At 38.7% G+C, this 57671-nt stretch carries 45 protein-coding genes, 1 pseudogene and 1 riboswitch (2 of these 47 cut by a window edge); of the genes and pseudogenes, 22 read left to right on the plus strand and 24 right to left on the minus strand.

The window, feature by feature from the left end; genetic code table 11:
* Positions 1–1010, minus strand: partial view of an IS5 family transposase gene (locus IGI63_RS08960; RefSeq protein WP_429975696.1) — the 5' portion only. The gene continues 19 nt to the left of window position 1, outside the view; the window shows 1010 of its 1029 coding nt (coding positions 1–1010); it begins with the start codon at positions 1008–1010; its stop codon lies off the left edge, out of view.
* Positions 1011–1161: 151 nt separating this feature from the next.
* On the opposite strand from IGI63_RS08960, the gene IGI63_RS08965 reads away from it, so the two are divergent.
* The 5 genes from IGI63_RS08965 to IGI63_RS08985 all read left to right on the plus strand — a co-directional run bounded on the left by IGI63_RS08965 (position 1162) and on the right by IGI63_RS08985 (position 4325).
* The gene (locus IGI63_RS08965) at positions 1162–1446 is read left to right on the plus strand and encodes a TetR/AcrR family transcriptional regulator (protein WP_429975697.1); all 285 of its coding nucleotides are present in this window, start codon (positions 1162–1164) and stop codon (positions 1444–1446) included.
* Positions 1443–1763, plus strand: coding sequence for a hypothetical protein (locus tag IGI63_RS08970; RefSeq protein WP_429975698.1), 321 nt, complete (start codon positions 1443–1445; stop codon positions 1761–1763). The genes IGI63_RS08965 and IGI63_RS08970 overlap by 4 nt, the downstream gene beginning before the upstream one ends.
* Positions 1764–1852: 89 nt before the next feature.
* Positions 1853–2566: an ABC transporter ATP-binding protein gene (locus tag IGI63_RS08975; protein ID WP_429975699.1), complete on the plus strand. Its 714-nt coding sequence runs from the start codon at positions 1853–1855 to the stop codon at positions 2564–2566.
* On the plus strand, positions 2559–4094 hold the full coding sequence (locus IGI63_RS08980; protein WP_429975700.1) for a hypothetical protein: 1536 nt from the start codon (positions 2559–2561) through the stop codon (positions 4092–4094). The genes IGI63_RS08975 and IGI63_RS08980 overlap by 8 nt, the downstream gene beginning before the upstream one ends.
* Positions 4095–4118: 24 nt before the next feature.
* Positions 4119–4325, plus strand: coding sequence for a DUF1648 domain-containing protein (locus tag IGI63_RS08985; RefSeq protein WP_429975701.1), 207 nt, complete (start codon positions 4119–4121; stop codon positions 4323–4325).
* A gap of 572 nt (positions 4326–4897) precedes the next feature.
* Here IGI63_RS08985 and IGI63_RS08990 read toward each other — a convergent pair.
* Positions 4898–5806: a helix-turn-helix domain-containing protein gene (locus IGI63_RS08990; RefSeq protein ID WP_429975702.1), complete on the minus strand. Its 909-nt coding sequence runs from the start codon at positions 5804–5806 to the stop codon at positions 4898–4900.
* 19 nt (positions 5807–5825) lie between these two features.
* On the opposite strand from IGI63_RS08990, the gene IGI63_RS08995 reads away from it, so the two are divergent.
* Together IGI63_RS08995 and IGI63_RS09000 are read left to right on the plus strand one after the other, a co-directional pair.
* Positions 5826–6982, plus strand: a protein-coding gene (locus tag IGI63_RS08995) for an IS3 family transposase (RefSeq protein WP_429975703.1) whose coding sequence is annotated in 2 segments (ribosomal slippage) — positions 5826–6084 and positions 6084–6982 — 1158 coding nt in all. Because the reading frame shifts where the segments join, the coding sequence is not laid out codon by codon here.
* 223 nt (positions 6983–7205) lie between these two features.
* Positions 7206–7460: pseudogene (locus tag IGI63_RS09000) on the plus strand (hypothetical protein); the annotation flags it as partial.
* A 440-nt stretch (positions 7461–7900) separates the two neighbouring features.
* Here IGI63_RS09000 and IGI63_RS09005 read toward each other — a convergent pair.
* The 4 genes from IGI63_RS09005 to IGI63_RS09020 form a co-directional block, all read right to left on the minus strand.
* Positions 7901–8278, minus strand: a complete 378-nt coding sequence (locus IGI63_RS09005) for a GyrI-like domain-containing protein (protein ID WP_429975704.1) — start codon at positions 8276–8278, stop codon at positions 7901–7903.
* Positions 8279–8301: 23 nt separating this feature from the next.
* Complete coding sequence (locus IGI63_RS09010; RefSeq protein WP_429975705.1) at positions 8302–8457, minus strand: hypothetical protein; 156 nt, start codon at positions 8455–8457, stop codon at positions 8302–8304.
* A gap of 609 nt (positions 8458–9066) precedes the next feature.
* Complete coding sequence (locus IGI63_RS09015; protein ID WP_429975706.1) at positions 9067–9945, minus strand: helix-turn-helix transcriptional regulator; 879 nt, start codon at positions 9943–9945, stop codon at positions 9067–9069.
* A gap of 640 nt (positions 9946–10585) precedes the next feature.
* A complete protein-coding gene (locus tag IGI63_RS09020) occupies positions 10586–11419 on the minus strand; it encodes a helix-turn-helix domain-containing protein (RefSeq protein WP_429975707.1) in 834 nt (277 codons plus the stop codon).
* A gap of 172 nt (positions 11420–11591) precedes the next feature.
* Here IGI63_RS09020 and IGI63_RS09025 point away from each other — a divergent pair, with 172 nt between their 5' ends.
* From IGI63_RS09025 to IGI63_RS09045, 5 genes are all read left to right on the plus strand, one after another.
* On the plus strand, positions 11592–11921 hold the full coding sequence (locus tag IGI63_RS09025) for a hypothetical protein (protein ID WP_429975708.1): 330 nt from the start codon (positions 11592–11594) through the stop codon (positions 11919–11921).
* The gene (locus IGI63_RS09030) at positions 11921–12430 is read left to right on the plus strand and encodes a hypothetical protein (protein ID WP_429975709.1); all 510 of its coding nucleotides are present in this window, start codon (positions 11921–11923) and stop codon (positions 12428–12430) included. The genes IGI63_RS09025 and IGI63_RS09030 overlap by 1 nt, the downstream gene beginning before the upstream one ends.
* Positions 12431–12631: 201 nt before the next feature.
* Positions 12632–13465: a rolling circle replication-associated protein gene (locus IGI63_RS09035; protein ID WP_429975710.1), complete on the plus strand. Its 834-nt coding sequence runs from the start codon at positions 12632–12634 to the stop codon at positions 13463–13465.
* On the plus strand, positions 13462–13743 hold the full coding sequence (locus IGI63_RS09040) for a DNA-binding protein (RefSeq protein WP_429975711.1): 282 nt from the start codon (positions 13462–13464) through the stop codon (positions 13741–13743). The genes IGI63_RS09035 and IGI63_RS09040 overlap by 4 nt, the downstream gene beginning before the upstream one ends.
* A 65-nt stretch (positions 13744–13808) precedes the next feature.
* Positions 13809–15002 (plus strand): tyrosine-type recombinase/integrase, encoded by a 1194-nt coding sequence (locus IGI63_RS09045; RefSeq protein WP_429975712.1) that lies wholly within the window; start codon positions 13809–13811, stop codon positions 15000–15002.
* Between the two features lie 105 nt (positions 15003–15107).
* Here the strand turns inward: IGI63_RS09045 and rpsI are convergent, their stop codons facing one another.
* From rpsI to IGI63_RS09070, 5 genes are all read right to left on the minus strand, one after another.
* On the minus strand, positions 15108–15500 hold the full coding sequence (gene rpsI / locus IGI63_RS09050) for a 30S ribosomal protein S9 (protein ID WP_002354786.1): 393 nt from the start codon (positions 15498–15500) through the stop codon (positions 15108–15110).
* 13 nt (positions 15501–15513) lie between these two features.
* The gene (rplM, locus tag IGI63_RS09055) at positions 15514–15942 is read right to left on the minus strand and encodes a 50S ribosomal protein L13 (protein WP_048670019.1); all 429 of its coding nucleotides are present in this window, start codon (positions 15940–15942) and stop codon (positions 15514–15516) included.
* Positions 15943–16177: 235 nt separating this feature from the next.
* Positions 16178–16645, minus strand: a complete 468-nt coding sequence (locus IGI63_RS09060) for a Dps family protein (protein WP_002354782.1) — start codon at positions 16643–16645, stop codon at positions 16178–16180.
* Between the two features lie 127 nt (positions 16646–16772).
* On the minus strand, positions 16773–17492 hold the full coding sequence (locus IGI63_RS09065; RefSeq protein WP_113844308.1) for a DUF5105 domain-containing protein: 720 nt from the start codon (positions 17490–17492) through the stop codon (positions 16773–16775).
* An 83-nt stretch (positions 17493–17575) separates the two neighbouring features.
* Complete coding sequence (locus IGI63_RS09070; protein ID WP_429975713.1) at positions 17576–19096, minus strand: gluconokinase; 1521 nt, start codon at positions 19094–19096, stop codon at positions 17576–17578.
* 108 nt (positions 19097–19204) lie between these two features.
* Between IGI63_RS09070 and IGI63_RS09075 the strand changes: the two genes are divergently transcribed.
* Positions 19205–19897, plus strand: coding sequence for a prepilin peptidase (locus IGI63_RS09075; protein WP_113803430.1), 693 nt, complete (start codon positions 19205–19207; stop codon positions 19895–19897).
* Positions 19898–19943: 46 nt separating this feature from the next.
* Here IGI63_RS09075 and rpoC read toward each other — a convergent pair whose 3' ends face one another.
* On the minus strand, positions 19944–23597 hold the full coding sequence (gene rpoC / locus IGI63_RS09080; RefSeq protein WP_002354777.1) for a DNA-directed RNA polymerase subunit beta': 3654 nt from the start codon (positions 23595–23597) through the stop codon (positions 19944–19946).
* A 166-nt stretch (positions 23598–23763) separates the two neighbouring features.
* Positions 23764–27378, minus strand: coding sequence for a DNA-directed RNA polymerase subunit beta (gene rpoB, locus IGI63_RS09085; RefSeq protein WP_002389470.1), 3615 nt, complete (start codon positions 27376–27378; stop codon positions 23764–23766).
* 450 nt (positions 27379–27828) lie between these two features.
* Here rpoB and IGI63_RS09090 point away from each other — a divergent pair, with 450 nt between their 5' ends.
* The gene (locus IGI63_RS09090; RefSeq protein ID WP_002394777.1) at positions 27829–28557 is read left to right on the plus strand and encodes an ATP-binding cassette domain-containing protein; all 729 of its coding nucleotides are present in this window, start codon (positions 27829–27831) and stop codon (positions 28555–28557) included.
* Positions 28541–30196 carry a hypothetical protein gene (locus tag IGI63_RS09095; protein WP_002394776.1) on the plus strand — a complete coding sequence of 552 codons (1656 nt, stop codon included), beginning with the start codon at positions 28541–28543 and terminating at the stop codon, positions 30194–30196. The genes IGI63_RS09090 and IGI63_RS09095 overlap by 17 nt, the downstream gene beginning before the upstream one ends.
* Positions 30197–30321: 125 nt before the next feature.
* Here IGI63_RS09095 and IGI63_RS09100 read toward each other — a convergent pair whose 3' ends face one another.
* Positions 30322–30537 (minus strand): zinc ribbon domain-containing protein, encoded by a 216-nt coding sequence (locus tag IGI63_RS09100; protein ID WP_002354768.1) that lies wholly within the window; start codon positions 30535–30537, stop codon positions 30322–30324.
* Between the two features lie 138 nt (positions 30538–30675).
* Between IGI63_RS09100 and IGI63_RS09105 the strand changes: the two genes are divergently transcribed.
* Positions 30676–31668, plus strand: a complete 993-nt coding sequence (locus IGI63_RS09105) for a biotin--[acetyl-CoA-carboxylase] ligase (RefSeq protein WP_002378862.1) — start codon at positions 30676–30678, stop codon at positions 31666–31668.
* A 263-nt stretch (positions 31669–31931) separates the two neighbouring features.
* Here IGI63_RS09105 and IGI63_RS09110 read toward each other — a convergent pair whose 3' ends face one another.
* The gene (locus tag IGI63_RS09110; protein WP_429975714.1) at positions 31932–32570 is read right to left on the minus strand and encodes a lytic polysaccharide monooxygenase; all 639 of its coding nucleotides are present in this window, start codon (positions 32568–32570) and stop codon (positions 31932–31934) included.
* Positions 32571–32997: 427 nt separating this feature from the next.
* Positions 32998–33164, plus strand: a riboswitch (M-box (ykoK) riboswitch).
* 91 nt (positions 33165–33255) lie between these two features.
* Here IGI63_RS09110 and IGI63_RS09115 point away from each other — a divergent pair.
* The gene (locus IGI63_RS09115) at positions 33256–34872 is read left to right on the plus strand and encodes a phosphatase PAP2/LCP family protein (protein WP_002372620.1); all 1617 of its coding nucleotides are present in this window, start codon (positions 33256–33258) and stop codon (positions 34870–34872) included.
* Between the two features lie 270 nt (positions 34873–35142).
* Positions 35143–35286 (plus strand): putative holin-like toxin, encoded by a 144-nt coding sequence (locus IGI63_RS09120; RefSeq protein ID WP_002396786.1) that lies wholly within the window; start codon positions 35143–35145, stop codon positions 35284–35286.
* A gap of 194 nt (positions 35287–35480) precedes the next feature.
* Here IGI63_RS09120 and IGI63_RS09125 read toward each other — a convergent pair whose 3' ends face one another.
* The 7 genes from IGI63_RS09125 to pplA form a co-directional block, all read right to left on the minus strand.
* Positions 35481–40172 (minus strand): WxL domain-containing protein, encoded by a 4692-nt coding sequence (locus IGI63_RS09125; RefSeq protein ID WP_429975715.1) that lies wholly within the window; start codon positions 40170–40172, stop codon positions 35481–35483.
* A 348-nt stretch (positions 40173–40520) separates the two neighbouring features.
* Positions 40521–43517 carry a WxL domain-containing protein gene (locus tag IGI63_RS09130; protein WP_429975716.1) on the minus strand — a complete coding sequence of 999 codons (2997 nt, stop codon included), beginning with the start codon at positions 43515–43517 and terminating at the stop codon, positions 40521–40523.
* Between the two features lie 349 nt (positions 43518–43866).
* Positions 43867–47778, minus strand: coding sequence for a WxL domain-containing protein (locus IGI63_RS09135; protein WP_429975717.1), 3912 nt, complete (start codon positions 47776–47778; stop codon positions 43867–43869).
* A complete protein-coding gene (locus tag IGI63_RS09140; protein ID WP_002370158.1) occupies positions 47765–48127 on the minus strand; it encodes an LPXTG cell wall anchor domain-containing protein in 363 nt (120 codons plus the stop codon). The genes IGI63_RS09135 and IGI63_RS09140 overlap by 14 nt, the downstream gene beginning before the upstream one ends.
* A gap of 384 nt (positions 48128–48511) precedes the next feature.
* Positions 48512–49459 (minus strand): 1,4-dihydroxy-2-naphthoate polyprenyltransferase, encoded by a 948-nt coding sequence (gene menA / locus IGI63_RS09145; protein WP_429975718.1) that lies wholly within the window; start codon positions 49457–49459, stop codon positions 48512–48514.
* A 13-nt stretch (positions 49460–49472) separates the two neighbouring features.
* The gene (locus IGI63_RS09150; RefSeq protein ID WP_002354751.1) at positions 49473–50540 is read right to left on the minus strand and encodes an FAD:protein FMN transferase; all 1068 of its coding nucleotides are present in this window, start codon (positions 50538–50540) and stop codon (positions 49473–49475) included.
* 254 nt (positions 50541–50794) lie between these two features.
* Positions 50795–51724, minus strand: a complete 930-nt coding sequence (gene pplA / locus IGI63_RS09155; RefSeq protein WP_002368513.1) for an extracellular electron transfer flavoprotein PplA — start codon at positions 51722–51724, stop codon at positions 50795–50797.
* 277 nt (positions 51725–52001) lie between these two features.
* Here pplA and IGI63_RS09160 point away from each other — a divergent pair, with 277 nt between their 5' ends.
* From IGI63_RS09160 to IGI63_RS09175, 4 genes are all read left to right on the plus strand, one after another.
* Positions 52002–53948, plus strand: a complete 1947-nt coding sequence (locus IGI63_RS09160) for an NAD(P)/FAD-dependent oxidoreductase (protein ID WP_002354747.1) — start codon at positions 52002–52004, stop codon at positions 53946–53948.
* Positions 53949–54165: 217 nt separating this feature from the next.
* A complete protein-coding gene (locus tag IGI63_RS09165; protein WP_002358956.1) occupies positions 54166–54588 on the plus strand; it encodes a NusG domain II-containing protein in 423 nt (140 codons plus the stop codon).
* Positions 54589–54599: 11 nt separating this feature from the next.
* Positions 54600–55157, plus strand: coding sequence for a Gx transporter family protein (locus tag IGI63_RS09170; RefSeq protein ID WP_002354743.1), 558 nt, complete (start codon positions 54600–54602; stop codon positions 55155–55157).
* A gap of 37 nt (positions 55158–55194) precedes the next feature.
* Positions 55195–56181 (plus strand): polyprenyl synthetase family protein, encoded by a 987-nt coding sequence (locus IGI63_RS09175; RefSeq protein ID WP_002358954.1) that lies wholly within the window; start codon positions 55195–55197, stop codon positions 56179–56181.
* A gap of 540 nt (positions 56182–56721) precedes the next feature.
* Here the strand turns inward: IGI63_RS09175 and folP are convergent.
* Entirely contained in the window at positions 56722–57513 is a 792-nt protein-coding gene (gene folP, locus IGI63_RS09180) for a dihydropteroate synthase (RefSeq protein ID WP_429975719.1), read from the minus strand.
* Positions 57506–57671 carry the end of a non-canonical purine NTP pyrophosphatase gene (locus IGI63_RS09185; protein ID WP_002354736.1) on the minus strand. It continues 428 nt past the right edge of the window, so only the last 166 of its 594 coding nucleotides appear in the window; its start codon lies off the right edge, out of view; the stop codon is at positions 57506–57508. Before IGI63_RS09185 ends, folP begins: the two co-directional genes overlap by 8 nt.

Here is a 57671-nt window from a genome sequence, read left to right on the forward strand (position 1 = left end):
TGCCTTTGTATTATTCGGGCTTTTTTAACTTGTCCGATACGAAATAAATTATAAGTCAAACTGGTAATCATCCCGTTGAACTTTGCACGAATGATCGTCGTTCCTCGAAAGGTGGAACCGTTCATACTATTCTCAATAAAAGCAAAGACATGCTCGACACGACAGCGAATGGATGCTCGTAAATGATTGAGCTGAATTTGTTTATCTGTAAGGGGATGATTTCGGACACTTCGTGTCATGACTTCAGAGCGAACCCCATCGGGTAATTCTTGTCCTAAATAAGCGCTATCCGCAAAGACCACTTGTGTTTGGTCATCCATCAAAGATTCAAAGACTTGGCTATCATGTACGGACGCAGTTGTAACTTCTTGTGCCAAGATCAATTTACTACGCATGTCCACTGATACATGATTTTTGTAACCGAAAAATTCGGTGTTGTTTTTCTTTGTCAAACGTGCATCCGTATCTTTTTGATGCTGTTTGGCATCTGACCACCCTTTTGGAGTGTGTCCTTCTTTAATCAGCTTATTTTCTTTTCTAGAATTACGTTGCTTAGGTGATTCAATAAAAGAGGCATCGATCATTGTTCCTTCGTGAGTAATGATGTCTTGTGCTTCAAGTTCCTTTTCCAAGGTCGTGAATAGTTCTTGATAACCATTAGCTTTTGAAAGGGTATCTTTAAATAACCAGATGGTTTTTGCATCAGGAATAGCAGTGGTATATTCCGAGATTCCAAGAAAACGGCGAAAAGACAAACGATCCAAAATGGCGTATTCTGCCTGATCATCGGATAGATTATAATAGCGTTGCAAAATCAAAATTTTAAACATCAGAAGGTAATCATAGGGAGGGCGTCCGCCAGGACCTTTGACAGATTTAACCAACAATCGATTCAATACTGGACGAAAAAGTTGCCAATCAACCAGCCCAACTAATTTTTCTAACGGATCACCAATTTGACTCAATTTTTCAAACACCTTGTTTTCTCCAAAAAGATTAAGTTCGAACATAATAATCCCCTCCGATGATTGATAGTCCTATTATCTCACACTGGAGGGGATTTTCTTATTCTTTTGGTAGTTTTTAGAGGTGCCCTTTATTTATAATACATATTGACACTTTGTCAGTCAAGATATATAATTATGAAAAAGGAGAATTAAAATGCGAGATATAAAAGAACCTGAAATTCGTAAAGCTGAAATTATGGATAGCGCATTATTACTTTTTGTAGAAAAAGGATATATAAACACAACAACACAAGATATTATTGAAAAAGCTCATATTTCAAGAGGATTGCTTTATTATCATTTTAAAAATAAAGAAGACATTTTGTATTGTATAGTTGAAAGGCATTCGAAGCCTTTATTAGAAAAATTATATAGCCTTTCATACGATCCTAATAAATCAGCTATCCAAAAAATCAGAGATTTTTCTCAATTACTATGATATCTCCTGAAGATATTACAAACGAAACGATAGAACTGCAAAATGCCTTTAACCTTGAGCAAAACCAGTATCTTATGGATAAATTTTCTCATAATTTAATTGAAAAATTAACAGAATATTTTTCGAATATTCTTGAACAAGGTAAAAGGGAGGGTGTGTTAGAAGTTGAATTCCCACTAGAAACATCATATTTGCTTATTACGGCCTATGTATTCGCATCTAATAATACGAATATCAAAAGTAATGAAAGTTTTCAACTTAAATCTTTTAAATTGATTTTGACAAGAGTACTTAAATATGAAGGGCTATTCGAATAATTATTATATAAAAACCGATAGGATAGTCTCCATCGGTTTTATATTAAACGCAAACTGACATTTTGTCAGTAAAGGAGGAGAAATTTAATATGTTAACTATAAAGAATTTAAGAAAGATATACAAAGGGACGACAAAGGGAATTCAAGACCTTTCCTTAACAATAGAAACTGGAGATATTTGTGCTTTTATTGGGGCAAACGGGGCAGGAAAAACAACTACCTTGAAATCCATAGTAGGTATTCATCCTTATGATAAAGGAGAGATTACTCTTAATGGCGTAGACCTACAAAAAGATTCTAAGAAATTTAAGATGATGCTAGGATATTCTCCAGATAATCCAGATATTTATGAAAATTTGCGGGGCTATGAATATTTAAACTTTATTAGTTCAATGTACAATGTTGATCAGCACGTTTTTGCGAATGAAGTAAATTATTTAGCAGAACAGTTAGACTTAAAAGAAAATTTGAGTCAGTTGATTTCAAACTATTCTCATGGTATGAAACAGCGGTTAGTTTTAATTTCAATTTTTCTTCATAGTCCGGATTTAATTGTTCTAGATGAGCCATTTGTTGGTTTAGATCCAAATGCTTCTTACTTTTTAACCAATGAGCTGCAAAAAAGAGCAGCTAAAGGAGCAAAAATCATTTATTCTACTCATGTATTAGAAGTGGCTGAAAAAATCTGTAATCGAGTTGTATTGATCAATCAAGGAGAGGTGAAAGTCAACGGTTTGATGAAAGAATTGGTTGCCAAAGAATCCTTAGGCGAACTATTTAGGAGGGTTACAATTCATGAATAAGCAAATGAAAACATTAATTCAGGTACGCTTAAGAAATCAATTTGAATGGTCAAAGCTCTCTGATAAGAATATGGCGATAAAAACGCACGCTTTACTCACAACAATTGGCTATCTTGTAGCACTCGTCTTAGTCATCGGCTATATTATTTCTCTACCTTATCAAATGAATCAAGAGCTTCAATTAGACAAGGTCAATCCTTATGTGGCATCTATACTGTTTTGGATTTTGGGAATTTGGACATTATTATGTGGAGTCAAAAATATTCTAGTTGGGTTCGACCATGATCAACTATTTGTTTTACCAATCAAAAAATGGCAAGCTAAACTTGTAAATATTATTTCTTCATACATCATTCAGTTGATTCTTTGTAGCGTAATTTTGTTCAGCGTTCAAATTCCTCTGTATTTCTTTCAGCCATTCCCGTTGATTCATTTATTAATTGTTGGGATTTATGTGATTATGATTCCGTTACTTGCAATTGGTTGCAGTATAGTTGTCTCAATATTGGTTAAATTATTTCTCTTTATTTTGAATTTTAGGAGTACTTTTATTGAGGCTATTTTGGCATTGGGTATTTTTATTTCTCCACTCGTATATGCTTATGTGACTGTTCCATTCAATTCGAAAATAGGAATAATCAACACATCATTTTTACCCATTTCATTATTGGAAGTAGTTACGGCAAATAACTGGTTAAAAATCATTCTTTTATTTGCTACAGTGCTCATTGCATTTAGCGGGTTGTGTTTAATGATAGTAAAAAAATACGATTCATTAACAATGCTTTTCGAAGTGAAGCCAGCAGTTAATAAGCATTATGTTTTGAAGGTTCGTCCTATATTGGTAGCACTTTTCAAAAAAGAAATTAGTCGTTATTTTTCTTCCTTCACCTACGTGGTTAACACGCTTATTTCACCTATTGCATTATTTGTGATAGCGGTTGGTTTATCAATGGGCTTGTTACCTAAGTTTTCACCCGTTGTAATTGATCCGCTTAATTTAACGATGACAAGCTCCTTTATATATTTTATTATTTTTCTTGTGTGTCTAACTTTAACAACAACGACATCATGTAGTTTTTCATTTGAAGGAAAAAATGTTTGGATCATCCAAAGCTTACCGATTTCGATAAAAGAGCTAAGCATTGCTAAAGGGTTACTGAATATTTTATTATTTCTTCCTGGCTTGCTGGCGGCAAGTGTGGCTTGCTGGAGTGCATTGGGTTTGAGAGGATTCGATTTTATCATCCATATCTTCTTTTTATTGACAAGCTTGCTATTCATATCATCCTTAGGTTTAGCAATCAACTTAAAATTTCCTAATTTCAATTGGTCTAACGAGATGGTAGTTGTTAAACAAAGTATGGCTATTATTATAACTGCTGTACTTAGTATGATACTCATTTCATTATCAGCAGCGGGTTCTCTTATTTTTGGTACATTAGGTGTAACAATTCTAGCCATAGTAGAACTTTTAGCTGTCGTACTCATTGTAATAGCAATTAAAAAAGTGCATTATTTACAATAGAAAATCGCAAACGGAGAGAAGACTATGAACAAACCTATTTTTAAAAACTTAATCATTTTATTACTGCTAATTCTCATAATACTTTTTGTGTGTTTATTCTTGCCCATAAAAATACCTATTCATTTTAACATGAAAGGGGAAGCTGATACGATAGTTAATAAATATTTTCTTATACTGTTTGTAATTATTCCATATTCAGCTTACTGGAAATTTTTACGTAAAAAAAAGTAAGTTATTCGGCAGCTACATCAATCGAGTAACTCATTCAATACTTTTTCTTTTGGCTATACAGGTCATTTTTCTCTAAGTACTACAACATTACTTGATGAGATTTAGGAGAAGAAATACATCATAGAAAGAATCTTTAACTGTGCTAAATAATTTTTTCAGCTATAGAACAATGATGCCACTAAACAAGAAAAAAATTATGACAGAATTTTATTCTAACTCCTACATTTTCAATGCTTTCTACCAAGATTTTTTAAATAGTACTGCCACCTTAGAAACCCAAATTGAATATTTAAAGACTAGACTTAAGGCTACTAGCCACACTTGATTTTCTTGCTATTTCGCTAGATTCAGAGGGGCAAAATTGTATTATTACAACGACTAGCTCCTTTATCTCCACAAACGTTGGGCATGTCACACTAAATGTTCCGAGATTAGCCAAAGTCTTGCTATTTTGTGAGTTCCTCGGGGCATAGACAAAACGAAATGTCCAATAAAAGAAGTCAACAGCGACGCCAGGAGAACGTAGTGGCTGTTGACTTCTTTTTTAGTGTTATTTTGTTAGACATTCGCTTTTATTTCTCAAACCAATCATAATACTCATCAAAGGTTGTTTCTGCATACAGCTTCAATAACTCTGGACGTAGTGATTGAAATACTTGTATTAATTCATTTCCTCCAAAGAAATTTGAGAAACGTTTTCCTGTCAATTCTTTAGACAAACCAGAAATAAGTTGTTCTGTTTCATCATCATCTGCAAGAATATTAATTAGCCTCCCAACAAGATACCCATCATCAAAAGAAATTTCTTTCTCTTTTAATGTTCCTTCATAATAGCTTTCTACAGCAGCCATAACCTTTTCAGTATCACCATAATCAAAATCTCTGGTTGCCTCATAGTACCCCATAACTTCGGAACTAAGGAAGATACTTGCATCTTCTTTCTTACTATCATCTAAAGCGGTATGCTCGTTAAGATAGTTTAGCGCCAGTAATTGAACATATTCTCTTAACAATTTAATATGAATTTCTGCATAACAATCATCTATAAATCTTTCTACTGGATAACCAAAATCCGTTTCCCATCCCGAATTTTTGAAATCACCCGTTAAAAAGTCCTCTTTTATTTTTAATGGTACATCAGGATGATCCTTTAACAAAGATTCTTGTCCTCGTAATAATAAATAGTCTTGAATATACTCTTCTATTTCACCAAAATAAAACCAACCCACTGGCTTATCGCTAAGTGCTGACACTTTCTCCACAACTTCTAACGGTGCTAAAGAATATCCCCTAACATTAGAATTGATGGTTGGCTTAATTACTCCCAATCGATTGCCATATTCACTAAAAGAAAGACTTAGTTCGTCCTTCACTTCTCTCAAGCGACTTCCAACTTGCTCTTTATTCGGTTTTAATAGTTGCATGTATGCTAATAAAGTAGACAGATTTTCTGATATACTATCAATTAAATAGACACTCATTTAGAAAGGATTTTTTATTATGGTAGACAAACGAAAAACACCTCGTAAATTTGATGAAGAGTTTAAACAATCCATCGTTAAACTCTATGAAAGTGGCAAATCTCAGAATGCTCTTGCTACTGAATATGGCATTGCCGTATCCTCTATTGCTCGTTGGGTAAAGCAATATTCAGAAGTGAAAATTGATGATGGGAGGATCCTTACGGCTCGACAAATTCAACAATTACAAAAAAGAAATGCTCAACTGGAGGAAGAAAATCTCATCTTAAAAAAAGCGATTGCCATATTCACGCCACGCTCCACAAACGACTAGAGGCTATTCATATCCTTCGTTATGAACATTCCATTGTTACTTTATGCAGAGTTCTTAAAGTCAATCGTTCCACTTACTATAAATATTTTTCAGATAAGGTTGCCCCTAGAACATTGGAAAATCAACAAATTCGAAAAAATATTTTAGAGATTTATACGACCTCTCAAAAACGAGTAGGTCCGGCAAAAATCCAACGAATGCTTTCTCGTGACTATGGCTTACACATCAGTATTGGTCGAGTGTATCGACTAATGAAAATGATGAATTTACCTAAAATGTCTACCTCTAAACCTGTTTTTAAACGATCAAAAAGCCAGGTTTCTTTAGAAAGACCCAATCATTTAAAACAAGCGTTCAATCCACCAGCACCTAATCAAGTTTGGACAAGTGACTTTTCCTATATTCCCATAGGGAATAAATCCTTTGTTTATCTTTGCAGCATTCTTGATCTGTTTTCCAGAAAAGTGATTGCTTGGTCTGTGAGTCACAAAATAGATACTCTACTGGCTATTTCAACAGTAGAAAAAGCGATTCAATCACGAAGACCAACTGCACCCGTCCTTTTTCACACAGATCAAGGTTCCCAATACACCTCTTTAGAATTTAGAAAATACTTGGAAGATCGATCAATTGTCCATTCTTTATCCAAACCTGGTTATCCTTGGGATAACGCAGTAACAGAATCTTTTTTCAAATATATGAAAAAGGAGGAACTGAATCGTCGGAACTTTTCTTCACTCCAAGAAGTACAGCTTTCTTGTTTTGAATATATCGAAGGCTTTTACAATACCCAACGACCTCACGGTACATTAAACATGCTTACTCCCAACGAAAAGGAGGAGAAATACTTTGAAAATCTTTAAGTATCTACTCTTTTTGTGTCTACTTTATTGACAATCATCCAAGTCCAAACAACTTTAGTTCCTCCTATATCGTTTCATATTATCTAATACTACTTCATATCACTTCACCATTGATTATATCACATCGTTTATAATTTCGTATATGATATAGTCGTAGAGGTACCACTACAAATTTTTTTACCTAATCGTATACAAAAACGTATAAAAAAAGAAGGAAACCAACATGGCAGTAAAAATTAACGATTTAACCTTACCAAAAGAAAAGCTAGAAACAGAGTATCAAGTCGTAAAAGTCTCTCGGTGGCAAAAAGATGGTGAAGTATTGGGTTGGACGTAGGAATGTGTCCTTCCAAAGCTCCGATTTGAAAAAATCAGCGTCAAAGTAAAAAGCGAAAATCCTGTAATCACCAAAGAAACACTGGATGAACTAGGCATGGCAATTGTTCGATTTGATAACCTCGTGATTACACCATGGGGGAATAAAGAGCTAACATAATATGTATGGGGAATACCTATAAATCAACATTCTTCAATTGCTAGATAGCTTGATTTTCATTAAAAATGAGATGGTTCCCTACCATTTTCCCTACCAAAAATCCCTTATCAAATTAACGTCTGATAAGGGATTTTCTTTTGTTCGCTGCTTTTTAAGACCTAGTTGTGTGCAATAAATTTTTTAAAAAGTTTGAAAATCATTTAATAACAATAGATTGAACAATAATCCAATAAGTACGGTTTTAATGGATTTTAGCATATTTTAAAATTTTCGTACCTCAAGGCGTAACCAAAAAAATACATGTGAATCAGAACCATACTACAATCTATTATCTAACATTCAATTAGATCTCTTCGCTCTTATATTGAACATATTTTTGGTATCTATAATGACGTTAACTTCTTTCAAAAAAATATATATTTTTAAATTTTTTCGACTGAATATCTTAATACAGTTTTATTTTTTTCAGGCTCTGTTTTTCTAGGATCGTTAAGATAAATTTCTTTATGATAAGGATTTAACCTTTGTAATTTGTTTTCTTCGCAATACTCATTCATGGTTGAAAAAGTTATGCTTTCTGTATCATAACTCCCCAGATGCAATGCGTGTACACATAGCCCTTCTTCAATTATTTCGAATTTAATCTTTTCGTTGTATTCATTTGGTTTGCTTTTTAATATATCTTCAACTATCTTTAAAGCAAAATCACTTCTGATAAATTCTGGCTTACGAATCATTAACTTAAACATTAAATCTTCTTTACAAAATACTTTATCTTCCTTAAATTGTTTGATTCCCACATCATTTAAAGACCAAAAACCTTCTAATGGATAAACGATATAATCAAAGTATCCATCTGGAGTTTTTCCTTTTTTGGCGCGGTTTTAACTCCATAAGACATTGCATAAAGCACTCTAACTGCTTCACTAAACTCTTTGCTATTGGGATTACCTATTCCTTCTATTGTAAAGTATTTCATTGGTTTCAACTCTATTTTAGCAGGTTGTTTTTTAGGTAAATAAATATTTTTTTCAGCTTTTCTTCATTCATGTTTCATCTTCATTTTCCTCCTGATAAATAGTTAATTTCTTAATTATTGTATTTAGCTAGGGAGTTTGTTCACTTTTTACTTTCTGAATCGCATTCACACTCACAATTTTGCTTTCTGGCTTATTTAATGCTCAACTAGTTAAAAGATTAAATATTTCTTTTAACTTATTGTTTTAAGGTCTATTTCTGATATCAATAATACCAGTGCCATATAAATTCTATGTTTGTAGCAGTCTTACTGAATGTTACAAATTCTCTTTTATGAATATTTAAAAATTGAGGTGAGCATCTTGTTATTTTTTCGATCACATCGATACTTCGCATTGTTCACAAACGTTCTTCTTTGTTCAAAAAAAGAATAATTCATCGAATTGTTTTTTTGTCTTTACACTGTCAACACTTTTAACAACTTCATTTACTTTTGAAATAGAACGCAAATCATTTCCTAAAAGTTTTTCTTTTATCAATTATCTCCCTCTAATATATATAGTATATAAGAGGATACTTGTCATCCTGTGTCAGGTTCTATATTTTTCTTTCATTTTTTTATTTTTAGTTTTAATTGTTCTCTAACTTGAGGTGGGCTAATGACTTCAATGTCACTAGCGAAAGAGAGAATATAGCTGTAAAGCGTTGCATTATTAGGCAATTTAGTAGTTACATATAAATTTCCTTGTGCATCAGTTGAAATATCCTCGGAAAATTCATCACAAACTCGAAATGCCATTTTCTTATCAAACTTCAGCTCTATTTCTATTAAATCAAAAGAAAATATTTCTTTTAAATATGTTGGAGAAGGTACTTGCAATGAAAACTTACTTTTTAGCATTTTTAGGCTTTTAATTCTCGTTAATTTAAACAGACAGTATTCTTTTCTCAAGTGACAATAACCATAAACATACCAATTTCCACTCTTAAATACTAGCTTACAAGGATTTAATTCTCGTTCAGTCATTTCTCCTAAATTATTTATATATTGAAATGAAATCATATTTTGGTTTAAAATAGCTTCTTTCATGTTGTTAAATTGCTCTTGTGTTGGCTGATTCGACTTCCAACTTGAAAAATCAACCTCAATCCAATTTGTTGCTTTAATCTGAAATAAAGAACTGAATTTAGATAATAATTCTTCAGATTCTTTTTTCTCTATGAAAGGCAAACCTTGCAGAGCATTGATTATCAATTCTTGTTCTGATTCGGTAAAAAAAGATTTTTCCAGTATGAACGTATCAAGTATTGATATACCGCCATCTTTTCCCTGTGTTGTATAAATGGGAACACCAATACTACTAATAGTATCGATATCTCGATAAATTGTACGTATAGAAACTTCAAATTTTTTAGCGAGTTCCGGTGCAGTTACTTTTCCTTTCTCAAGAATGTAATACAATATTTGAAACAGTCTATTTTTCCGCACTTTTATCAAATCCATTCTCAAAAATGATTATAAAACATTAACTTTTTAATCTTATTCCTTTATATGCCTACTTATATTTCACATAGTTCTATTTTCTTTAAAATTTTTTTGTTCTCTTTTTTAAATTTTGTTTTCTTTTCTTACTTTTTCACTAAACATTTCTAAATAATCCGCTTGTGTTGATTTAATTGATAAAGATCATTTGTTTTGTCATATCTATACACTTGAATAACCTCTTCTAGCTTCTCCTTATTAAATCCATAGAGAGGTTAGCCCGATGATTCCAAAATTAGCTGTAAATGCAATCTACTCTCCCTTCCTCTCCAAAAAATCTGGAAAAGAAAAGTACAATTTTTTTGTTTTTTCGTTAGGAGAAAACGGCGTAATGTGCATGATATTTTTTCTACATCTGATTATACATAGTACATAATTTCCAGCTGTTTAAAGGTTTCACTTTGTTATATAAACTCATCTCTATAGCTACCTGCATAGAGATTGAGTATCCCTAACATAGATGTGTAAACAAATTTATCGACTGTTTTCCCATACGTACCATTTTCTATAAAATATTTTTCGACTGATAACCACATAATATCGTCATAAGAACGTTTTATTTTATTCTCAGTTCATTTATCAAATTTTATTTTTTTATCTGTTTGATTTCTTTATTAAGCTCATTTATAAACATTTTTAAATAAGCAGAGTCATCCATTTCCTTTAACACATAATTATCTTCTTTATTATTATACTGAAAAGCTCGAATATCTTTCATTTCTTTTTTCTTATCTATTCCATAGTAAATGATAGAAGAGCCGCCCAAAGTCAATCCTATTTCATTAAAATTTTCAGTAAATACTTGATGTTCTCCCTCTTTTTCAATATACATTGGAAATTCAAAAAATAACTCACTATTCTTCTCATTTAACGAAAAAGGAATAATATGCAGTCTATTTTCCTCTACCTCAGTATAAGCATAATACATAATTTCCAATTGATTAAAGGTTTCACTTTGTTCAATAAATTCATTTTTATAGCGTCCAGCATACAAATTGGGCAGACCTAACATTGAAGTATAAACTAAATGCCCTACCCTTTTTCCATAGGTTCCATTGTCTATGAAATACTTAGCTACCGCCAACCACATCATATCATCATAATTACGTTTTTCTGGAGGAATAGTCTCAAAAATTTCTAAAAGTATACTATCACTAAATTTCACACCAAAATTCTGTTCAATTAAGTCATACAAGTATTCATCTGCTCTTCCGTACAAAATCTGATCTGGCATCATTTTTCCTAGTAAAGCTATCTTTTCTAGCTTATCTCGTTTTGGAATACTAACCCCTTTTTCCCAATTGTTAACAGAACTTCTAGGAGAATTACCTATTAATTTCCCAAATTCTTCCATACTATAACCTAAATTTGTTCTAATTTCATTAATTCTTTCTCCAACTTTTTTTTTATTAGGTTTCATAATCCCTTGTTCCTTTCAACTTATATGCTTAATCTATCTTAACAGATTTCATATTTAGAGTAAAACAATTTTGTACTATTTTTTGTACTAAAACCTATTGACAAACTATTCACTTCTGTATTACACTACATTTGTACTAAAAAATGTACTAAAAAGAAAGAAGGAATGCAAAATGGCAGTAAAAATTAGTGATTTAGTTTTACCTGAAAACAAATTAGAAAAAGTGTATCAAGTCGTACAAGTAACAAAATGGCAAAAAGATGGTGAAGTACTAGGTTGGACATACGAATGTGTTTTACCAAAACTACGCTTTGAAAAAGTTATCGTAAAAGTTTCAAGTGAGTTCCCTGTTATTTCTAAAGAAGAACTGGAATCTCAAGGAATGGCATTGATTTCTTTTGAAGGATTAGCAATCTCTGCTTGGGGTCGTGCTAATGGGCAATTTGTTAGCTATGGACTTTCTGCTACTGCAACCTCTGCAAAACTCGTTACTCAAAAATAATGGGAAAGCAATATTTTACAGCCCATGAAGTCATTAAACAAGTTCATGGGCTTCGCTCTCTATCTACGTTAAATAAGTGGGCAAATTTCATCCAAAAAGAATGTGATTATACTTTTCAATACGAATACATCCCCTTTGTCAGTCATGGACGAAAGGGACAAACGAAACATCATCGGAAAACAAGAGTATTTTCTACAGAAGAAATTCAAAAACTTCAAGAAGTCGCTCATTTAATTCCGAAAATCGGACGTAATAAAGCTTTAAGACAATTATTTGATGTTCACGAGAAAGTTGATTTGATGAAACATCATGAACTCATTGACTTTATTACAGAGATTCTCAATGAAAAATTGAGAGAAAGAGATAAGATTATTCATGCGCTAGTCAGACAATATCATGACCTAGACAAACGAATCATTGATTTATCCCACAGAGTGAAACAGATAGAGAAAACTTCCGCACCTTATTCTGACAATACTTCCAGCGGGTGGTTTCGACGGAAGCGGTAGGGCAAGCAAGCCCAACACCGCTTTCCGCTCGAAAACAACCACACGATGGGCGTGTTGTTTGGAAGAAAGGCGATGCCTTTCTTCCTCTTTACTTGATTTATAGAACAATATCTGGCGAAAAGTCAGAAACACTTGAATCCGTTCTTTGACAACTGAATAACCAGTAAGAACACTCAATTTCTGTAGTAGGAGTGATTGCGATTGCCACATGGATACAATCAAAAAATCATTGAAACCCCTACGTACATTGAAATTTGGGAATATGAACAACCAATCTTAGCGAAAAGAAAAACAGATAATGATGAAAAGAAAGAGAAACCTGATTGGCTAAAAAGTACAAAACAGACATTTGATGATTTAACCGCACAAGGACAATATGACAGCTTAAAACGAAAGCAAAAACATTACAAAAATCAACGCTTTGTCGTTGCTCGACTCATTGATACGAATTTTGATAACCAGACAAAATTTTTAACCTTAACCTTTAAAGAAAATATAATAGATATAGCCTACACAAATAGTGAGTTCAAAAAATTTATGAAACGACTAAACTACCATTTATATCACACAAAGAAATCCCAAATTAAATATTTAGCTACGTGGGAGAAACAAAAACGTGGTGCTATTCATTATCACGTCGTTTTATTCAGCTTTCCATATTTACCCCATGCAGAGCTAATAGCAATTTGGGGGCATGGATTAATTAAAATCAACAAAATTGACGTGGATAGCGCTGAAAATAGAGGACGGTATGTCAGCAAGTATTTCGACAAGGATTTAGAGCTAAAGGAACATAAGAAAAAAGCTTTCTTTAAATCGCAAAACTTGAAACAACCACTCGAAATAAAGAGACTGACGAGCCAGCCTTATGATATAACAGACCAAGAAATCTTATTTACCAACACCTATGTAAGCAAACGACCTATCTTCTTTCAAGAATGGGATGAACAAGGTACTCCCAACAAAGAAATAGGCTTTGAAGAACAAAACGTTCGCTATACAAAAATCAAGAAAAATGGAGGAAATCATAAATGAACGAACTCACTATTTTGCTGTCCGACGCTCAAAAACGGGGATTACAGGAAACCATCCACCAGTTATTAAAGACTGAAATTACACACTTTGAAGATGAATTATTATTAAACAAGCGTTACATCAAAAAGTGTCAATTGTGCCAATATCTTAATCTCTCCAACAACACCATTGATAAATTAATTACAGAAGGACTTCCCAGAATTAACATTAGCGGTGTAGTCCTTTACGATAAATTAGAAATTGATAGCTGGTTAAAAAATTATGTTCAATCAGCTTAAACCGTGCTACACTCAAAAAATAGTGTTCTCATATTCTGATGTGCAAAAGAAAGTGAGAAGATAATATGGCTATACAAGAAATGGATAACGGAAAATACAAAGTTAATGTCTACATGGGAGTAGGCTTTTCAAGGTTTGTTTCCTATGCAGATACTAAGAATGAAGCCTTGATTCTTGAACAGGAAGCCAAGCTTCAAAAATTGAAAGGAGAAGTGAAAAAGAAAAAAGGTGACTACACATTTGAAGAGGTTTATCAGATTTGGTGGAAGAAAAAATATATTGTGACTAAGCACCATGAACAAAGTACATTAGATCGGACAGAAAGCATTTTTCGCCTTCATATCCTTCCACATTTAGGAAGTAAGAAAATTAAATCTGTATCTTTCGATACTTTAGAAAGCCTTCAAATCTTGTGGGCGTTTGGTGACAAAGAGAAGAAAATTAAGCCTTATACCAATTTTAAATTTTGTGTTTCTTACACAAAGCAGGTAATGAAGTATGCACTATTGAAAGGCTATATTTCTAACAATCCTTACGAACTACTTGAAATGCCAGTGAATGAAGCCCTCAAGCGAAAAAAAGAAAATAAGAGACAGCAAAAATACTATTCTGTTGAAATTGTCCAGCAGTCACTAGAGTTAATGAAAAAAGAGCATGGCTTCCAAAACTATGTTCTTCTGGCATTAACTTACTATCTCGGCGCAACGAAAGGTGAAATTTATCCTCTTGTGTGGGCTGACATCGACTTCAAGAAACAGCTAGTCTCTTTGTCTCATAAGTTAGTAAAGAATCCAGAAACTAAGCGATATGAGCGTGTGAGAGGTATGAAAAATGGCTATCGTTTTCGTGACGTTCCGATTAATGAAACCATTGTAAATTTATTGAAGGAATGGAAACAAAAACAAGCTGTTGAGTTGAAGCAATTAAATATCAAACAAACACAACAGCAATTTTTATTCACTTATGTAAATCAAAAGGGTGACGTTAATCAACCGCTTCACACAGATTGGTTAAACAATAAATTGAATCAGTTAGAGAAAAAATACAACCTTCCGCATATCATTCCTCATGGTTTAAGGCACACTTTTGTATCTGATTTACTGAATCAAGGAATCGACGGTTTAATTATCAAATCTCTTGTAGGTCATGCAGAAACCTCAAACATGATTCGTGACGTTTACGGACATACCAATGACCAAACAAAAATAGATACCCTTAAACGTTTAGAAGAGTATAGGAATGTCAGCCAGAATGATTGATTGGTTACGGGTACGAAAAAAGTCGTCACCAAACTCGTTACCAAATCAAAAAAAGACACTCTCCAAAAACTGGAAAGTGTCCTGAAATCCTCGGTATAACAAGGATTAACGTTTACTAAACTGTGAAGCTTTACGAGCTTTTTTAAGACCTGGTTTTTTACGTTCAACCATACGTGCGTCACGAGTAAGTAACCCAGCGCGTTTTAAAGCAGAACGGAAGTCAGGATCTACTTGTAACAATGCACGAGCGATTCCGTGACGGATAGCTCCTGATTGTCCAGCATAGCCACCACCGTTTACGTTTACGATTACATCGTAAGCGCCTTTTGTTTCAGTTACGCCAAATGGTTGGTTGATAACTTCACGCAAGTCAGCATGTGGAATATATTCTTCTACGTCTTTTTTGTTTACAGTAATTTTACCAGTACCTGGTACTAAGCGTACGCGGGCAACTGCATTTTTACGACGGCCTGTGCCGCTATATTGTACTTGTGCCAATGAATTTCCCTCCTTAAATTAAGTTCGTGATATCTAATACTTCTGGTTGTTGTGCAGCATGTGGATGCTCAGCTCCACCGTATACGTTCAATTTAGTAAATTGTTTACGTCCTAAAGTGTTTTTAGGTAGCATACCTTTTACAGAAGTTTCGATAAGACGGCGAGAGTTTTTGTCGCGTAATTCACCAGCTGTCACTGATTTTAATCCTCCAGGATACATTGAGTGACGGTAGTAAATTTTGTCTGTAGCTTTTTTACCTGTTAATTTTACTTTATCAGCGTTAATTACGATTACGAAATCTCCAGTATCCACATGTGGTGTGAATGTTGGTTTATTTTTACCACGTAGTACAGAAGCAACAACTGCTGATAGACGTCCTAAAGGAACATCTGTTGCATCTACTACGTACCATTTACGTTCTACTTCGCCAGCTTTGGCCATATATGTTGTACGCACGTTTCTTTCCTCCAATTTTGTTTTCGATGTTTGACATACACTTGAGTTTCCGGGGCTCATTGTGGGGCAAACAATACCATTTAATATTTTACCTTCAATCACTGATAAAGTCAATGTTTTTCTGCGCTTTCAGAAAATAGATTTTCACTTATTTTTTGTGCCTTTTAAACAGAAAAAAACCGCCAACGTCAACGTCAGCGGCTTTGGGAGTTGTTTTAAATTATGCGTCAATACCAGGCGCTTTGCCAAGTTTGGCTTGTAACATCCAAATATTTTTTTCGATGTCTGTTTTGTTTGCGATGAAAATGTCTTGTGTGCAGTCGTCGCCTTCTTCACCAGAAACTTCGATTCCTTTTGCGTAAAGGTCTGCTAAGTAACGGTAGCCTGCTACTAATTTTTCCATACGTTCTGGAATGGTGCGGTCCCAGTTACCAATTTCATCTTCAATTTTTGTATTTTCTGCGAATTCACGCAATGTTGAGAATGGAGAGCCGTCCAATGTGATTAAACGTTCTGAAACAACATCTAATTGCTCATTGATTTGATCCATGTATTCATCCATTTGTGGGTGAAGTGTTAAAAATTCAGGTCCACGCATATACCAATGTGTTTGATGAATTACCACGGAAAATTGGCTTAAATCTGCAACGAGTTGGTTCAAAATTTCTTTTGTTTTTTCAAATTTCATTCTTTGTCATCCTCCTAAATATTATTTCTACACTCTTAGTGTAATATGAATTGTGAAAAAAGTACACTGAAAACCTTTCTTTTTTAAAATTATTACCAAATTATAATGATTACAATTAAGAATCTAATTAATTTCCTGAAATCGCTGTTTTTTCATCCGCAGTGACGACTTTTTGTTCCGCTTGAGTGAGGATCGTGTCGAGTGCCTCTGTCAACTGGTCAGTATCTTCTTTTCCTGTGACGAAAGCTAAAAAAAACTGATTCAGTCTCAGCTGCTCCGCTGCCGGTAAATACCATTGTCCTTCTACTTGCTTAACCGTTAATGGCAGTTCAACTGGCTCATGGCTGACATTGATTTGTTGGATTTCTTTTTTTAAAACGGCTAACGTGTGCTGCATGTCTAGCGCTTGTGTTTCCTGTTGCGTTTGCTGAAGAAGAGCAGTGGTTGTATCTTCAATCGCCGTCACAAAATCTAAGCCCTTAATCTGAAAAGTGATTGTCGCTTGCCCATTCAATTCTTTTGTGGCTACTAGTTGATATGACGCTTTTTTCTTCACTTGAGCCAGTAATTCTGCGCTAAGCTTCTGGGCTTCGGTCTCGGTGACTTCAGCGTTCATTTCTTTTAAGCTATTGAAAAATTGCTTCTGGAACTGTTGACGACTCGTCTGCAAATGTTCCACTAAGACTTTCGGTTCACGAAAAGTTTGAGAGAATGTCGCTGTCTTTTCTTGATAAATAAAGTAATCTACCAACTGTTGCGCTGCTTTTTCGCCAGAACGAGACGGCGCACTGCAACTTGCCAACGCCCCAATGAATAACAGAAATAGTGGTAGTAGCTGCTTCTTCATTCCTCATCCTCATTTCCTCAAGTCTTCGTCTCTCTTCTAGTTAAGCAACTTCTCAGCCATTTGTCAAAGCTATTTACTATCAATTATTTGCGGAATTCTGCTAATTTTTGATAACTTTGTGCTAAAACTTGTTGGGTTTCTTGAAAAACAGGATACAGTTCTTGATAAACTAGCAATTGATCCGCTCGTGGCGTGACCGTTTCATGAATCAGCACCTGTTGCGCCGCTGCTTGTAAATTGGGTAACTGACCTAAGCCTTGCCAGCCTAGCAAAACAGCGCCTAATGCCGAAGCTTCGGTGCTATCAGTGAACGATAACGTTTCTCCCAGCACATCAGCCATGATTTGACGGAACACAGGGGAATCAGCAAAGCCGCCTGTCGCTCGAATCTCCTGAACGGGTCCACCGAGTTGTTTCAAATCTTCTAAAATGGTTTTTAAATTGAAACAGATGCCTTCCACCACCGCTCGAGCTAAATGTCCGGCATGGTGATTTTTGCGCAAGCCAATAAAACTTGCGCTCGCCTCTGCATTCCACAGCGGTGCTCGTTCACCTAGCAAATAAGGATGAAACAGTAAGCCATTTGCCCCAGCTGGCACGGTTGCAATTTTGGCCATAATTGGGTCATAGAGATTGGTCCCGTTTTGGATAGCTTGCTGACGTTCTTCTGCAAAAATCGTTTGGCTCGCCCAATCTAACGCAACTGCACCATTACTACTTGCGCCACCAATCACCCAGTGCTGTTCATCTAGAGCAAAACAAAACGTTTCACCTTGCGGATGCAAAAAAGGTTCTTCGACAATATACCGAAGTGCGCCGCTCGTACCAACGGTCAAAGTCGCTACACCCATTCCTAGCGCTCCCAAACCTAAATTAGACAACGGGCCATCCGCACCACCAAGAACTAAAACCGTTTCCTCCTCAACACCAAGCATCTCTTGCCAAGAAGGCGCTAACGCTGGAAAAATGAACGTTGACGGGGCAACTTTTGGCAACTGTTCCTCCTCAATAGATAAATACGCTAAAATCGACGATTCCCATTGCCGCGTGTGAATATTAAATAAACCCATCCCCGAAGCACTACTATAATCTGTCCAGTATTCGCCAAAGAAACGATAAAAAATGTAGTCCTTAATCCCAATAAACTTGGCCGCGCTCTGCGCAACGGCTGGCTGATTTTCCTGCAGCCAGCGAATCTTGTACAAAGGCGCCATTGGATGAACTGGCATGCCTGTCAATTGATAAAACAATTGGGCCGCTGGCGTTTCTTTTAACGCTTCCGCATAATCAGATGCTCGTGTGTCAGCCCAAGTAATCACTTGGGTCAATGGGCGTCCTTGCGCATCCATGGCAATTAAGCCATGCATCGCTGAAGCAAAAGAAATGAGCCCAATTGGTTGATTCTTCACTTGTTGTGTGACGGTTCGAATACAGTTCACCACAGCTTGGAACAGCGTTTCTGGGTCTTGCTCCGCCATTCCTTCAGTCTCTTGAATTAATGTATAACGCACATAGCTAGAAGCTACGACTGTGCCATTTGCTTGAAAAGCCACTGCTTTGGCTTGCGTGGTGCCAACGTCGACACCAATCGCTAATTTTTCCATTTGATTCCCTCATTTCTTGTTTCTTTTATTATTCCTAACAAAAAAAGATTTGTCTAGTCAAACGAAAAAGTTTAAAAAAAGCGGAGTTTATTTTTAAGGAGGTAACCTATGTTTTTCTTGAGTCTCTTTTTGATTGGTGCCTGTTTCGGTTCTTTTTTATGCTTAGTGGCGGAGCGCTTACCAGTAGGGCGTTCTTTGTGGTGGCCCCCTTCCCACTGTCAAGGTTGCCACCAGCCTCTACAACTCTATGAATTAATTCCAGTTGTTTCGATTTTGCTGCAGCGCTTTCGTTGTCGAAAGTGTCAACAGCCAGTAGCTAAGAGTTATCTTTTAGCAGAACTTGTCATGGGCGGATTAACCGCAAGCTGTTTTTCAGCTGGCCTGACGATTGATGCTTTGATTCTCTGGTGGTGGCTGACGAGCGCTTTCACATTATCCTTGATTGATTACTGGTATTTAGTGGTTGAACCGAAGATTCTTTATCCTAGTTTTTTTGTGCTTTGCTTGCTGAAAGTGGCGGGTCAGCATTCGTTTTACTTACTGACTGGTCTTTTTTGTTTTTGTTTTTTCCAAGCCGTCTTACATTATTTTCCGGAAGCCATGGGGCGAGGGGATCTTTTGTTACTGGGTTTGTGGGGCTGTTTTTTACAGGTACCTCAGTTGCTGATGCTACTATTTTTTGCCAGTAGTTATGGCCTAATCTATGGCTACAGCTGTAAATTTTTGGGGTATCCAGTTGAACAGAAACTTCCTTTTGTCCCCTTTTTAAGTTTGGGCTTACTCACAATCAGTTGCTTATAGCAAAAAAAAAGCCGCAAGTAGCATGCTCCTTACGGCTTTTTAGGGTTTATTTATTGATGTTTTTCATTGCATCTTCAGCAGCCATTTGTGCTTCAATGTCTGAAATACTATAAACGTTTTCGCTAGCTACGCCAACTTCTTTTGGTTCCATGTTACGGTAACGAGCCATACCAGTACCAGCTGGGATGATTTTACCAATGATAACATTTTCTTTCAATCCAAGTAATGGATCTTTTTTGCCACGGATAGCAGCATCTGTTAACACGCGTGTTGTTTCTTGGAAGGATGCAGCAGATAAGAAGCTGTTTGTTTCCAATGACGCTTTGGTAATACCAAGTAAGACTGGACGACTAGTAGCAGGGACGCCACCAGCAACTAATGTGTCGTAGTTACGGTCTTTAAATTCTGCGATGTCCATTAATGTTCCTGGAAGGATTTCAGTGTCACCTGGATCCATTACGCGGATTTTACGTAACATTTGACGAACCATTACTTCGATATGTTTGTCGCCGATTTCTACCCCTTGCATACGGTAAACACGTTGTACTTCACGTAATAGGTAGTTTTCAACAGATAAAACATCACGAACTTGTAATAATTGTTTTGGATCAATTGAACCTTCTGTCAACGGTGCACCACGGTGGATGATGTCGCCTTCAGCAACTTTCATACGTGCAGTGTAAGGGACAGTATAGGTACGTGTATCTGTTTTTCCTTTGATGGTTACTTCTTTTTGACGTGTGGCAGGATCTTCAGAAATATCGATAACTTCACCGGTTACTTCTGTAATCACTGCTTGTCCTTTCGGATTACGTGCTTCAAAGATTTCTTGGATACGAGGTAAACCTTGAGTGATATCGTCACCGGCAACCCCACCGGTATGGAACGTACGCATGGTTAACTGTGTACCAGGTTCCCCGATTGATTGAGCGGCGATTGTACCAACTGCTTCTCCGACTTCAACGTCAGAACCAGTTGCAAGGTTACGTCCGTAACAGTGCTTACATACACCATGTTTTGTGTTACATGTAAAGACAGAACGGATGGTTACTTTTTCAATACCAGCGTCCACGATTTCTCTTGCAAGATCTTCAGTGATTAATTGATCCGCACCAATGATGATTGCACCAGTTTCTGGATGAACAACTGATTTACGTGTATAACGACCTAATAGACGTTCGTCTAATGGTTCGATAATTTCGTTACCTTCACGAATTGCTTCGATTTCAAGACCACGGTCAGTGCCACAGTCGTCTTCACGAATGATTACGTCTTGGGCAACGTCAACTAAACGACGTGTTAAGTAACCTGAATCGGCTGTCTTCAAGGCCGTATCGGTCATCCCTTTACGAGCTCCGTGAGTTGAGATAAACATTTCTAAGACAGAAAGTCCTTCACGGAAGTTTGAGATGATTGGTAATTCCATGATTCGTCCATTCGGAGCGGCCATCAAACCACGCATACCAGCTAACTGTGTAAAGTTGGAGATGTTACCACGGGCTCCAGAGTCAGACATCATGAAGATTGGGTTACGAGCTTCCATACTTTCGATCAGTTTTTGTTGGATTTCGTCTTTGGCACCGTTCCAAACGCCGATTACACGTTCATAACGTTCGTCATCAGTAATTAAACCACGACGGAATTGTTTAGTAATTGTTTCAACTTGTTTGTGGGCAGCATCAATGATTGCTTGTTTTTCATGAAGAACCATGATATCGGCAATCCCTACCGTCATCCCAGCATAAGTTGAGTGTTTGTAACCTAAGTCTTTCATGCGGTCAAGCATTTTAGAGGTTTCCGTAATGTGGAATCTCTTGAAGACTTCAGCAATGATATTTCCAAGATTTTTCTTCTTGAATGGTAAAACTAATTCTTGCTCTTTAATGTGTGCAGGAATGTCTGTACCAGCTTCTACGAAGTATTTATCTGGTGTTTGAACAGTTAAGTTATAGTCTGTTGGTTCGTTCAAGTAAGGGAACTCAACAGGCATGATTTCGTTAAAGATGATCTTACCAACTGTGGTGATTAAGATTCGTTCTTTTTGCCAATCAGTAAATGGTTTGTCACCTAAAAGTGTTGTTTGAACCCCAATCCGTGAGTGTAAATGCACGTAGCCATTTTGCCATGCTAAAACAGCTTCGTTCATGTCGCGGAAGATCATGCCTTCCCCTTCACGGCCTTCTTCTTCCATTGTTAGGTAGTAGTTACCTAAGACCATATCTTGAGATGGTGTAACAACTGGTTTACCATCTTTCGGGTTCAAGATATTTTGGGCAGCAAGCATTAACATACGAGCTTCTGCTTGTGCTTCTTCGTTTAGAGGCACGTGAACCGCCATTTGGTCTCCATCGAAATCGGCATTGTAGGCTTCACACACTAATGGGTGAAGACGAATCGCACGACCTTCAACAAGAACTGGTTCGAAAGCTTGGATCCCTAATCTATGCAACGTAGGTGCCCGGTTAAGTAAAACTGGGTGTTCTTGGATAACTTCTTCTAAAATATCCCAAACTTCATCTTCGCCACGTTCGATTTTACGTTTCGCATTTTTAATGTTTGTCGCAATTTCACGTTGTACTAATTCACGCATTACAAATGGTTTGAATAATTCAATCGCCATTTCTTTTGGTAAACCACATTGGTACATTTTTAAGAACGGACCAACGACGATTACGGAACGACCAGAATAGTCAACACGTTTACCTAGTAAGTTTTGACGGAAACGACCTTGTTTCCCTTTCAACATGTGAGAAAGAGATTTCAATGGACGGTTACCTGGTCCAGTAACTGGACGGCCACGACGACCATTATCGATTAAAGCATCGACCGCTTCTTGTAACATCCGTTTTTCGTTTTGAACGATGATGCTTGGCGCATTTAAGTCTAATAAACGTTTTAGACGGTTGTTACGGTTGATAACACGGCGGTATAAGTCGTTTAAGTCACTTGTTGCAAAACGACCACCTTCCAATTGAACCATCGGACGTAAATCTGGTGGAATAACTGGGATAACATCCATTACCATCCAGCTTGGTTGGTTACCAGAAGCACGGAAGGCTTCTAAGATGTCTAAACGACGGATGGCACGTGTCCGTTTTTGACCAGAAGCTGTTTTCAATTCTTCTTTTAATTGCGCAACTTCGCCATCTAAATCGACGTTATCTAATAATTGTTTCACGGCTTCGGCACCCATAGCAGCTTTGAAGGCTTGGCCATATTGTTCACGTTTTTCACGATATTCGCGTTCCGTTAACAATTGTTTTTTCTCTAATGTTGTGTCACCTGGTTCGATGACAACGTATGAAGCAAAATAAATGACTTCTTCCAATGCACGAGGGCTCATGTCTAAAACAAGACCCATCCGAGATGGAATTCCTTTAAAGTACCAGATATGTGAAACTGGTGCGGCTAATTCAATATGTCCCATACGTTCACGACGTACTTTTGAACGAGTGACTTCAACGCCACAACGGTCACAGACAATACCTTTATAACGGATACGTTTATATTTACCACAAGCACATTCCCAGTCTTTGGTTGGACCAAAAATGCGTTCACAGAATAACCCTTCACGTTCGGGTTTTAATGTACGGTAGTTAATTGTTTCGGGTTTTTTAACTTCCCCATAAGACCAGCTTCTGATCTTTTCTGGTGAAGCAAGCCCTATTTGCATACTTTCGAATTTATTTACATCGATCAAAAGGAATTCCCTCCATTTCCTTATTTAGAGAAGCTGAGTCAGCAACTTGTTAGCAAATGGCAAGCATCACTTGAAAGAAGGTCTGACGACACTTGGAACAAGTAATGACTTGCGCAGTTGCAACAAAGTCGCAGTTGAATCAACTCATCAGAGTGGTAGCGACAAATTAGTCTCTGTCTTCGGCTGTTTCAATTTCTTGAACAACGTCTTGTGCTTCTTCTTTCACGACTGATTCTGCTTCTTTTTCCAGCTGTTTCGCTGATTGTTGTTCCGCAAATTTGGTTAGTGCGTCAACGGTGATTAAATCATCATCGTCATCGTCCATATCGCGTAACTCAATCTCAGCTTCCTCAATGTCCAAGACACGCATGTCTAAACCAAGTGATTGTAATTCTTTCACTAATACTCGGAATGATTCAGGCACACCTGGTTTTGGAATTGGTTCACCTTTAACGATGGCTTCGTATGTTTTCACACGTCCGACAACGTCATCAGATTTGTAAGTTAAGATTTCTTGTAATGTGTAAGCAGCACCGTAAGCTTCCAGTGCCCAAACTTCCATTTCCCCGAAACGTTGTCCACCGAATTGAGCTTTACCACCCAACGGTTGTTGCGTAACAAGAGAGTAAGGTCCGATTGAACGAGCATGCAATTTGTCATCAACCATGTGGGCTAATTTAATCATATACATGACACCAACGGAAATACGGTTATCAAATGGTTCACCTGTACGTCCATCGTAAAGAACTGTTTTAGCATCGCTAGCCATACCAGCTTCACGAACAGTTTCCCAAACGTCTTCATCGGTTGCCCCATCGAAAACAGGTGTTGCGACGTGAATACCTAATTGGCGAGCAGCCATACCTAAGTGTAATTCAAGTACTTGTCCGATATTCATACGAGAAGGTACCCCTAATGGGTTCAACATGATATCAACAGGTGTTCCGTCAGGTAAGAATGGCATATCTTCTTCCGGCATAATACGGGAAACAACCCCTTTATTTCCGTGACGTCCCGCCATTTTATCTCCTTCGTGAATTTTACGTTTTTGAACGATATAGACACGAACTAACATGTTGACACCTGGTGATAATTCATCGCCAGCTTCACGAGTAAAGATTTTCACATCATGAACGATACCGCCGCCACCGTGAGGTACACGGAGAGACGTATCACGAACTTCGCGGGCTTTTTCCCCGAAGATTGCGTGTAATAAACGTTCTTCTGCAGATAATTCTGTAACCCCTTTAGGTGTGACTTTCCCAACTAGTAAGTCGCCATCTTGAACTTCAGCACCAATGCGGATAATCCCCATTTCGTCTAAGTCTTTCAACGCGTCTTCCCCAACGTTTGGAATTTCACGGGTAATTTCTTCAGGTCCTAATTTTGTATCACGTGCTTCTGATTCATATTCTTCAATATGCACAGAAGTGTAGACATCGTCTTTAACTAAACGACGGCTCATGATAATGGCATCCTCGTAGTTGTAACCTTCCCATGTCATGAAGGCAACTAAGACGTTTTGCCCTAAAGCCATTTCGCCTTCTTCCATAGAAGGTCCATCCGCTAAAGTATCGCCTTTTTCAACTTTTTCACCTAAGTGAACAATTGGGCGTTGGTTGTAGCTTGTTCCTGAGTTAGAACGACGGAATTTAGTAACCATATATTTGTCTAATGCGCCATTGTCGCGACGAACGCGAATTTCTTTTGCATCGACGAATTCTACGACACCGTCATGTTTACATAGTAAAGCAGCACCTGAGTCATGGGCTGATTTATATTCCATACCTGTACCTACCCACGGAGAGCGTGGTTGAATTAACGGCACCGCTTGACGCTGCATGTTGGCACCCATCAAGGCACGGTTGGAGTCATCGTTTTCTAAGAAAGGAATACATGCTGTTGCGACTGCGACTACTTGTTTTGGTGAAACGTCCATGTAGTCAACTTTGTCTACGGCAACTTCTAAGTTTTCACTTTGTAGACGCGCCATAACAACATCATTGGCAAATGTGCCATCTTCATTTAAAAGTGAGTTCGCTTGCGCTACGATATAATGGTCTTCGATGTCTGCGGTTAAGTAATCTACTTGATCAGTAACACGGCCTGTCGCACGATCAACACGGCGATAAGGCGTTTCGATGAAACCAAATTTATTCACTTTCGCATAACTAGATAAGCTATTGATCAACCCGATATTTGGTCCCTCAGGCGTTTCAATTGGACACATACGACCATAGTGAGAGTAGTGAACGTCACGAACTTCATAACCGGCACGGTCACGAGTCAAACCACCAGGCCCTAAGGCTGATAGACGACGTTTATGGGTTAACTCACCTAATGGGTTTGTTTGGTCCATGAACTGTGATAACTGTGAAGAACCAAAGAATTCTTTGATACTTGCTACCACTGGACGGATGTTGATTAATTGTTGTGGTGTCAATGTTTCTGTGTCTTGAATAGACATTCTTTCACGAACCACACGTTCCATACGGGCTAAACCAATACGGAATTGGTTTTGTAATAATTCGCCTACTGAACGGATACGACGATTACCTAAGTGGTCGATGTCATCGACATTGCCGATATCTTCCATTAAGTTGAAGAAGTAGCTCATTGAAGCAACGATATCTGCTGGACGAACTGTTTTTACGCTGTCGTCTGGATAGCCGTTACCAATCACATTTACGATACGTTCAGGATCTTTTGGTGAAAGAACTTGAATCACTTGGATTGTCATTGGTTCAGTTACTACCGCATCTTCACTTGGATAGTAAGTTACGCTGTTTAAGCCGTTGTCAATGTATTCGCCTAATGTTTCCATGATTTGGTGTGTTAAAACCGTGCCTTTTTCGACAATGATTTCACCAGTTTCTGGATCAACTAGCGTTTCAGCTAAGGTTAAGTTTAAGAGACGTGTTTTTAAGTCTAATTTTTTGTTAACTTTGTAGCGACCAACGTTTGCCAAATCATAACGTTTTGGATCAAAGAAACGTGCAGTTAACAAGCTACGTGAGCTATCTGCTGTTTTTGGTTCGCCTGGGCGAAGACGTTCATAAATGTCTTTCAAGCCTTCTTCTGTACGAGAATCACTTGCGTTTTTGTGTAAATCTTTTTCAATTGTGTTGCGTAAGCTTTCGCTGTCGCCGAAAATTTCGAAGATGGTATCATCTGAACCGAAACCTAAAGCACGAACTAACACAGTTAAAGGAATTTTACGTGTGCGGTCAATCCGAACATAAGAAATGTCTTTCGCATCTGTTTCCATTTCTAACCATGCACCACGGTTAGGAATGACTGTTGAGCCAAAACCTTCTTTGCCGTTTTTGTCCACTTTTCCATGGAAGTAAACACCTGGAGAACGAACTAATTGGGAAACGATAACACGTTCTGCCCCGTTGATGATGAAGGTACCCATTTCTGTCATTAATGGGAAATCGCCGAAGAAGACTTCTTGGGATTTAATTTCACCTGTTTCACGGTTAGTTAAACGTAATGTTACATGTAATGGCGCAGAATAGTTGGCATCATGTGCGCGGGCTTCTTCTACTGTGTACTTTGGTTCTTTTAATTCATAGTCAACAAATTCTAAGGATAAGTTTCCTTGGAAATCATCAATTGGTAAAATGTCTTCAAACATTTCACGAAGTCCCTCATCTAAAAACCATTGATAAGAGTCTGTTTGGATTTCAATTAAATTTGGTAATTCCAATACTTCACTGATACGTGCGAAACTTCTACGTTCGCGATGCTTTCCGTATTTTACTACGTGTCCAGCCAAGCTCTTCACCCCTCTAGTTATAAGTCTATCAAAACACCGATCCGAAAAATTACATTTACGTTACATATATTAAATATATGTAACAAAAAGCATTTTTTGCAGTTTTTAAGCAAAAAAAAACCAAAAATAGAACATGCTTCCGAAAAATTTTCTGGCGTTTCTACTTTTGTTTTCCTATAAAAAACCGGAACGGACAATATTTCGCTCCTGCTTCGTCACTTTCAGATAGTTTTTGCTCTATAGATTCTACTACCTTTGTCTAGAAAAGTCAAGGGTTTCTTTAAGGTTTTCTTTTTCATAAAAAGGAGTTTTTTGTAAAGGGTTTCTAGTAGCTATAAGATGATTTTTTTCTGGACTTGACCATCAAAATTAAAATAAGCAACTTTTTAATATTTTGCTATCAAAAAAAGTTAGAGTTTAGTAAACTTATTATTAATAGGAGGTGAGAAAATGAACTTAGTAATTGAAATGATTACGAAAAAGTTTGAAGAAAAGGTTATTTTCGATGGGGCTAGTTTCCAATTTCAAAAAGGGAAGATTTATGGACTACTCGGCCGGAATGGCGCAGGTAAGACAACTTTATTTAACTGTATTTCTCGAAATCTTTCACTCGACAGTGGTCAAATTTATTTGGAAGAGGATGGCAGACAGAATCTAAACTACGATAATACCGAAATTGGGTTTGTTTATACAACGCCTCATTTACCAGCATTTATGACGGCTTATGAGTTTGTTCGTTTCTTCATAGACATTAACCGTGAAAAAATCAACGACTTACAGTTGCCAGAAGAGTACTTACTGACTATTGGGATTGCTAGTGAAGATCACCATCGTTTACTAAAAGATTTTTCACACGGCATGCAAAATAAGGTCCAAATGTTGGTGTCTTTGATGGTCCAGCCGCCCGTATTATTATTGGACGAACCGTTAACATCCTTTGATGTAGTGGCAGCTCATGAAATGAAAGAACTGATAATTCGTATGAAATCTAACTCAGTGATTATTTTTTCAACACATATTCTCCAATTAGCACAGGATTTATGTGACGAAGTCGTATTGTTGCACCATGGGAAATTACAGGCCCTGCCAGCTAATCGCATTCATGAACCTGATTTTGAGCAGGAAGTTGTACAGTTATTGTTGGATAAGGAGGCATTAGGCGATGAACCACTTCGTTAGTTTCTTCAAAGAAGATTGGCAATTTTTCAATTACAAATTAATTAAAACGCTGAACGGGTTCCTCTACTTTTTGCGAAAACTACCTGGCATAAAGAAATTTATTAGCGAACGGGTTTACTCTGCCTATGATTTGAAAAATGTTTTAGGCATTTTCCTAACCGTTCTGAAAGTTTCCACTTCTTTTTTTATGAAGATTGTCATTTTCGTAGCAGTCGCCCTGCTTCAGATATTCCTAATGAATTTTTTTAAAGGAAGTCAGTCTGCCAATCTTTTTTCTCAAATTAATCAACCGATGTTGGCGCAAAGTGCGTTTCTGTGGTTTGTCTTCGTCGTCCTCATTTTAGGCTTTTACAATCATTTTTCAGTGACTCTTAATAAAACCGCAATTGATTTTTATACAGAGTTTAGCTTATCACGTCATCGATTTATTTTAGGTCAAAAATTTATTGAGCTTTTCAAAAATACGTGCTTTTATTTTTTTGCTGGCTTACTGTACAGCTTAATTGCTAGCAATTTGTCCCTAGCCTTAATTCTTCCACTTTCCTATTTAGCTGGTAACTTTTGGTTGTTTATTTTCTGTCGATGGCTCTATATGTTCAATCACAGCAAAGCTACTCGCCGTTGGATTGGCGGAATTGCTACTGGGTTATTTTTAATGCTCCTCTTTAGTTTGTACTATTTTGGCCTCGTGGCTCCTTTGACCAAACTCTACACCAGTTGGCTTTCCTTACCCATCTGGCTAGTTTTAGCTTTCTGGGGCATGAAAGCTGCGTGGACCTACCCTAAACAGACGGCATTTATTGACAAAATAATTATACAGTCGTTATCCTTTTATGATGCGCTCACAACTCAAAAACCTGAGCAAGACCAGTATATTGGTCAAGGTCTCAAAATGCAAAAACAGCTACAAGTGAACAAAGATCAACAAGTGGATAAGTTAGTTGGCACGGAATATTTAAACGCCTTGTTGTTTAGCCGTTATCGTCAAGTGTTTAACAAAAAAATTCGCTATTTGTTCATCAGCTTTACCTTGCTGGTTATCAGTCTTATTGGACTGCGACTAGCGAACATTCGCGGGTACATTAGTGAAACTGAAACAATCCAACTTTTACCATTACTATTTATATTAATGTATTTTCTTTCTTTTGGTAAACAAGTCGTGCAAATGTTGTTTGTCAATTGTGATTCTTCCATGCTCTATTATCCTTTTTATCGAGAACAAAGAACTATTTTAAGTGGCTTCGTCTATCGATTAAGGCAAATATTTAAATATAACAGTTTGGTTGTTTTGGGAATTTTTCTATTATTCCTCTTGTTACAAATACTGAATGATTTTTATTTAAGTTGGCAATTTTTTGGTACCTTATTGTTATTATTAGTAGCCTTGAGCTTTCTCTTTTCTTTTCACGAATTGTTTATTTACTATCTACTTCAACCTTTCACGGTGGATATGACCGTGAAAAACCCGCTATATAAAGTCATTACGTGGATTTTTTACTTTTTTGCTTATATGAATACGTACGTTAAATTTACAGGTTTTTTCTATGTCATTTGCGTATCCATTCTTAGCATTGTATATGTCGCTATCGGGTTGCTAATCATCTACCATAAAGCCCCGAAAACTTTTAAAATAAAATAATAGGATTCTTTTATTAGTGATTTCCCTACAAAAACTAATGAAAAAAGGCGTAATAAATAATTACGCCTTTTCCCCTATCTTCTATTCACACAAAAAAACGAATGCAAAGATGCATTCGTTTTTGACTAACCGCCACCTAATAAAAAGTCTAGGACATTCATGCCGCCGCTTGTTTGGCTGCGGTAAAGTTCGGTGTAGCCGCATTGGGTACAGCTAATTGTAATAAATTTTTTATTTTGAACATCAAAAATTTTCGCAAAGTTCCCACCTGTTGCTTGAAATTGGTCCGACACATAGTGCATGTTGCCACATTTCTCACAAACATATTGTTGCTTTTCCATTCCCCTCACTCCTTCTCAATAAAACAAGTATAGCAAACGCCTGCTTCATTTTCCTCCATCCTAAGATGGATTTTTTCACTAGTTGACCAAGCCTTTTCCTTTCCGCTACAATAAGCATAACGAATCGGAGGAAAAAATATGTCGACAAAAAGCCAAGTCCTAACTTTATTGATGAAACAAACGCCCGCATTCCTTTCGGGCGAAGAGATGGCACAACGTCTGTCCTTATCTCGCACAGCTATTTGGAAAGCAATTAATGAATTGAAAAAAGATGGCTATCAAATTACTAGCGTGCAAAATAAGGGGTATCGCCTTGAAAAATCAGATGTCCTTTCTGCAGAAGGCATTCAGTTGGCATTATGGCCACAAACGCCGCCTTTAACAATTACCGTCCTAGAAACATCTGAATCTACCATGACCGATGCTAAGCGGGCGATTTTAGACCAGACGCCCGACAATACATTGATTGTTGCTGACATGCAAGAAATGCCGCGGGGCAGGTTCGGCCGACCATTTTTCGCTACGCCAGGTAAAGGGATTTACATGAGCATGGTGCTTCAACCGAACCAAAATTTTGAAGAAATCGCTCAATATACTGTGATTATGGCCGTAGCGGTCGCTCGAGCAATGGATGCTCTGGCAGGCGTTCAGACAGAAATTAAATGGGTCAACGATCTTTATTTAAACGGCAAAAAAGTTTGCGGGATTTTGTCGGAAGCCATGAGCAATGTGGAAACAGGGCAGATTTCTAATGTTATCATCGGCATGGGGATTAATTTTTCAATTACGGAAACCGAATTTCCTGAGGACATTCGGCAGAAAGTGACTTCTCTTTTCCCAGATGGTGAACCGACGGCGACGCGAAATGAATTAGTCGCCAACATTTGGAATCATTTTTATCAAATTTTAGACGAACGTTCAACGAAAGACTTTTTAGAAGAATACCGTCAACGCTCCTTTGTGATTGGCAAAGACGTCGCTTTTACCCAAAACGGGCAAGACTTCCGCGGCGTTGCGACAACCATTAATGGAAATGGAGAATTGATTGTCCAGTTGCCTGATGGCACGGCCAAAACGTTGTCTTCTGGGGAAATTAGTTTGGACCAGATTGGTGAATGGCGTCGAGGATAAGTGGGGAAGTTTAGAAAAAATCAAGTGGGACATCAGTCGTTTTGACTGATGTCCCACTTTCTACTTCTGAAGATAATCAGCTGAACAAAAGCAGCCCCTTCGAAAATAAGCCGAAATTGACTTTCTCACACAAGTGTTCGGCATATCTTAATCCTTCCAAGTGTTAAGAATCACGAAGAACGTAGTGATTCGATGATGAACAGAACCTACTTGGTTCTTGGCGCTAAGCACTTTTGTCTCAGCCGCATTATCTTGATACCTGATTATTGAACATTAACATCTATCGCTTGATAAAATGAATTAATCGTGTCATTGATATCCCAAACGGCATAAATAACATGGTATCCTTTCCTATCAGCGGGAATCTTTATTCTGTGTGTTTCTGTATCATTGACCATAAATCCTTGACCAGGAGGTAAATCTTGACCTATTGGTTGCCCTACTATGCCAATCAGTTCCATTTCGTCCATCGTTAATGGTGCATTAGGATTCCATCCAGGTTTCGTCATATAGTATCTAAAACGATTGGTCTTATGTTTTGCCGTCATCACCCATTTAAAATTATTCTCTCCTGTTGTTATATTACTTTTTACCCAACGAGTGGCTGTTTGTTCATCTAGTTTGGAATAGCTTGCTAATCCAGCTGAAGGCAACCTTCCATTTAATTGACCCGTGTCTAATAATTTAGTTGGCGCTTCAATTCCTTGGGGTGTCGTGATAATTTCTGGCTGTGAGCTGTCTTGACCAGGTCCCCATCCAAATCCGTTTGTTTCCGCATTTTTGACTCGACTGACTGGGCTATCAACATAGCCGTGTGCATAACTCTGCTGTGCATCTCCTAAAGCAAAAACACTGATCATCGTTGCGCCTACTGCAATTATGAATAACATCATTTTTTTCATGTATATCGCTCCCTTATAAGCAAAACCCTTCAAAAAACATGTAATCTTAATCAACTGAAACGTAAAATCTCCACAACATCATTTTTACTTTTTCGATAGCGACCATCAACTTTGTGCACAATTATTGTCGACATATTTATTTTAAATGAACTAGCAATTCAATAGCAACTGTCCGCCTTTTTTACTGAGAAAAACTTATAGCACTCTTATAAAAAATGTTTGTTTTTTAATTTATCATTATTGAACACCAACTATTTATAGCGGTTAGCCGAGAACAGCCTTGTACACTTTTTTTTAGAATGCTCAAGTACTGTTTTTTTAACTTCTTCACTTCCCCGCACCTTTAAATTTATTTAAAAAACAATAAATTTTCTTAAACTTCATTGTGAGAACCGCTGCATAAATTCTATACTTCTAGCGTTAGATAAAATAACCTTGTTAGGTGAGGCTCCTATCCAAACATAGGCTATTGCGCAGAAATGTCGAAAGACACCAATGTGTAAAACAGGAATGGTCGAATTAAGGCTCTTCTAAAAATAGCTAAGAGAAATCTTTACGTTGGATAGTGCTAAAGCTCAGACGATGAGAACCGATTGGCTTGCTGTGTCCTGTTTAGTCGCAAGCGCTTATTTACGATCGATGCTGGCTTAGTCTACTCTTTCAAGGGAAAAAGAAAGGGATTCTCATGCAAACATCGAATAAAAAATTTCCACTTTATGCCCTAACAACGCTTGGTTTTACTTTCCTCACTTTGTTAGTGGCGGCTAGTCCAAATTGGTTTCAACAAATGGACGAAGCTATCTATCACATCAAATGGCAATTAAATGCCCCACTTTTAACAGCGGTCAATCTGTTAGCAAAAACAGCCACAATTGGACCAATGCTGCTATTCTTCTTATTATTGATGGTATACCTTTTACGCAAAAAAGAAAAAATCCTAGCCTTTTGGGCTGTCAGTAACCTATTAGCTGTCGGCTTTTTAGGGAGCGTTTTTAAACATGTGGTGGGTCGGGCTCGACCAAACCTAGGCGCTTTAGCTGACCGGAGCTCTGCTAGCTTTCCCAGCGGACATTCATTATTAGCAATGGCGCTGGTCTGTACAATTTTGATCATTTTGGCCTATCTTCATGTCGAAAAAACCAAAGGCATTAAAATTTTCTTACTAACATATTTAGTTTTGATTGTGTTAGGTCGTTTAATCTTACGCGTTCATTATCCTAGTGATGTCATCGCTGGGATGCTCCTAAGTTATAGCTGGATCAACTTTTCATTTCAAATTGTTCAACGTTATTTGCCGGCACCTGAACCAGAGGAAGCAGAAGTACCGACACAACGCCGGCGCCGCCATTCTCGTAAAAGAAAAAGTTTATTCGTGGTCTTCAGTTTAACCCTTTTATTTTTAGGCACACTTTCTGTTTCGGCTTACGGCGTCAGCATGTATCGCAATTTGCAAAAAACGGCGAACACCATGTATAAACCAAGAAAATCTTCCACGAAGAGTCCCGATTTAGCCAAAGGTGAGCCGGTTAGTTTCTTAATTATGGGAATTGCGAATGACTCAAAACGCAAAACCGATTACCGCTCCAACGCCTTAATGGTGGTTACAGTGAATAATCAATTACAAAAAACTACCATCACCAGCATCCCGCGTGACTACTATGTGGAAATGGCTGGCACCAATGGCGAATACAATAAAATCAATGCGGCCCACGTTTTCGGTGGTGCCGATATGCAAATTAAAACGGTTGAAAATGTCTTGCACATCCCAATCAATCATTACTTTTCAATTGATATGGATGCTATGAAGGACCTTGGCGATGCGGTGGGCGGCGTCACTGTTGACAATGCCTTTGCTTTTGACGCTGAAGGGATTCATTATCCGAAAGGCAAACAGCATTTAGGGGGCTGGGAAGCTTTACAATACGCGCGCATGCGTTACGAAGACCCCGAAGGCGACTATGGTCGTCAACGCCGCCAACGAGAAGTTTTAATCGAATTAACCAACAAGCTACTTTCTTTTAACAGCTTGCTAAAATATCAAGAAATTCTGGACGTAATCGGCGAACATGGTGAAACCGACTTGTCCTTTGACCAAATGATGGCGATGCTAAAAAAATACACCCCCGCACTAAAAACGATTGAAACCGATCAATTAAAAGGCTACGATTACACTGGCGATGGCGTGACAGGGATTGAAGGTATTTCTTATCAACTTGTGGAAGAGAGTGAACGCCAACGTGTCGAAAATGCTATTAAAGAACAAATGAACCTCTCTACAAAAGACACTGAACAATCGCAATAACGACTAAAAAGCAGCGCCCTTTAATGAAAGGGGCGCTGCTTACTTTGGCTAGTTAGACGGTCATTTCAAAATCTTTAAAATTTTGTCACCGTTAGTAACGGCTCTACATCAGAGAGGTATGTTGGCGCATATCTCTCTTTTCATTGCTATTATAGCACAATTACCTAAAAAAACATGTTGGAAACTAATTATTTTTTAGCCCTACATGGTATAATAAAATTGTAGAGAAGTTATGGCGGCGGCTATCCAATCTGAAAGGTGGTGGTGCTTATGAATGTAAGTACTAAAATCTATGAAAGGAGAGGCCTTTTGTCTATCGCAGAAGCTTTAGCTCTGATGATTAGTTTCGGTTCTTTTATCGCAACGTTAATCTTCGGAATCCTAGAGGCTGTTAAAGAAGACAATAAAAAATAACCGTCAACTTTAGCGAGCACGGTTATTTTTTATAAATCACTAAAAATCGCTACCGTCTGAAACGGCTCTACACTAGAGAGGTATGTTGGCGCATACCTCTCTTTTCATTACCATTATAGCACAACGACCCTCAAAAGACCATCAATAAAAATGCACGAGCCTTAGAAAAATAAGAGGCTCGGGCATTTTTATTTTTATGGGCCAGTCACTAAATTCCAAGTGACGGCGGCTTGGTATTGTTGGCCAGACATGCCTTGATTGGCGGGCACTTCTAGTTTGATGTTAGCAAACGTGAAGTCCAACTGATAGACGTCACTACCTGTGAACTGTTGGTTCGCGACCACCGCTGTTGCGGTATTGTCGGCGGTTAAATTCACGGTGCCAGTCTTGCCAAGCGGCGTCTTGGTTTCTGTTGGTTGGTTGTAATCGGTAAAGCCGGCAGCAGCGGCCGTTCCTAGCAACAAGCGGGTCGTTGTCGGCAGGCTGTCTGTGGCTGATTTTGGTTGCGACAGTTGCGCCGTTAAGCTCCAGTTGTCTTGGCTAGTATTCAGGCGTAAATAGGGATTGCGTGTGCCGTTGTCGTAGTAATCAGCGGCTTTTTTCAAACCATATTGTTGCTTACTTCCTGAAATCGCTAATTTGCCAAAATCAAATGTTGGCGTACTAATGAAGCCGTCGCCGTCGGGATTAGTTATTTCTTGGTCTAGGTCTTTAATACGGACCGTATCTTTGGCGATTAAGCTGCCAAAGTTGCCCGTTACTTCAACTTCAGCGGTTAAAACTTGACCAGGATTTCCTGTAACGGCGGTTCCTAATAAGTTCATTTGTAACTGTCCGCCTGCTGGTAAGGGCGTATTTAATGGCAGAGAAAAACCTGCTGCCCACTGTTCTTTCGTAACTGGATAGGCCTTAGCATTCTGCCCTGTACCTAACACAAAAATAGTATTGGGCGGGCTGATGCCAGCGGCCCATGTCGCCGTTGGTTTGATTTTAATGGTCGTCAACGGGGCTTCTCCCGTATTTTTTAACAGCACTTCCCAGTGATCCATTGTCGCGCCATTTTCGACTATGTCAGCGGAACCTTTTACCGTTAATTCTGCTGTAGGAACCGCTTCTTGATATACAGCGGTCATGTCGTCATTATCATCAAATGTTGGAGTAAAGCTTGGTGTTGTTGTTGTTTTTAAAGGTGTTGTTGTTTCTTTCCCCTTGTACCAGCCTTTGAATACATAGGTTTTTTCTCCGACTTGGTAGGTTTTCGGCAACGCTTTTGCAGCGGTATATTTATACGTTTCACTGTTCATTACCAGCTGATTTCCTTGCGTAAATCCTGTCGGTGCTGTAATCTTCGTACCATTCTCATCTACAAAGTTTTCAGTGATGCGCCGATTTTCTAAATAGTAATTTACTGTCCCTGTTGCGTATATTTCTGTGTGAGCAGTCACCCCGCTCACTGTACTATTATAATCCATTTTATAAAGAGAAGAGAAGGTTGTTCGAGTGGTTTCCCCTTGCCACCCTACTTCAGGAAACCGGTAATCCGTTTGAGACCCCGCAATTGGTGTCACTTGTAAACGATTTTCAGTAAATTCTGCACTATTTTTCGTATTATGATACGCAATTATTCCCGTAACCCCAGAATAATTCGGACCATTATATTTACTCGATGGGGTTATAGTCGGCGTTTTATAATACTTAGGAATTGTCACGATGCTATTACGTGTTCCATAAAGCTCTTCATCCGACGTAAAACTTCCCACAATATTGACAGCTGGAAGCTTTAACTGTAGAAAATCACCAGTTGGTAACGCGGTAATAGTTTGCAACTTGCTTTGTAAACCACCCACTACCTGAGACATATCTGTGCGGATATTGAAATTACTTGGTGCTACATAGTCACCCGTCTCATTGATAAAACCAAAATTAATCGTTTTGTCTTCCGCCTTAAATTCATCATATACTATAGTGATATCATCTTGGTCATCATAAGTCACTGGATAACTAATATTTCGATTTGTTCTGGTGATTTCATTTAGTTTGTCTGGTTTTTCTTTGCCTTTATACCAGCCTTTTAAGACATAAGGCCGATTATTGACTTTGTACATAAAAGGCAACGTACCTGCCTGAGTAAATGTAAAATTATCCTTATCAATGATTGTTTGTTTCCCTTGTGTGAACCCAGTTGGCGGCGTAATTTTCGTTCCAGATGCATCTACAAAATTTTCAGTTACACGGCGATTAACAAGATAGTAATATAACGTGCTTTCAGGAAACATTTCCACGCCAGCTAACGAATTATCATTTCTTATAAGTGTTGTTTTATATAAACTTGAGAAAAAGTTTTCAGGATTATCATCCCAGTATATTTCACGGAGTTTATAACGTTGGTTCTGACTCTTCGTTACTGTGAAATATACAGGATTTGCGCCTTCTGTATAAGGATTGCCAGCAAAAGTCCTTTCTACTCGTCCTGCTAACGGATACTCTTGTCCTTGATACCCAGAAGGTTTTTGAAACGAAAGGTTCTTATAGTATTTAGGAATCTCAATAAACGAGTTCCTTGTACCATAAAAGTTCGAGCTATTCGTCAACGTGTACTGTTTTTGTGGAATTGTCATGGCTTTTAAGTTTCCTGTTTGATCCGTTGCCGAAATATTATCTAAAACCGTGCTAACGCCATCGATAATCTGAACTACCTCTGTGGTGACTTTAAAGTCAGCAGGATTGAGTAATTGCCCACTTTCTCCAACAAACCCAAATTGCACGGTATTGCCGCCATGTTTAATTTCTTCATATATAATTGTTAAATCATCATTATCATCATAGGAGGCATCATATTCCGGCACTCGTGTGGTTTTTAAATTTTGAGGTTGCGTTTTCCCTTTATACCAGCCTTTAAAACGATAGGCTTTGTCATTCGCGTAGTAACTATAAGGTAATTCTTGTGCCAATTTAAAATGGTAGGTGTCGCTGTCAATGACTGTTTGCTTTCCCTGAGTAAATCCTGTCGGTGCTGTAATCTTCGTACCATTCTCATCTACAAAATTTTCAGTGATGCGCCGATTTTCTAAGAAATAATACATCGTATCATCGGTTGTATAGTAATTTGGCACACTTACTTCTGTATTTGTACTAGTCAAAATAGAATCAAATCTCGTTTTGGTCGTATCCTCTATCCAAGAAGTGTAGTACAGTCGATACTGATTGGCTGTCGTTGTAGGATATAAACTATAATATTTGCCATCTGTCTCCACCCGTATGTCAGCTATCGTACTGTCCACAAAACGCATTCTTTTTGTTGCAACAGGATAAGCCGTACTGGAGCCTGTATAATGAGGCCCAGGTGTTACTGTTGGTGGTTTGTATTGTTTAGGGATTGTTAAGCGAAAATTAGTACTACCATAAAAGGCAGGATTTATCGTTTTCGTGTAGGTTAATTGTTGACTAGGAATGGTTAATTTTTTCAGATTCCCACTATTAACACCTGTTGCTGTTCCTACTTGTTTCGCTATTCCGTTCATGATCGATGTTAAATTAGTCTGCATCCCGAAATTCGCTGGCGCTATTAATGCGCCTTTTTCATCTACAAACCCAAAGCTATAAGTGATTTCCGGGATTGTCGTTGTCTTTTCTTCTAATTCCTCATAAAAAACATACACATTGTCTTTACCATCGTAAGTAACATCAAATTCTGGTGTCAATGTGGTTTCCAACTTAACGGCTTTAGGATCTGGTCGAGCGGATCCTTTATACCACCCTTTAAACTGGAAGTGACGATTCCCAGAAGAATAGGTTTTTGGAAATGCTTTTGGGGCTTTATAGTGAAAATTGTCTGACTCAACCACCGTTTTCGAAAGGGCTGCGTTATAGCCTGTCGGATAGGTTGGCAAAACTGTCGATGTCATGTCATTATAATAAATACTAACTCGTCTATTGGGTACATAATAATAAATCGTATCATCGGTTATTAAATAATTATTTTCACCTGCAGTCGTGGCCATACTGTAAGCAGCAGAAAATTGGACTTTTTGAGGATCAGGGACCCAAGAATATGTTCGCAAACTAAATTGCTTAGGCGTTGCCGTAGTAAACATATTAAAACGTTCCCCTGTTGTGTATGTACTATAATCCTTGCCAGTAGCTATAGTTACTTGACGGGAAACAGCCAAAGGAAAGGTTGTCGTGTCTGGTCCTTTATAAAAATTATTAGGCGTTGTCTTTGGGGTAGAATATTGCCCTGGCAACGTAATTTTGTGATTGGTTAGTCCCGAAAAACCGTAGTCCTCTGTGGCGTCATCATCAGGAAGTGTAACTTTCGGCACCGTCAACATCTTAAAATTCCCTAGATTACTAGTTGTAATGGTTCCCACCTTTGTCTGAGTACCTGATTTTCTTTCTACTTTCGTGACATCGGCTGTGAACGTCACTTTAGCAGGATCAATAAACAACCCATTTTCATCAATAAAGGCCATTTTATAGGTTTTCTCAGGAATATCAGCCGTTTTAACTGCACGATTTTCTCGCTTTGTCGGCTCCTCCTGAGTCGCTTCAACAGCCGCTGTCGTTGTATCGGCTGTTGCTTCAGTCTGGTCCTCTGCCGATGGTAGTTGCGGCTCTTCTATCATCTTTTGAGGTAATTCTGATGTCTCTGGTTCTGTGGTTGGTTCTGATGACGCAACTGTGTTGGCTGTTTCATTTTCTTGACTAGCGTTTAACGATGAGTCGCTTGTAGCGGTATCCTCACTTGCCGTTGTTTCTCCCGTTTCAGTGGTTGTTTCATTTTCAACAACCATTGTTTCGGCGAGTACTGAGATGCCATTGAGTGAACTTATCAATAAGGAACAACACAAGGCGGTTGTAAGTAACTTTTGCCATTTTTGATTCATGCTATTCTCCTTTTTATGTATTGGTTTTATTGTTAATTGTTATATGTAAACCTTTTAATTTTCTCCATTATTCTATCAAAAAAAGGCGGTCTTGAAATTTTAAATTTTGCTACAGCTAAGTGACTTTTCCAATGATTCCTATTATACCAAGGCGGAAGAGCACTTTTTCACCGAAAAAGTGCTTGATAATCAAGGGAATCTGCCATTTTGCTACTGATTCTCAGCCAAATTCCTTAATTTTCATAAACAAAAGCTCAAAATATTAGTATCAAACACTAACATTTTGAGCTTTTCTCATGATATTTTTACTATTTATAAAAGGAGTCCGCCACATAATCCCGAAGGTTGTTAGGGACCTGTCACCAAATTCCACGTGACGGCGGCTTGGTATTGTTGGCCAACCATGCCTTGATTGGCGGGCACTTCTAGTTTGATGTTAGCAAACGTGAAGTCCAACTGATAGACGTCACTACCTGTGAACTGTTGGTTCGCGACCACCGCTGTTGCGGTATTGTCGGCGGTTAAATTCACGGTGCCAGTCTTGCCAAGTGGTGTCTTGGTTTCTGTTGGTTGGTTGTAATCGGTAAAGCTGGCAGCAGCGGCCGTTCCTAGCAACAAGCGGGTCGTTGTCGGCAGGCTGTCTGTCGCTGATTTCGGTTGCGACATCTGCGCTGTTAGGCTCCAATTCGGTTGGGTTTTCTTGATCCGCAGATAGGGATTGCGCGTACCGTTACCATAATAATCAGCGGCTTTTTTCAAGCTGTGCTGTTGCGTGCTTCCCGCTACCCCAACTTGACCAAAATTGAAGGTTGGAACACTGATGAAGCCTTCACCAGTTGGTTCCTTTGTTTCTTGATCTAAATCTTTAATCCGAACCGTATCTGAGGCAGTCAGTTTGCTGAAGTTCCCTGTGACTTCCACAGCGGCTTTTAGCACTTGGTCTGGTTGTCCAGTAACTTTTGTTCCTAGGAGATTAATCGTTAGTTGGCCGCCCACAGGAAGACTACTGTCTAAAGGAATCTCAAAACCTGCTTCCCACTGTTCTTTCGTAATTGGTCGAACTTTCGTATTTTGACCAGTACCTAAAATAAACAGTTCCGTGGGCGTACTAATTCCAGCCGCCCAGTCAGTGGTTGGTTTAATCTTAACTGAAGTTAAAGGTGCTTCTCCAGTATTTTTTAAGAGCACTTCCCAATATTCCATGGCTGCGCCATTGTCAATGACATCGACTACACCACGCATCGTTAAATTAGCGCTGATGGTTGCTTCTTTGTAGACTGCCATCATATCGTCATTGCCATCAAAAGTTGTGTTATATGTTGGCGTAGTGCTGGTTGTTAAAGTATTGGGCTTGGTTTTACCTTTGTACCAGCCTTGGAAAATATAAGTTTTACCACCTACTGAATAACTAGCTGGTAAGGCTTTTGCGCTCGTATACTTGAAAGTGTTGCTCGTCATGGGAATCTGGTTCCCTTGCGTGAAGCCTGTTGGCGGCGTAATTTTAGTGCCGTTGGTGTTCACGAAGTTTTCGGTGACTTGTTTACGGGTGACTGTGTAGACTAATTTGGATGCATTTACTGGATTTCCACTAAAAAGATTCATGGTAATTAGAAAATTACCTCCGTAACTCGCATAACCTATCAATGTATTGAATACTCTACTACTTTCCTTGGAAAAATATACTCCATCTGTATCAAAGCCTAATAAGGCGAGAGTTGCAGCACTCATGTTATATTCTGCTGGCACTTGATTAGGATCTATAATTGTGGCGCTATCACTGGTATAGTTATAGCCATACATTTTCATAACACTTTTCACTGTATCTAATTCAATACTATTGACATATTTTAATTGTTGATTGATCGCTAGTTTATCTAAAGAAAAATTAAGTCTGTTCGTATTATTAATTGGTTGGTCGTTCCCATAAACTCGCAATAGCTCTGGTGATAATGGCATCGTACCATTGTTAAGACTTAGTGTGTATTGCCCGCTACCCTTGCTTTTTGATGTTAAATCGTACAAATCTGTATAAAGGCTATCACTCGTTCTTTGCACACGATATTTGCCACTAAAGGTTAACGTTGGCGTGAAGCCAACCCCTTTTTCGTCTACAAAGTTTACATCTAATGATGGATATAACGTTGTGACTGCCTCTTCCTCATACACCACCGTCAAATCGTCATTCCCATCATAGGTCACCGCATAGCTTGGCGCTTTGGTGGTGGTCAAGGTATTTGGCTTGGTTTTGCCTTTGTACCAGCCTTTGAATTTGTAGGTTTTGCCGTCTGCTTGATAGGTGTCTGGCAAAGTACCACTTTGTTTGAAGGTGAAGTCATTGCTGGTCATTGGTGTTTTCTTGTTTTGGGTAAAACCTGTTGGCGGTGTAATGGCTACGCCGTTAGCATCTACGAACTTTTCGGTGACTTGTTTCCGAGTGACTACGTAATTAAGTGTTTCTCGGTACGTGGTAGTGCCATCAAAACCATATAGTATTGGTCCACGTTCTATAGAACCTGTGCGCAGCATCGTTAATACGTCAGCCGTTGATGGAGCCAAAGCTAATGAATTTAGAGAAAAGATATTTGCACTATTTTTAGAAAATGTTCTATCCCTCTGAGTCAAACTACTTGTAATATAATTACCAAATTGAGCTGCTTCAGATGTTTGTTGCTCACTGTATCTGGTCCTGTTTATACTACCAGGCGGGGCAACAATACTGTCGACATACTTTAACGTGTTATCAATCTTTAATTGTTCAATTGCGTACGTATTATGAAGGTAACCTGCTGGTAAATTTGTAAGAAAATCGTACGGCATAGGAACCGCTGCATTGACAGATACTCGATATTGACCACTACCTGCATTAGAAGAAACAATTGGATATCTATCCGCATCTGGACGCCACTGACTAGTTGCCGTTTGATATGATAATTTATAATACGTCCCTGATAACGTTAAGTTTTCATCAGCAAAAGCTTTTCCTGTTTCATCAGTAAAGCCAAAGATCATTCTCGGATAAATCACTTGATTATTCGGTACCCAACGTGGTGAAATGCTCGTTTGTCGGTCATTTTCATTACTACTTTCTGGTACCGATTCTGTTGTTTCAGTTTTCACCTCTGGTATTTCTGCTTGTTTTGCTGTTTCCTGTGTTACTTCTTCCTGACTCGTTTCAGTCGTTTCTTGACTGCTTTCCGTACTTTCTTGCGTTGTGCTACTTGCTACTGTCGGACTACTTTCACTCGTGACTGTTTCCGCAACTACGGTCACGCCAGAAAAGGCGTTAATCACTAAAGAACTACACAAGCCAATGGTTGCTAATCGTTGCCAGTTAATTCGCTTCATGTCGTCCCTTCTTTCTATGTACCATTTTGATTCATGCTATTCTCTTTCTTTATGTATTTATTTATTGTTCATTGGTCTATGTACACCTTTTAATTTTCTCCATTATTTTATCAAAAAAAGGCGGGCTTGAAATTTCAAATTTTGCTACAGACAAGTGACTTTTCCGACGATTCCTATTATACCAAGGCGGAAGAGTCCTTTTTCACTAGAAAAATGCGCGAAAAATCAAGAATTTCTGCCATTTTGCTACTGATTCTCAACTAAATTCCTTAATCTTTATAAGCAAAAGCTCAAAATGTTAGTGTTTGATACTAACATTTTGAGCTTTCCTCATGATAACTTAACTATTTTAAGGACCTGTCACTAAGTTCCACGTAACTGCGGCTTGGTATTGTTGCCCTTTGACTCCTTGGTTGGCTGGTACTTCAAGTTTGACATTGTTGAAGGTGAAGTCCAACTGATAAATATTACTCCCAGTGAATTGTTGATTGGCAATAATCCTAGTGGCCGTGTTGTTGGCATTCAAGCTAATGGCACTCGTAGTACCGACCGCATTTTTCAATTCGGTAGGTTGGTTGTAATTTGAGAAACTCGAAACAGGCGCCGCCCCTAATAATAAGCGGGTCGCTGTTGGCAAGCTGTCTGTGGCTGATTTTGGTTGCGACAGTTGCGCCGTTAAGCTCCAATTCGGTTGGGTTTTCTTGATCCGCAGATAGGGATTGCGTGTGCCGTTACCATAATAATCAGCGGCTTTTTTCAAGCTGTGCTGTTGCGTGCTTCCCGCTACCCCAACTTGACCAAAATTGAAGGTTGGAACACTAATGAAGCCTTCAGCCGTTGGTGTCACAATTGCTTGATCATTGTCTTTCACACGTACGGTGGCCGAAGCAGAAACACCACTGTAATTCCCATTGGTGGTAATCCCAGCGCGCAAGACTTGCCCCGCTGTTCCCGTCGCTTTCGTAGTGAACTGAACCGTGGCAGATTTTCCTACGGGAATGTCAGTGCCTAAGCTAACACCATTGGTCCACGTAGTCGCTGTGACGGGAACTGTTTTCGCGGTTCCGCCAGCTGGCGTGACAATCATGGCGGTTGGTGCTGCTAAGCCAGTTGTCCAAGCGGTTGATTTCTTGATGGTCGCCGTGGTTAGTGGCGCTTGGCTTGTATTGGTAATTGTGGCACGCCAGGTGACATTGCCGCCGCTAGTCACGGTTTCAGCGGTAGTGCGCGTTAAAGCGACACTTGCTTTCGGTACTTCTTCCTTATACATCGCCGTCATGTCGTCATTGCCATCAAAAGTTGTATTGTATGTTGGCGTAGTGCTGGTTGTTAAAGTATTAGGCTTGGTTTTACCTTTGTACCAGCCTTGGAAAGTATAGGTCTTGCCACCTGCGGTATAAGTTGCTGGCAAGGCTTTTGCGGCTGTGTACTTGAAAGTGTTGCTAGTCATGGGAATTTGATTCCCTTGCGTGAAACCTGTTGGCGGCGTGATTTTAGTGCCGTTGGTGTCCACGAAGTTTTCGGTGACTTGTTTACGGGTGACTGTGTAGTTCATTGTATGTTTGTAGTCTGGAGTACCATCAAACCCGAATAATCTTGGTCTTCTGCTAATTTCTCCCAACAATAACATCCTAGGAACTATTTGTGAAAATGTTCCGTCTCCCCACTTTGTGTTCATCGAAAAGGTACTATTCGCCTGTTTAACAAATGTTTTATCAATAGCGTTTAATTCTGTCTGAGAAGTATTATTCAGATTGACTCCAATGTCTGCAATTCCAGCATAGTCATACATTGTAGTGCGCGTGTCAGTAGCTTCTATCTTATCAACATACTTCATTTGATTGGTAATATCTAAGTTATTTAATGCGTACCCTCTATTACCAATGTCAGCGGGCATGGGTGTCCAAAAATTATTTGGCACTGCAACACTACTCGTTGTTTCAATCTTATACTTATTTGTCACTGTTGCATCGCGCTTACCTATCATTGGATAAAAGGCGCCTGCTGTTTCAAAAACAGTGGTGCCTGTTTTTCTGAGATACTCAGTATAATTTCCAGAAAAAGTTAGCGGATTAGTAAAAGCTTTGCCTTGTTCATCAACAAATTGCGCATAGAATCCTGGATAAACAGCTGTTTCTGTTACTTCTTCGTACACAACGTTCAAATCGTCATCATCGTTATAGGTCACCGCATAGCTTGGTGCTTTGGTGGTGGTTAAGGTGTTTGGCTTGATTTTGCCTTTGTACCAACCTTTGAACTTATAGGTTTTGCCACCTGTTGTGTAGGTGTCAGGTAGGGTACCAGCTTGTTTGAAGGCGAAAGCATTGCTGGTCATTGGTGTTTTCTTATTTTGAGTAAACCCTGTTGGCGGTGTAATAGCTACGCCACTAGTATTTACGAACTTTTCGGTGACTTGTTTCCGTGTGACTTTATAGTTCATTGTTTGTTTATACGTAGAAGTCCCATCAAAGCCAATTAATACCATTTGCTTTTCTGGAGGATTATCAGAGACCGCCACTCTTAATAGTCGAGGGTAGGTTGTATTGGAACTACCTGCACCAAAAGTTGTTTTCATAGTAAATTTATTATCTGTTCCTTTTTTAAAACCTTTATCTACGGCATTTAAAAAAGTAGGCTCCCCATTATTGAAAACAGGATTGACTCCCACATAACCAATAGGATACCTTGCTACAGGAATTTCTGTAGTTGTTGCTTCAATCTTATCGACATAATTCAACGTATTCGTGATGCTTATATTATCAATTGTATAGCCACGAAGATTATAAATATCACTGACTTGTGTATAAAAATTTGCAGGCATGGTAACTCGTGACTGTGTCCCAATTTTATACCTGTTGTTTTTTGAAGTATCTTTGGTCCCAACAATTGGTGTACGTGTTCCCGTTGGATCTATCGTGTTATCCACTTTTCTTAAAAATTGAGTATAGTTACCAGAAAACGTTAATGGTTCATTGAATGCTTGACCATTTTCATCGACAAATTCTGCATAGAAACCTGGGTAAATCCACGTATCTTGTGGAACCATTTCCTCATACACCACATTCAAATCATCATTGTCATCATACGTCACCCCATAGCTTGGTGCTTTGGTGGTGGTCAAGGTGTTTGGCTTGGTTTTGCCTTTGTACCAACCTTTGAACTGATAGGTTTTGCCGTTGCTTGCTTTGTAAATCTCTGGCAAGGTGCCACTTTGTTTAAAGGTGTAGGGGTCACTGTTAATTACTGTTTGTTTGCCTTGGGTGAAACCACTTGGCGGTGTGATTTTGATTCCATTGACATCAACAAAATTTTCAGTAACTTTACGTTTTGTTGTATACATATAAATAATATTATAGTTATTTGTTAAAGCATCGGGTCCGATATTATATTTAGTATATGTTTTATTTGCTATCGAGCCAACGCGATAAACGGCATTAAAACTGAATGAAGCTGTTGCTAGACCTACTTCATCAAGACCATGCTTGACTTGATAAACATTCGGCTGAGCAATGACATGCATTGATTGCCCAAGTGCACTATCTGATGACATTTTCCACCAGCCAACTTGGGTCTGCCCGTTATTATCATACCTCCTCATATAAGATGTTGGATATATTGAATAAGAGGGCTTGACAAAGCTCAGCCCTTTATACCACTTGGGCAGTGTAATAGTAACATTCCTTAAGCCGTATGCAAAGTTCACAGTATTTGAATAGTTAACCCCTGGAATCGTTATTCTATTAAAAAAAACGTTTTTCCCTGCATATGCTGTACTATATCGAACAGATTGAACACTACCAACAAGTCCATTGACGCCACCTGTTCGTACCCACTGACTATCGCCCGTAATAGGTGTGGTCAAAGCAACGCCATTATTCTCTTCATCTACGATTGCAAAATCCATTACTTGACTAGGAATTGCAACAGTTGCTTTAGGGGAAACTGTTGGTGAATTCTGTAGTGAATTGTTTAATGGGTCTATCATATCTATTTTAGAGTCACTCGTTTTCGTGATTTCTTCTTGTTTCTCTGTTTCCTGTGTTACTTCTTCCCGACTCGTTTCAGTCGTTTCTTGACTGCTTTCCGTACTTGCTTGCGTTGCGCTACTTGCTGATGTTGCTTCCTTAGCGCTACTTGCTACTGTCGGACTACTTTCAATCGTGATGTTTTCCGCAACTGCGGTCACGCCAGAAAAAGCATTAATCACTAAAGAACTACACAAGCCAATGGTTGCTAATCGTTGCCACTTAGTTTGCTTCATGTCGTCCCTTCTTTCTATGTACCATTCCCGCCAAGCCGATTAAGGCTAAGCCGAGAATGCTAAGATTTGCCTGACTCTTGCTCCCTGTACGAGGGAGCTGCGAGCCAGTTGTGGTGGTCTGTGTCGAACCACCACTTCGTTGATCTCCTTGCGGAGGACCAGCTGGTTCCTTGGGATCAGCAGCTGGCGCATCTGTTTTCGGTGGGGCATCTTTAGGAGCGGGTGTTCTCGGATTTTGGTAAAATTCAATCCCCACCGAACTAGAACCACCATCAGACGCTTCAACATTTATAAAAAAACTAGGAGAAGATAGTAGACACACAATCATTAAATAACGCTTTTTTTTCATTTAAAAACCTCCTTTAGATTCACTTGTATTCGTTGATCTTTTATACAAGGAATGTGTAACAACCTTTTTCATACCTCTATAATAACAAAGAACCCCCCCTTAGAAATTGACGTTTTTTTCGCACCTCTTGCGAAAATTTTGAAATTTCTTGTTATACCAGGGTTTACAACACCTGTTATTTAATAATCGTTACTAAAAAAAGGCGATTTTAGTCAATTTTTATCAAAAATCCCCGACAAAAGTTTAAGGTTTCTAGCCGTTTAACGAGAAAAGCTCAAAAAGTTAGTAATTGATACTAACTTTTTGAGCTTTGTGTAACACTTTTGAAGAAATCGCTTGAAAAAAACAGTATTTTTTTCGTATTTTCTCTACTTTTTTAAGAATCTAGCCAAGCAACGCACTAATTAATAGCCCTAAGGCATAGGTACCATTGAAAACCATTAAGTTTTTAATGGAATGACGGAAACTTTTCGGCTGCGGCAATTCTTGTTTAAACGTTTGAATATTTTTCCAAATGACTGGCAGAGTGGCAAACGTGATTAACACTGGCCATTGATAAATACCACTAATGAAGCCGAATAAAATCACCAGATACCCAGCTAGCGCTAACACTTGAAACAGCACAATCCCTGCTGGGCGCCCGATATAATAGACTAACGTATAACGGTGGTTCTCAATATCCGTATCTAAGTCCCGTAAATTGTTGGCGAGCATGATGTTAGCAATCGAACAAACCAAGGGCAAGGACGCCACGACAATCGCAAGCACCGCCCAGAGATTGCCGTCTAAGCGAAAGGCGCCACTGGCGAAATCAACCGTTAAGTAAAACGGCGGCTGGGTAACGACGTTCAAGTAAACGGTTAAGACGAAGATGCCTAAGCCCATCGTGAAACCACTGAAAATTTCTCCCAAGGGCATGCGGGATAACGGAATCGGTCCATACGTGTAGAAAATCCCGATGAAGCAGCAAATCCCGCCTAATACGAGGAAGAGCCAGCCGGTTTGAACCGTCAAGTAAGCACCCACAACGGCAGTGAAGGCAATCATGGCGAAAATCATGTTACGGACCAGTTGTGGTGAAACGCCTGATTGTCCGATAATATTTTCTTCATATTTATAGACGTCAGATTTGGCTTTTTTGAAGTCCATGTAATTATTAATGGCGGTGGTGGCCATATCAAAGACCACCATGCCAATGAAGAAAACCAGCGTGTTGCCCCACTGGACTTCCCCGAAATAGGTCATTGAAAACAAGACCCCGATAATAAAGGGAAAGAGACTGGCTAGCTTCGTCTGAATTTCCACTACTTTTAAAAACACATTTAAAGACATTTTTAGTCGCTCCTTATTTCAAATCGGCCCGATTCCCCATCGTATAGCCAGAGTCTTTGCCGATTTCAAAGTTGCCTTCGATATCTTTGCTGATGTAGACTTTGTCGTCTTTTGTGACGAAAATGGCATCGGTTCCTTTCAGACTTTCGACATATTCTAGTCCTTTTTTGACGCCCATTGAGAAGACGGCTGTTGAGAGACCATCACCATCGATGGATTTGTCGGTGATAATGGTGACACCCGCGATGTCGTTATCAAACGGATAGCCAGTTTCACGATCGAAGAGATGGTGATACGTTTTGCCATCGACTTTTAAGTAGCGTTCATAAATTCCTGATGTGACTAAGGTTTTGTTGCTTTCTTTGACTTGGCCTAAAACAGTGTTGCGGGCTTTATTCGGATCTTGAATCCCGACTGTCCAATCCATGTCTTTGCCACGTGGGCTGTGTCCTAAGACGTAAACATTCCCGCCTAAATCGACGATAGCGGTGGTGACGCCGTTGTCTTTGAGGACTTTCACGACTTCGTCGGTGATGAAGCCTTTGGCAATTGCGCCTAAATCCAATTGCATGCCTTTTTCTTCAAGGTAAACGGTTTGCTCTTTGTCGTTGAATTTGACTTTCGTGTAATCAACGAGTTTCAAGGCTTGATCAATTTCGGCTTGGCTTGGTTTGCGGGCATCATCGAAGCCAATGTGCCACATAGAAGTGATTGGGCCAATTGCCATGTCGAAGCCGCCGCGGGAGTCTTTGCTGTATTCATAGGCTTTTTTCAACAAAGGATACAGGTCATCTGAGACTTTGACTGGTTTTACGCCTGCTTCTTGGTTGATTTCATCAATTTCTGAACCTGGTTGGTTGACCGTGATTTTATCGCCTAGTTCTTTGACGCGGGCAAAGGCTTTCGGTAAGACGTCTTCTTTGCCATCATCGTAGATGCGAATTTGAACGTAGGTACCAAGCATTGTTTGACGGTCAGAGTATGGTTCTGTATTAATTTTCGCTTCTGGTTTTGAGGAACAAGCAGCTGCCACAAACAGCACTGCTAGAACACTCACCATGAGCAGAAGTTTCTTTTTCATAGGATTCCCTCTTCTTTCCTTCTTTAATTAAAAAATAAGTTCTCTTGCATAGTAGCCTTTTTTGGAAAAAATGAAAAGTCTTTCTCTTGGAAATTCACAAATTTCTGTGAAAAAATTTGTGAAATGATGGACAGAACTAGCGAAGAAAAAGGGGCGGGAAAGTCAGCCAACCGACTTTTTCCCAACCCCTCAATGGTGTCAAGTAATTGCTGAAAAGCGTTTCAGGAACTACTTCACGATTCATTTATTATTACTTATTTTGTTACGATGTTGTCAACAACGATTTCAGTTGTGTCGCCTTTTTCAGCAGCGTTCACTAATTGTTGTGCGTAGTTGATGAATGAATGTGTGCTGTGTGTTGCACCAGTTACCACTTCAACACCTGCAGGTGAGCCGTCTTCTTCGCCCATTGCTTTAACAAATTCTTTGTTTAATGTTTCGATATATTCTTTTGGTCCAACGCCAGCAACGTCTTTCATTTTGCTTTCGTATTCAGTGTCATCTTTTTTAGATTTGCCGTCAGCGTTCACGTTATCGTAGTTAGATTCAGTCACTTTACCATCTTTCACAGTCATTGAGAATGTTGTGTGGTAGCCGTTTGAGTCATTTTTTTCTTTCAATGAGTACGTACCATCTTTCAATGTTGCGCCATTGTCGATTTCGATTGTGTCTGTGTTACCAGCTTGTGCTGCTTGGATTAATTGTTGTGCGTAGTTTTGGAATGATTCAGATGAATGAGTCGCACCAGTTACTACTTCCACACCGCTTGCGCTTTGTGCTTTAACAAAAGAATCGTTTAATTGTTTGATGTATTCTTTTGGTCCAACACCAGATTTTGCTTTCATGCTTTCTTCATACTTAGTGTCTTCTGTTTTAGATTTGCCGTCAGCATTGATGTTGTCATATTTAGATTCAGTGATTTTGCCGTCTTTTACAGTCATTTCAAAGACTGCACGGTAACCATTTTTTTCATTTTTTTCTTCTAATTTATACGTACCATCTTTTAAATCGCCACCGGCAACTTTTTTCGCTGGTGCTGATGATTCAGTTGATTTTTTCGTTTCTGAAGATGCTGCGCTAGAAGAGTTCGTTGTGTTGTCTTTCTTGTCTGCGCCACAGCCTGCTAATACTAAACTAAATAATGCAATTGCCGCAAAACCTTTAACAAATTTATTCACTTTCATTGATAGTCACCTTTTCTTTCATGATTTTCACAAACATCAAAAGTTTGTGATACATTACACATTATAATGGTTTTAAAAACGTTGTCAAGACCATCCTCTAAAAATATTTACATTTCGGTCTTTTTTTCATCAAAAACTCATCGTTGGAGTAAATTTGTTGACAATTAAAATTTATATTAGACAAATTCGTGAAATACTTATATAATGTTAGTCGATTGTGTACTTATTAATCATTATCACTATTTTACTACTTACAATATTAAGGAGCGGATTGTCAATGACAAAGCAAAATATTGTCGTTGTAGGTGCTGGGTATGCTGGCGTTTCAGCTACTAAATTTCTAGCAAAGAAATTTAAAAAAGATACGGACGTAACAATCACATTGATTGATCGCCATTCTTACCACACTATGATGACCGAATTGCATGAAGTAGCAGGCGGACGTGTTGAACCAGAAGCAATTCAATACGACTTACAACGTTTGTTCTCACGCAAGAAAAACGTAAAATTGGTAACAGATACTGTTACTGGGATCGACAAAGAAAACAAAGTTGTGAAAACTTTAGCAGGTTCTTATCCATTTGACCAGTTAATTCTGGGTATGGGTGGCGAACCAAACGACTTTGGAACACCAGGCGTGAAAGAAAATGGTTTCACCTTATGGTCATTTGATGATGCAGTGAAAATTCGTCATCACATTGAAGCAACCGTTGCTAAAGCAGCCATCGAACCAGATGCTGAAGTACGCAAAGCAATGTTAACATTCGTTGTCTGTGGTTCTGGTTTTACTGGGATCGAAATGGTCGGCGAATTAATCGACTGGAAAGATCGTTTAGCGAAAGATGCCAAAATTGATCCAGACGAAATTACATTAATGGTTGTTGAAGCAATGCCAACCATCTTAAACATGTTATCTCGTAACGATGCTGCCAAAGCAGAACGTTATCTAGAAAAGAAAAATGTTCAATTATTATTGAACTCACCAATCGTTGAAGTTGCAGCAGATCACATTAAATTAAAAGATGGTTCTGAAGTCCCAACGCATACGTTAATCTGGACAGCTGGTGTGAAAGCAACTTCTGATGCCGCTGACTTTGGTTTAGAAGCAGCACGTGGTAGTCGTTTAGTTGCGAATGAATACATGCAAGCAAAAGGTTACGAAGACAAAAACATTTATATCATTGGTGACTTGGTTTATTACGAAGAAACACCAAATACACCAACTCCTCAAATCGTTCAAGCAGCTGAACAAACAGGTCATACTGCGGCTGCCAACATCGTTGCAGATATTAAAGGTGGCGAAAAACACGCCTTTAAAGGAAACTACCAAGGATTCATGGTTTCCATCGGCGCGAAATGGGGCGTTGCCAACTTATTCGATAAAATTCATTTGAGTGGTTTCTTAGCCATCATTATGAAACATATCGTTAACTTGAAATACTTCTTTGATATTCGTTCTGGTTACTATATGTTCCAATACATTATGCACGAAATCTTCCATATTAAAGATGATCGTTCTGTTGCTCGCGGACATACGTCTCGTTACGGCAATGTCTTGTGGAGTGTTCCGCTACGTGTCTTCTATGGTATGGTTTGGTTAGTCGAATCAATGAAGAAAATTGTCGGCAACGGCGATTACTTGAAACCAAGCACTTGGTTTGGTGACGGTTCTTGGTTCACAGATAAAGTCGTTTTCCCATTCCCTTGGTTACAAGAACAAGTAACAACAGGTGCTTCTCAAGCAACTGAAACAGCAACAACTGCTGCAAGTGGTGCGGCGGATGCGGCGGCAAGCGGTGGTGCCGATGCGGCAACACAAGCAGCGCACTTTGGTTTAAGCTACGCTTATGGCGAAACACCAATGCAAGTGTTTGATCACATGCCTAAATGGTTCGAAAGCGTAATGAAATTTATGATGCCAAACCAAGAAGTTGCTTTGTTCATGCAAAAATTCATGACAATCGTTGAAGTATGTATTGCTTTAGCATTGATTGCTGGTTTATTCACTTGGTTATCAAGTGCTGCTACAATTGGTTTAACAATTGCCTTCTGTTTATCTGGCATGTTCTATTGGGTAAATATCTGGTTTATCTTTGTCGCTTTTGCTTTGATGAACGGTTCAGGCCGTGCTGTCGGTTTAGACCGCTGGGTAATTCCATGGATTCAACGCAAACTTGGTAAAGCGTGGTATGGTACCCCGAAAGCTAGATACGGCGGTAAGTAAGCAATCGATAATCGATTGACAACTACGAGCAAAAGCTGAGACACATGTCTCCAGCTGACTATCATAGGATTTAGTATGTGGGACAGCAGTCAAGCATGACTTTTGTCCCACATATTTTCTTTTATATAATATGGTGGCTCAACTGGAAAAGAATACTTCTTTTCCGTTCATTATGTTATGATAGACAAGAAAAAAACACCAAAGGAGAGAGAAGAAAATGACGATCAAAGAATTCATTAAGAAAAGTCGCTTGAAAACATGGGACGTTATTATTATTGCTGTTTTAGTTCTTGGTTCTTTTCTGCCCCTTGTTGTTTTTGCCATGCAAAACCGTGGTCAAGAAGCAGCTACGTATCAAGCAGTCTTGAAAGTAGACAACAAAGTAATCAAAGTCTTTGACTTAAAAAAGGACGGCCCGCATTATACATATAAATACGAAGCAAAAGACGGTGATTACAACCTGATTGAAGTAGATGGTGATCGTATCCGCGTGAAGGAAGCCAACTGTGCTGACTTAGTGGATGTTCGACGAGGCTGGATTTCCAAACCTGGCGAAACCCCGATTGCCTGTCTACCCCACAATTTGTTTATCACCGTGGAAGCTTCTGATGGGAGTGAAGACGGTAGCTTAATTTATTAAGCACGACAACTATGAGCAAATTACACAAGAATATTTATATTGCTATGCTCGTTGCCCAAGGGGTCATTATTGGTTTAATCGAAAATATGATTCCTTACCCTTTCGCATTTGCTCCTGGGGCAAAGCTCGGTCTAGCAAATTTAATTACCATTATTGCGATTTTCACCATGCGTAAGCGTGATAGTTTTTTCCTGGTCTGTTTACGTTTGATTTTAACGACATTACTGGGCGGCACACTTTCGACCTTTTTCTATAGTGCCAGTGGTGCCTTATTAAGTTATTTCGGCATGTTGCTTGTCAAGCAGCTGGGGCCAAAACGGGTCAGCATTATCGGGATTAGTGCCGTTGGTGGTTTCTTACACAACGTTGGTCAGTTGCTAACGACCTCTTTCTTTGCTCATTCGTGGGCGCCGATGCTGTACTTACCATTTCTATCTCTGTTTGGGTTACTCTCGGGGATTGCCATTGGGATTGCCGCTAATTATTTACTACAACATGTCCAGACGTTACGAAAATTCCAACTGAATTATGAACAAACAACGAAACATAAGTGGAGTCAATTTTTCTAATTGAAAACCTGTCCGCCACAATTAAAGGAGTCATCTTATGAATATACATCCTATGTGGAATACCTATCCTACGTTATCAAAAGAATTAACAACTACTCTTCGCTTGATGGAACAAGCGGTTCAAATCGATAATCAAGAGATTCAAGCTGCTGTCCATGACATGATTCATTCTGGCGGCAAATTGCTACGTCCAGCCTACCAACTGTTGTTCTCTTATTTTGGTGAACAGCGGGACCCTAAAAAGGCGACAGCGTTAGCGGCTTCCATTGAATTACTGCATACCGCCACGTTAGTTCACGACGATATTGTCGATGAAGCTGATACGCGTCGTGGCTTGCCAACATTGCGTTCGCGCTTTGGAAATAGCACAGCCGTGTATACAGGCGATTATCTTTTTGTTTGCTGTTTCAAGCTCTTATCTGATTATTCTTCTTCATTAAAAAGCATTCAATTAAATTCGCGCAGTATGGAAAAAGTCCTAACTGGTGAGCTTGGTCAAATGGACAATCGCTATAATTTCGAGGTAACGATTGACCAATATTTAAAAAACATTTCCGGGAAAACTGCCGAACTGTTTGCGCTAAGTTGTTTTGTCGGTGCCTATGAAAGTGGCACCTCACAACGTTTTGCCAAACGTTGTGGTGAAATCGGCGAAAATATCGGACTGGCTTTTCAAATTATTGATGATATTTTGGACTATACACAAACTGCCGATGCTATCGGCAAACCCGTCTTAGAAGACGTACGTCAAGGCGTTTATTCTTTGCCCTTGATTTATGCACTTGAAGCCAATCGTGAAGTCTTGTTACCACTTTTAATGAAAAAAGAAGCCTTGACTGATGAAGAAACACAGGAAATTTATCGTCTTGTCCATGAACTAGGTGGCGTAGAAAAGGCCCAACAATTAGCCACTCATTACACAGAAAAAGCGCTGAAAGAAATCAGCAAACTTCCTGAAACAAAGGCCCAAGCGAAAGAACAATTGTATGAAATTACACAAACGATTTTGACAAGAGAAAATTAAAAAAGCCGCTGGATCCTATTGAGGATTTAGCGGCTAGCTTTTTAGGTGATACCTTGCTATAATAAATACGAAGAGAGCGTACTAGACATACGCTCTCGGGTAGACCGTTTAAGACGGTAGCTTTAATTGTGGATAAATAAACCCGTCAATCCTTGCTAAAGATTATGACGGGTTTATTTTTTGTCGTTTTTATTACTGATTTTGACAATTAATGTTGCGAAAGCAATCGCAAGCATCAATGCTTCAAAGACAGTCACTACTATTCCTTTCTAGGGAAAGAGCAAACAAGCAAAAACATTGGCAGTCCCCCTTTTTTTGAGAAATTGCCACCGTCATAAACTTCCTACTTGTGTAGTATAACACATTTGTACCTTCCTAGAATACGCTTACTTTCCTGATTATTCAACAGCCGCTTTCTTTTGTAATAAAAATCGCGCACCGTTTACTGGGATAAAACGATTCAGCCAACTAAAATTTTTTAGACTAAACAGACCGACCATCTTTTTTGATGGTCGGTCTGTTTAGTCTATTGCTCCGCCTTTACTCCTTCTCCGACAATGCTCGCCAGACATCAAATGTTTGTTTTAAGCCTTGGACATTATGAACGCGTAAAATTTCTACGCCTTGTTGTGCTGCATACAAGGAAGCAGCGGCTGAGCCAAAATCACGGTTGGCTGGTTCTGGTTCGTTCGTTAAAGCGCCGATGGTTCGTTTGCGAGAAACGCCGTACAGTAACGGATAATCTTGGTAGCGAAAGGCGTTAGGATCTTTTAACAGTTGAAGGTTTTCTGCGACAGTTTTATGAAAGCCAATCCCTGGATCGAAACAAATTTTTTCTAAGGAAAGCCCATATTTTTGGCATTGTTCAATTTTTTCTGTATAAAATTGGTGTAACTCTTCTTTTAAAGAAAGGGATTGGTGTTTTCTGGAATGCATAATCACAACTTGGACTTCAGGATATTGTGCGAGGACTTCTGCCATCCCCGGAGTGTCTAATCCTTTGATGTCATTAATCATTGTGGCGCCAGCTTGGATCGCGGCTTCTGCTACTTCGGGATAGTAGGTATCCACAGAAATCGGCGCTAGAGAAGTCTCACGTATTTTTTTTATTAATGGTAATACTCGGTCTACCTCAACTTGTGGAGAAACTTCTTCGTAGCCAGGACGTGTGGATTGGCCGCCAATGTCTAAAATATCGGCCCCCGCTTCTAGTAGATGAAGCGCATGTTGATAGGCCACGTCGACCGTTGTGTAGCTACCGCCATCAGAAAAAGAGTCGGGGGTCGTGTTGACAATCCCCATAATTTGGTAATTCTTTTTTAAATCAATCATTGTCACATTGCTCCTTTATCTGCTGAATCATCTTTCGTAAAGCCCGCATTCTAGGACTTATCTTCATTCGTTCACTCGTGGACAACTCCGCTAAGGTTTTGCCTCGGTCTGGTAAATAAATAATCGGATCAAAGCCATAACCGCCTGTACCGCGCGGT

This window comes from Enterococcus sp. DIV0086, assembly GCF_050498705.1.
Lineage (GTDB): Bacteria > Bacillota > Bacilli > Lactobacillales > Enterococcaceae > Enterococcus > Enterococcus faecalis.

Excerpts from the sequence above, each read along its gene's own strand:
- IGI63_RS09060 (WP_002354782.1), bottom strand. The coding sequence starts at position 16,645 with ATGAAATTTGAAAAAACAAAAGAAATTTTGAACCAACTCGTTGCAGAT.
- IGI63_RS09170 (WP_002354743.1), top strand. The coding sequence starts at position 54,600 with ATGAGCAAATTACACAAGAATATTTATATTGCTATGCTCGTTGCCCAA.
- IGI63_RS09130 (WP_429975716.1), bottom strand. The coding sequence starts at position 43,517 with ATGAAGCGAATTAACTGGCAACGATTAGCAACCATTGGCTTGTGTAGT.
- IGI63_RS09120 (WP_002396786.1), top strand. The coding sequence starts at position 35,143 with ATGAATGTAAGTACTAAAATCTATGAAAGGAGAGGCCTTTTGTCTATC.
- IGI63_RS09150 (WP_002354751.1), bottom strand. The coding sequence starts at position 50,540 with ATGAAAAAGAAACTTCTGCTCATGGTGAGTGTTCTAGCAGTGCTGTTT.
- IGI63_RS08970 (WP_429975698.1), top strand. The coding sequence starts at position 1,443 with ATGATATCTCCTGAAGATATTACAAACGAAACGATAGAACTGCAAAAT.
- IGI63_RS09100 (WP_002354768.1), bottom strand. The coding sequence starts at position 30,537 with ATGGAAAAGCAACAATATGTTTGTGAGAAATGTGGCAACATGCACTAT.
- IGI63_RS09030 (WP_429975709.1), top strand. The coding sequence starts at position 11,921 with ATGGGAAAGCAATATTTTACAGCCCATGAAGTCATTAAACAAGTTCAT.
- IGI63_RS09135 (WP_429975717.1), bottom strand. The coding sequence starts at position 47,778 with ATGAAGCAAACTAAGTGGCAACGATTAGCAACCATTGGCTTGTGTAGT.
- IGI63_RS09115 (WP_002372620.1), top strand. The coding sequence starts at position 33,256 with ATGCAAACATCGAATAAAAAATTTCCACTTTATGCCCTAACAACGCTT.
- IGI63_RS09010 (WP_429975705.1), bottom strand. The coding sequence starts at position 8,457 with ATGAAATACTTTACAATAGAAGGAATAGGTAATCCCAATAGCAAAGAG.
- menA (WP_429975718.1), bottom strand. The coding sequence starts at position 49,459 with ATGTCTTTAAATGTGTTTTTAAAAGTAGTGGAAATTCAGACGAAGCTA.
- pplA (WP_002368513.1), bottom strand. The coding sequence starts at position 51,724 with ATGAAAGTGAATAAATTTGTTAAAGGTTTTGCGGCAATTGCATTATTT.
- rplM (WP_048670019.1), bottom strand. The coding sequence starts at position 15,942 with ATGGCCAAAGCTGGCGAAGTAGAACGTAAATGGTACGTAGTAGATGCA.
- IGI63_RS09070 (WP_429975713.1), bottom strand. The coding sequence starts at position 19,096 with ATGGAAAAATTAGCGATTGGTGTCGACGTTGGCACCACGCAAGCCAAA.
- IGI63_RS09140 (WP_002370158.1), bottom strand. The coding sequence starts at position 48,127 with ATGAAAAAAAAGCGTTATTTAATGATTGTGTGTCTACTATCTTCTCCT.
- IGI63_RS08980 (WP_429975700.1), top strand. The coding sequence starts at position 2,559 with ATGAATAAGCAAATGAAAACATTAATTCAGGTACGCTTAAGAAATCAA.
- IGI63_RS08985 (WP_429975701.1), top strand. The coding sequence starts at position 4,119 with ATGAACAAACCTATTTTTAAAAACTTAATCATTTTATTACTGCTAATT.
- IGI63_RS09040 (WP_429975711.1), top strand. The coding sequence starts at position 13,462 with ATGAACGAACTCACTATTTTGCTGTCCGACGCTCAAAAACGGGGATTA.
- IGI63_RS09105 (WP_002378862.1), top strand. The coding sequence starts at position 30,676 with ATGTCGACAAAAAGCCAAGTCCTAACTTTATTGATGAAACAAACGCCC.
- folP (WP_429975719.1), bottom strand. The coding sequence starts at position 57,513 with ATGATTGATTTAAAAAAGAATTACCAAATTATGGGGATTGTCAACACG.
- IGI63_RS09160 (WP_002354747.1), top strand. The coding sequence starts at position 52,002 with ATGACAAAGCAAAATATTGTCGTTGTAGGTGCTGGGTATGCTGGCGTT.
- IGI63_RS08990 (WP_429975702.1), bottom strand. The coding sequence starts at position 5,806 with ATGAGTGTCTATTTAATTGATAGTATATCAGAAAATCTGTCTACTTTA.
- IGI63_RS08965 (WP_429975697.1), top strand. The coding sequence starts at position 1,162 with ATGCGAGATATAAAAGAACCTGAAATTCGTAAAGCTGAAATTATGGAT.
- IGI63_RS09025 (WP_429975708.1), top strand. The coding sequence starts at position 11,592 with ATGGCAGTAAAAATTAGTGATTTAGTTTTACCTGAAAACAAATTAGAA.
- IGI63_RS09065 (WP_113844308.1), bottom strand. The coding sequence starts at position 17,492 with ATGAAGAAGCAGCTACTACCACTATTTCTGTTATTCATTGGGGCGTTG.
- IGI63_RS09175 (WP_002358954.1), top strand. The coding sequence starts at position 55,195 with ATGAATATACATCCTATGTGGAATACCTATCCTACGTTATCAAAAGAA.
- IGI63_RS09090 (WP_002394777.1), top strand. The coding sequence starts at position 27,829 with ATGAACTTAGTAATTGAAATGATTACGAAAAAGTTTGAAGAAAAGGTT.
- IGI63_RS09110 (WP_429975714.1), bottom strand. The coding sequence starts at position 32,570 with ATGAAAAAAATGATGTTATTCATAATTGCAGTAGGCGCAACGATGATC.
- IGI63_RS09125 (WP_429975715.1), bottom strand. The coding sequence starts at position 40,172 with ATGAATCAAAAATGGCAAAAGTTACTTACAACCGCCTTGTGTTGTTCC.
- IGI63_RS09095 (WP_002394776.1), top strand. The coding sequence starts at position 28,541 with ATGAACCACTTCGTTAGTTTCTTCAAAGAAGATTGGCAATTTTTCAAT.
- IGI63_RS09045 (WP_429975712.1), top strand. The coding sequence starts at position 13,809 with ATGGCTATACAAGAAATGGATAACGGAAAATACAAAGTTAATGTCTAC.
- IGI63_RS08975 (WP_429975699.1), top strand. The coding sequence starts at position 1,853 with ATGTTAACTATAAAGAATTTAAGAAAGATATACAAAGGGACGACAAAG.
- IGI63_RS09020 (WP_429975707.1), bottom strand. The coding sequence starts at position 11,419 with ATGAAACCTAATAAAAAAAAAGTTGGAGAAAGAATTAATGAAATTAGA.
- IGI63_RS09075 (WP_113803430.1), top strand. The coding sequence starts at position 19,205 with ATGTTTTTCTTGAGTCTCTTTTTGATTGGTGCCTGTTTCGGTTCTTTT.
- IGI63_RS09165 (WP_002358956.1), top strand. The coding sequence starts at position 54,166 with ATGACGATCAAAGAATTCATTAAGAAAAGTCGCTTGAAAACATGGGAC.